This window comes from Cytobacillus mangrovibacter (genome assembly GCF_042865275.1).
Lineage (GTDB): Bacteria > Bacillota > Bacilli > Bacillales > Cytobacillaceae > Cytobacillus > Cytobacillus mangrovibacter.
On sequence record NZ_JBIACJ010000004.1, the window covers coordinates 230,686 to 288,356 of the forward strand.

Here is a 57,671-nt window from a genome sequence, read left to right on the forward strand (position 1 = left end):
TTGTGAAGATGAGCCTATCTTAATAAGAGTACATTCAGAATGTTTAACTGGCGATGTGTTCGGTTCGAATCGCTGTGATTGCGGACCTCAGCTACATGCGGCTCTTGCTCAAATAGAGGAGGAAGGGCGAGGAATCCTTCTATATATGAGACAAGAAGGAAGAGGTATTGGTCTAATCAATAAATTAAAAGCGTACAAGCTCCAAGAGGAAGGCTTCGATACGGTTGAAGCGAATCATAAGCTAGGATTTAAAGCTGATTTGCGTGATTATGGGATTGGTGCTCAAATACTTCGAAATCTAGGTGTGAAAAAGATGCGATTATTAACAAATAACCCAAGGAAAATAACCGGCCTTGCTGGGTATGGTTTAGAGGTAGTCGATCGCGTTCCTCTTCAAATAACACCCAAAAAGGAAAATGAACAGTATTTAAAAACAAAACAAGAAAAGCTAGGACATTTACTAACATTTTAATAGGAGTGGATAATAATGAAAGTACTTGAAGGAAATTTAGTTGGCACAGGGTTGAAAATTGGGATTGTGGTTGCACGTTTTAATGAGTTTATTACGAGTAAACTGCTTGGTGGAGCAGAGGATGGTCTGAAGAGACATGGAGTGAATGAAGCGGATGTGACGGTCATGTGGGTTCCAGGTGCTTTTGAAATTCCGCTTGCAGCAAAGAAGTTAGCCGATCAAGGTGGCTTTGACGCAATCATTACACTAGGAACAGTTATTAGAGGGGCAACGCCTCACTTTGAATATGTAAGCAGTGAGGTGGCAAAGGGTGTAGCGAACACAGGAATGCAGAGCGGAATTCCGATTATTTTTGGTGTACTCACAACAGATACAATTGAACAGGCAATCGAACGTGCAGGTACAAAGGCAGGAAATAAAGGATATGAGGCAGCGGTAGGAGCGATTGAAATGGGGAATCTTTATAAAAACTTTAAATAATTTTTAGTAGATGACGGAAAAAGAGAATTGAATAAAGGGGGATGGTTAATGAAACCAGATTTTGTTTTTGGGTTTCATTCCCTCATGTTAACAAATCCCTGTCCTTCTAGTGGACAGGGATTTGTTGTTGCTTAATTTTCAATTGCTCTACTCTGATCTGCGAGATTCCCTTTCTTTTCGCGTATCTTATAAATCACAATCAGCAGAATAAACCATACAGGTGTGATGAATAATGAAATACGAGTATCTTCTGCTAGTGCAAGTACAACAAAGATGAATGCTAGGAAAACGAGAATTAAGTAATTAGCAAATGGATAAAGCGGTAATTTGAATTTATTTATTTTTGCTAAATCTGGTCTAGTTTTGCGATACTTCAAGTGACAAATAACGGTAATCCCCCAAATGAAGAGGAAACATACGGTAGAAATACTAGTAATTAGTGTAAAGACTCCCTCTGGCATAACATAGTTCAAAACAACGGCAATGAGAATAACTACAGTTGAAAAGAACAATGCATTAGAAGGTACTTTACTTAAAGTAAGTTTAGTAAGTGGTACAGGTGCATTTTTATCTTTAGCAAGTGAGTATAGCATCCGGCTTGTGCTGAAAATAGCACTGTTACATGCTGAAGCTGCGGATGTTAGTACGACAAAATTGACAATACCCGCTGCTGCAGCGATACCAACGGCAACGAATACTTGAACAAAGGGACTTTCCATTGGGTTAATAGCATTCCAAGGATAAATACTCATAATAACGATGAGTGCACCGATGTAGAATATTAAAATCCGAATAGGAATATTATTGATTGCTTTCGGAATAACTCTTTCAGGATCTTCGGTTTCACCTGCAGTCAGTCCTACAAGTTCAATGCCTACAAATGCGAATACAACCATCTGGAATGAGAGGATGAACCCATTTATTCCATTAGGGAACATACCGCCATGGCTCCATAAGTTCGAGAAACTGGATGCACCTGAATCAGTTGAAAAGCCTTTAATAATCATGAATATACCAATAACAATTAATGCTAGAATCGCAATAACTTTAATTAATGCAAACCAGAATTCCATTTCACCGAAAAGCTTTACAGTGGCAAGGTTCATGACTAGCAAAATAACAAGTGCAATTAGGCCAGGCATCCATTGTGGTACATCAGGAAGCCAAAACTGCGTATAGAGTCCAACAGCTGTTAAGTCGGCCATTGCGATTGAAATCCAGCAAAACCAGTAGGTCCAGCCAGTGATAAATGCTGCCATATTTCCTAAATAATCTCTGACAAAGTCAACGAAAGAATGATATTCCAAATTGCTTAAGAGCAGTTCTCCAAGTGCGCGCATGATCAAAAAGCAAATGACGCCTGTAATCATATAGGCAAATAAAATGGACGGTCCTGCTAAATGAATCGATTTTCCTGCCCCAAGAAATAATCCAGTTCCGATTGCCCCGCCGATTGCAATTAGTTGCACATGCCTGTTTTTAAGGCCTCTTGCTAGCTTTTGTTCTTGCATATCATTTCCCACTTTCTGTTTATGACTAGGCTAGGATCTTCCACTAAGTGTAAATATTTAAACAATACACTTAAATCAAATAATTGCGAAATAATATCTTGGTAAAATATTAACACACTATTTGTTCATTCGATAGAAAAAAATTTTGAACAATTAATTATCAATTACTGGAAAAGGACGGGGTTATTTACTAGTCAAGTTTGTTGCTTGCATTTGGATAAATAAAAGCCTGTTTTGAAAAAGTGATTCAAATGATGAATCCTTCTTCAAAACAGGCTATTTGATTCGAATGATTACCCTCTAATTAAATCATAGGTCACGCACATTGGTTTCCCTGTCCGTGGGTCAAATCCAATTTCTGCATCAATATTAAAAACCTTTTGCAGAGTCTCTTTATGCATGACCTCTTCACTTGTTCCTGCCTTTATTAGATTGCCGTCTTTTAGTGCAATGATATTGTGTGAAAAGCGTGCAGCATGGTTTAAATCATGTAGAACCATGATGATTGTGCGGTTCTGAGTCTCGTTTAGGTTCTTTAGCAATTCAAGCACTTCTAACTGATGGGCCATATCAAGATATGTCGTTGGTTCGTCTAGAAAGATAATCTCGGTTTCTTGTGCGAGTGCCATTGCAATCCATACACGCTGTCTTTGTCCGCCTGAAAGGGAATCAACTGTCCGAAATTTATAATCCATGGTGTTGGTTACAGTTAGTGCCCAATCGATCACTTCATAATCTGCAAGTGATAACTTTCCGAATCCTTTTTGATAGGGGAATCGACCATAGGAAACAAGTTCACCAACCATTAGACCTGAGGCACTTTCCTGTGTTTGAGGCAGAATAGCCATTTTCTGTGCTAGCTTTTTGGTGTTCTCTTTCGCGATTGATTGGCCATCTAATAAAATGCTCCCTTTTGAATGGGGGATTATTCGTGTGATCGCCTTTAGTAATGTAGATTTTCCACAGCCATTTGGACCAATAATCGTAGTGATTTCATTATTTTTAAACTGTATATTCATTTGATTAACAATTAAGTTTTCTTGATAACCGACATGTAAATCCTTAGTAAGTAAACGGGTCATGTCAAAGCCTTCTTTCTCATATTCATTCATCATTAGTTTATCACAGATTAGCGGGCGGCAAGATCCCTGCTGTGTGAAGTTTCCCTTTATATAAGTATATCTTATAATAATTGATAATGAGAATCAATAACAAATAGAATTTAAGAGAAAAGGACTATCACAATCAATCATGCGATAGCCCTTTTCCAATTATTTCACGATGCTTTTTAAGATATTGTCAATAATTTGTTCATTTGCAATCGCACCAGTGTATAACCAGCTTTCATCAGGAGAGAACTCATGGACATTCCCAGCTTTAACAGCAGGGATGCTGCTCCATAATTTATCACTTAAAGCAGATGATCCAGTTGCAGTATCACTATTGATCAGGAATAAATGATCAGCGTCCAGTTCAACTAGTTTTTCTAAAGAAATAGCATTCCAGTTGCTTTCGCCGCTAGCAGAAATTTCTTTTACTACAGCAGGTACTTTTAATCCTAAATCTTGATACATAACGGCACCGCTTGATAAGTTTTCACTCACAATGAAGAAGTTTCCGCCTACTAACCAAATAGCAGCTACAGAAGGTTGATCACCAGTAGCTTCAATTTCTGCTTTTGCCTCTTTCGCTTTTGTTTCGTAGTCTTCTAATACCTTTTTAGCTTCGTCTTCTTTTCCAAATACTTCTCCAACACGAAGCAATTCATCGCGCCAGTCATTGTTCACTTCAGTCCCAATTACATAGGTTGGAGCGATCTTATTGTATTGATCGTATTTTCCGCCTTCAACCATACTTGCAGAGTCCATAATGATTAAGTCTGGTGTAAGCTCTTGAACAGCTTCAAATGGCAAATCATGTGGGATGGTTGGGATTCCTTTTAAACTGTCTTGAAGATACCCTTGAATACTAGCTCCATCATTTACACTCCATTGTGCTACAGGCTTAATACCTAGAGCAACAAGATTATCTTCAAGATATGTAGCAATAACTCGTTCTGGGTTAGCAGGGACAACGACTTCATTGCCCATCGCATCTGTTAGTGTTCTTTCAGTTGCAACTTCATCTTTATTTGAATCCGCAGCCTGCTGTTCAGTTTGATCTGTTGTTTTTTCATCAGCATCTCCACAAGCTGCTAAAGAAAACGCAAGCAGACCAACGCCCATTAACTGCATGATTTTCTTTTTACTTAACAAATTATTCATTGGAATCCTCCTAGAAGTATGGTAAAATATACACTATTGATAATGATTATTGATTTCAATTAAAATATAAAATTGATAATTTGTCAATAATGTATTATAAAAAGATGTGAACATTTCTTGAAGAAAGTAGTCGTTTTATTATGAATCAAAGTACTAATAATCATGCTGGATCTGCAAAGAATGTCTTACATAGTAATCATTTATTAGGTTCAATTATTTTGCTTGTTGGTTCGATTGTACTTTTGCTTTCAATCGTAACTTCGATCCATTTTGGGGCAGCAGATCTTAGCTATAACACGGTTTGGAAGGCATTATTCGCATTTGATAGTGAAAATTCCTCGCATGTCATCATTCGAGAATTAAGGCTTCCAAGAGCAATAGCCGCCGTTCTTGTCGGAGCAGCCCTTGCAGCTTCAGGCTCCATTATGCAGGGGATGACTAGAAATCCACTTGCCTCACCCTCCATTATGGGTGTAACAGCGGGCTCCTCTTTTTTAATAGCGATTGCTTTTGCATTCCTTCCTGCCATTACTTACACAGGGATGATTACCTTTTCATTTATTGGAGCTGGACTTGGAGCGATCTTAGTATTCGGTGTCTCTTCTTTATCTAAGGGTGGAGTTACACCAGTCAAACTTGCACTAGCAGGGTCAGCCATTACATCATTGCTTAGTTCGTTATCAACGGCTATTGGAATTAAATACAATGTTTCGAAGGATATTAGCTATTGGTATGCTGGCGGTGTGTCGGGTGTCCAAATGGAGCAATTGATGTATGTCATTCCATTCGTACTAGGTGGACTGATCTTAGCCATCTTCCTATCACGTTCAATATCCATTCTGAGTTTGGGTGAGGAAATAGCAAAAGGGTTAGGACAGAATACAAATATTATTAAAATACTAGGTATACTAGCCGTTTTACTCTTAACAGGTGCAGCTGTGTCAATTGCTGGAATGATTGGATTTGTTGGACTAGTTATTCCACATATCACTCGCTTTATAGTAGGTGTGGATTATCGATGGATCATTCCGTGTTCAGCGATCTTAGGAGGAATCTTATTAATTGTCGCAGATATTGTCGGCAGGATGATAAATGCTCCTTTTGAAACGCCAGTAGGTGCGATAACAGCAATCATTGGTGTTCCGTTCTTTCTCTATCTAGCACGTAAAGAAGGGAGAGGAATGTAATGCGCAAGCTGTTGTCGAAAGACCAAGATAAATTTAAATTCCTAATGATAACAACAAGTATTTTAACCGTTATTGTCTTTTTCTTAAGTATAAATGCAGGATATATTAAAATTCCTTTAGATACAGTATTAGCAACACTGATGGGCAAGGGTACACCGCAAAATGAATTAACGATCTTTGATTTTCGTTTACCAAGGATCGTCCTTGCACTATTAGTTGGAATGGGTATTGCCGTATCAGGGGCTATTCTACAGGGGATCTCACAAAATCCACTTGCAGATCCAGGGATTCTTGGCATTAATTCTGGTGCAGGATTTGCGGTTGTTCTTTATATGTTTTTCTTTCAACATACAGCCTTTTTTACAGGGGGATTATCGGTATTTATCATGCCGCTTACAGCTTTAATTGGTGCCTTTATTGCAGCGATTTTAATATACACTCTCTCTTGGAAAAATGGAAAAGTGACACCTGTTCGCTTGCTGCTAGTTGGAATTGGAATCAATGCTGCATTTGGTGCAGGATTAATTATTTTTCAAATGAAAATGGAACCGATTAATTTTATGAAGGCCATTATTTGGCTGTCAGGGACGATTTGGGGAACCAATTGGACATTTGTACTGGCGTTATTGCCGTGGTTAATACTACTCCTTCCCTTTGCGATCTATAAAGCAAGGTTTCTAGATGTTTTACGTCTTGGAGATGATGTAGCTATAGGTGTCGGTGTTTTCATTGAGAAAGAAAGAAGGGTATTGCTCTTTGTTTCTGTTGCATTAGCGGGAGCTTGTGTTGCAGTCGGTGGAGGGATTACATTCTTAGGGCTTATTGCCCCACATATAGCGAGACGCCTCATAGGAGCAAGACATGCAAAAATTCTGCCGTTAACGGCAATAATTGGAGCCCTATTACTGCTATCTGCTGATACTTTAGGCAGAGTAATTATGGCACCGATGGAATTACCAGTCGGATTAGTTGTCTCAATATTAGGTGCACCATATTTCATCTATCTATTAGTGAAAACAGTTTAAAAAGGATGTTTAGAATGCTGGAATTCAGCCTTCTGAACATCCTTTTTTTGGTTTCTTAATTGTTTCGATAAAGTGAAAATAAAAGATTGTTGAGTGATATAAATTGCTTTTTAAAATTATCAGACACATTTTAGACACAAATCATGCAATAAAGTGTGAGCTAAATCACAATTAATCTGAAATAGTATCTATTATAATTCTAAGTGAAAATGAAAATTATTATCATTTAGGAAAATGTTTACGTTAGGATGATAGGATGATCGAATAATGCTATAGCAACTATACAACAGCAGGTGATTAAGAATGGAAGTGCTATTAGAATTTGATTCTGTTTCAGTAAAATATAATGAACACGAAGTCATTAAAAATTTATCCTTCTCTTTAAAAAAAGGGGAAGTCATTGCATTGTTAGGACCTTCTGGCTGTGGGAAAACAACCATTTTAAATATTACTTCAGGCTTATTAGCTGAGACTGCTGGAAAAGTCAGCGTGCATACAAAAAAGTTCGGCTATGTGTTTCAGGAGCCAAGATTACTTCCATGGCGGACCGTCATTGATAATATTCTGTTTGTTATGAAAGAGAAGGACAGAGAAGTTAAACAAAAACAGACCAATGAAATATTAAAAATGGTTGGATTAGATCATGTAGCAAATGATTACCCGTCAAAATTATCTGGAGGGATGAAACAGCGAGTTTCAATTGCTCGTGCCTTAGCAGCAGATCCACAAATTATCTTAATGGATGAACCCTTTTCAGCACTTGATCCTAAATTGAAAAATGAACTGCAAGAAGATGTGATAAAGCTAATTGATAAGAATCAGATCGGTATTATTTATGTCACACATGATCCGCTAGAGGCTATAAAACTAGCAGATCGAATTTTGGTCCTATCAAGTCAAGGCTGCTCTATTAAATATGAAATGAATATTGAGAGAAGCAGGACAGAAAGAGATTACAGCTACTTAAAACAAATTGAACTAGAGCTCAGGAATTGGGTTGGAGGGATTACATAATGACAAAACAAAACAGATTAAAATATCTTCTTATTTTTACTTTATTAATAGGACTATTTTTAACAGGGTGTTCACAATCAACGAAAAAAGAGTCGGATACAACGGCAAATGAAAAGCCGGCCAAGCAGGAAGAAGCAACAGAAAAACTAAGTGAACTAACGATTCAAGCTCCAATGGGTATCTCAATTGCCGCACCAATCTATAAGGTAGTGGATGACAATAATCTGCAAGAATTTACAAATCAATTAAACTATTTGCCATGGAAGAATCCAGATGAACTCCGTGCGCGCATTAGTGCCAATCAGGCAGATATCTCAGCTGTTCCAACTTATGTAGGCGCCAATTTATATAATCGCGGGATGGATGTTAAGCTAATGAATGTGTTAATCTGGGGTATTCTGTATGTGGTAGGACCAGATGGTGAACAGGTAAGCTGGGAGCAATTAAAAGGGCAGACCATTCATGTTCCTTTCAAAGGGGATATGCCAGATTTAGTTTTCCAATACTTATTGAAGAAAAACGGGATTGATCCAACAAAGGATATTAAGATAGAGTATGTTTCTTCTCCACAAGAAATCGTTCAGCTTATGATTGCAGATAAAGCAAAATATGCTGTTGTTCCTGAGCATGTAGCGACACTATCAGTTGTGAAAGGTAAGCAGGAAGGGAAGAACCTTGCTAAGATTATGAATTTACAAGAAGAGTGGAAAAAGGCAACAGGAAGAGATTCATTCATTCCACAGGCAGGGATTTTGGTATCCAATGCATTAATTGAAAAAAATCCTGAATTGGTTCAGGAAATCCAAAATCAATTCGAACAAAGTATTCAATTCATTAATAAGAATCCAACTGAAGCCGCTGCCATTATTAATAAAATGAATGAAGATGTACCGCAGCCAATTATTGAAAAGGTTATTCCATCGTTAAATTTACAATTTGTTTCAGCAAAAGATGCAAAAGATGATTTAGAGTTTTTTTTTAATGAACTAGCCACACTTTCTCCTGAAATTATTGGAGGGAAACTACCAGATGAAGGCTTCTATTACGAAAAATAAGAAAAGATTCACTCGGATCTTTGTCCTATTCCTTTTGCTTTGTATTTGGCAGGTATGTTCATTTTATTTACCAAGTATCTTATTGCCATCACCTTTAGAAACTTGGAATGAATTGATAAAATTGATCTTAAATGGGGAATTAGCTGGCCAGTTATCCCAGTCTGCTTTACGAATGCTGCTAGGCCTTGTAATTGGTATTCTGATTGCGATAACGTGTGGATTGTTTGCGGGAAGATTTGAATTTGTGTACGAAGCCTTTCGCCCAATTTATTCAATTATTATGGGGCTGCCGCCAATCATTGTCGTTGTACTGGCGATGGTTTGGTTCGGAACAAGTACGGTTGTCCCTACTTTTGTTGTAAGTGTATTGGTCTTTCCGGTTATCTATTTAAATACGGCAGATGGCTGGCGAAATATTGATAAACAATTACTTGAAATGGGCGCAATCTATAAAATCTCTCCTTTTCAGAATTTAAGGCATATTATCCTGCCGGGATTAGCTGTTCCAATTATCTCGGCAATATCTCTAGCAGTAGGATCGGCTGTTCGTATAACGATTATGGCTGAGCTGTTAGGTGCAAATTCAGGAATTGGCTATTCGTTAGCATTGGCCCGGGTTAATATTAATACGGCCAAAGTATTTGCATGGACGATTATTTGTATCTTAATCATTCTGATTCTTGATCATTTTGTGTTAAATCCAATAAAAAGTTTCATATTAAGATGGAATAAATAGCAGTCATACAAAAGCCAATCCATTGTATTGAAAATATACTGATGGATTGGCTTTTTAGATTTGGGGGGAATGCGAGTGTCAGCCAATTTATAGGGCTAATTGAAAATGAAAAAACGAATAAAAAGTGGAGAAAAAGTATTGACGGATAAGTTTATAATATGATATATTTAAAAATTTGATTAAAAAACAATACTGTGATACCATATATATGTAAGTATATATGGAGGTGGATGATTTGTTTCAAGTTGGTGACAAGGTCTTTTATCCAATGCATGGGGCAGGTATCATTAAAGCCATCGAAGAAAGGGAAGTTCTCGGCGAGACACATGAATATTATGTGATTAACATTCCTATAAGTAATATGAATGTGATGATCCCTATTAAAAAGATACAGAAATCTGGTATTCGTCCTATTATCGATCGGCAGACAATGAAAGATATATTGTTTGACTTTCATAATATGGAGCCGAAGGAATCACTTCCATGGAAAGAAAGATTTAATTCGAATATGGAGAAGATGAAGACAGGCAATGTACAGGATTCAGCAGAAGTGATTCGGGACCTTTTGTACTACAGCAAGGAAAAGGTGCTTAATACGAGTGAACGTCATATGTTAAATGAAGCGAAGAGAAATGTAATTAGTGAAATGATCCTCATTAGGGATATCACAGAAAGTCAAGCAGCCGATCTATTGAAGCTTACCAGCTAAGATGAGCCATCCGCCATCAATAAGCAGTTGGTGGTTTTTTATTTTTTTACTATAAAAAAAGCCGATACTCTGCATTTGCAGTGCATATCGGCTTTTATTTTGTCTAACTATTTTGATGTTACTTTTTTATCAGCTTTATCCTTCTCGAACATCACAATTAACCCAGGAAGTAAGATCCCTCTGACTAAGAAAGTATCTAATAAAATTCCAACTGCGACAATGAAACCAAAGACGAATAATAATTGAACAGGTTGTGTCATTAAGACCGCGAAGGTTGCAGCAAGGATAATTCCTGCTGAGGAAATGACCCCACCCGTATTAGCAACAGCAATTTCTACAGCTTCCTTGACTGAATGCGTTCTTCGTTCTTCTTGGAATCTTGAAATTAAAATAATATTATAGTCAATGCCAAGTGCAATTAAGAATACAAAGGCATAGAGTGGAACCCGGTTACTGATGGTATCGATATCAAAGATTAGATTAGTTAAGAACATCCCTAAGCCTAAAGCAGCTAGGAAGGAAACGAGAATCGTCCCCATCATGTAAATCGGCATTTTAAAGGATTTTGTCAATACAATCAGCATAATGAATATTAATATCGTTTCAAGTAAAACAATGAGGATGACATCCTTATTATTAACAGACCGATCATCTACTTTAGTGGCCGTTTCACCTGCGAAGTAAAGCTCTCCAGTAAGATTGCTGTCAGAAACAATCTGATCAGAATGCAGTATCATCTTTTCCAGCGCATCCATTGTTTCAACGGAATAAGGATTTTCTTCAAAGGTCAAGTTAAAATTAAGTGCCTTATTATCTTCTGTTTTGCCATTTAAGCGCACATTGTTAACAAGCGGCTGTTCTAAAAGTGTATTTACTAATGCTTCTTGCTGTTCAGTGCTAACCTCATCATTTGCTTCGAATAATACGGTTGTCGGTGCTAAATCTCCATTTTCAAACTTTGCTTCTAAAATTTCATAGCCAACAAGAGATGGCATATCATCAGGGAAAGACTTCATTGTATCAAATTCATATTCTAGATTAAACATATTGCTTGCAGATAAAAGGAGAAAGGCTCCAATAACTACAACGGATAACCCAGGCTTTTTCACAACAAAACGTCCAACTTTGCTCCAAATAGAGTTTGTCTTGACTTTTGTTTCGCCTACCCTCGGAATCTTAGGCCAGAAGGACTTTCTGCCGAATAGGGTGAATAACGCCGGAACAAGTGTAATGGATGCAAGCATAATAATTGCCATGGTTGTTGCAAATGTCGGTGCAAAATTGCGGTAATCTCCTAGACCTGCAAAGAACAATACGAGCATGGCTGCTAATACGGTTCCACCAGAGAAGAAAACAGGCATACCAGTTTCTCTCATTGCCGCTTTCATTGAAGTAAATTTATCATCATGTTGCTTCAGCTCTTCACGATAACGAGAAAAGACAAAAAGGGAATAATCAATAACTGCAGCAAATAAAAGAATCGATGCAATCGATATCGTTTGATTACTAATATCTAATCCTGCTTTTCCCATTAATCCAAGTGTCTGCATAACAACTTCATAAACAAAGACAGCTGCAAGCAGCGGGATTAGCGCTAATAATGGTGAACGGTAGATGACAATTAACAGAATAAGAATCAATCCAACTGTTGATAAAATAAGGACAACATCTGCTCTAGAAAATAAATCAAGCGAGTCTGTCGCAATTCCAGCAGGTCCGGTCACATATAAGGTTAAATCAGATGATTCTTTGACAATATCCTTAATAGGCTCTAATGAAACCTTCAACTCTTTTGTTTCTAAAGAAGAATCAAAGGTTAAAGGGATTAAAGCTGTTGTCTTATCTTCTGAGAAAAACCCGGCTGCGGCTTGAGGAGGCAAGGCAGCTAAAGGAATTACTTGCTCGACTCCTTCAATATTTTCATTCTCAATTTTAGCTAAGAGTTCAGCCAGCTGAGAGAGTTCGACTTCTCCTTCTTTAGCCTGAAAGACTAAAATAGCTGGAGTCCCATCAGTGTCTTTAAAGTATTTGTCTACTTTGGATTGTGCAATAACGGATTGAGCATCTTCAGGCAGAGAAGCAACTCTTGAAACTTCATAATCCTTTACACTTGGGGCAAAAACTGCTAAAAGTACAGTGGCCACCAACCAAATAGCTAAAGTAGTCCACATTCCTTTTTTCGTTGTGACACGGTCAGTTATGGATTGTAAAAAAGTTTTCATATGATAATTCCTTTCATCATTTTTTATAAAAGGTGACAGTGGTGTTACTTTGAAGAAAATAAAAATGACATGATTGTCACTGTTATTATCTTTTAAAAGTAACACAAGTGTCAATTAATTATTTGTGAACATTCCATGACTGATCATTTCTTTGATGGATGCAACCCATTCGGAATGTGGAATCCCAAAATGATTAGGAATGGCAATCGTTTGAAAAATAAAACCTAGTATTAATCCATCGGGAATATGAGCTTTTAATTTCTTCTCAACTTTACCTAGGTAAAGAAAACTTTGCAAATGTGTATACATATCCAAATGGAGCTTATCTAAATGTTCCTTATTTTTTTTAACCTTATCACTGATATTTACAGGAATTTGAACAGCAATTTTTATTAACTGCTGAACCTCGGGCATGTCAAAAATAAGGTTCATCAGAAAATCAAATTGAGCCTCAAATCCTTTACAGTGTTCAATTTTTTGCAGGTCAGTTAAAAAGTGCTTCAATTCAGCAATCATAAAGTCGGTTATGAGTTCCTCTTTATTTTCATAGTACTTATACAATGTCCCTCTCGAAACATTTAATCGATCAGCCAGTAAACTAAAGGTAAATCCCTCATAGCCATGTATAAGGAGCAGCTCCTTAGTTGATGTAAATAACTCTTCAATCGAAAATTTCCTCTCACGTGCCATATGCTCACCTCTAAACTTATTATAGTGAAAAATAAGGGATACACAATATTTAATAAAAATTTAATCATTTGTTTAGAATGTATTTAGACTTCCACTATATGCTTCGTTCATATAGAAAAATATAATAGAAGAAATAGGTCTATTAAATGAAAGTTGGGAAAAGCAGTGTCTATCCGTAATCGCTTGATCGCATCGAATATTGCCATGATTGTTATTCCAATTCTATCTTTTTTTCTTTTCGAAATCGTCTTAGGAATTTTCCTAATTCGCAGACTAGACGGAGACTCGATTGAAATATTTATTAAGATACGATTTGGTTTTTTATTGCTCATTATTATTATTACAAATGGTTTGCTCACCTTCTTTGTTTCAAAAAGCATTATTAAGCCGGTGGGTAAGCTGATTGAAGCTGCTGAACAGATTAGTAAGGGGAACTTAGACTTCCACATTAAAGCGATAACGAATGATGAACTTGGCCAGTTGGCAGAAACTTTTGATCGAATGAGAGATAAATTAAAAGAATCCGCTGAACTGCAATTAAAATATGAAGAAAATCGAAAAGATTTAATAGCTAATATCTCTCATGACTTAAAAACTCCTATTACTTCAATCAAGGGATATGTGGAAGGAATACGTGATGGTGTTGCTAATACGCCAGAAAAAATGAATCGTTACATACAAACGATTTATTCAAAGGCAATAGATATGGATCATTTAATTGATGAATTATTTTTGTTCTCAAAATTGGATTTAAACCGCATTCCTTTTCACTTTGAGACATTTGATTTCTATACGTATATAGTAGATTTTCTAGATGAACTAAGATTTGAATTGGAAGGAGAGGGGATTGCTGTCACCTTCCAAGCAGATCAAGCAGATTCTTATCAAGTGATGGCAGATCGGGAACAATTAAAGCGTGTAGTGACCAATTTGATTCATAATAGTTTGAAGTATCTTGATAAGGAAGAAAAGCATATCCATGTTCATATGGAGGCATTCGGAGATAAAGTAATCACTCGAATAGAAGATAATGGCGGCGGAATTTCTGACGAAGCACTTCCCAATATTTTTGATCGGTTTTATCGAGCCGATTCTTCGAGAAATACAGCAACTGGAGGCAGTGGATTAGGGCTTGCCATTGTTAAGAGAATTGTTGAGGAGCATGGCGGGGAAATATGGGCGGAAAGCAAGCTAGGAGATGGAACAAGTATCTTCTTTACATTGAAAAAGCAGGTGAGTAAATGAGCAAGGTATTAATTATTGAAGATGAGCTCAGCATTGCGGAACTAGAGCGTGATTACCTTGAAATCAATGGGTTTACAGCAGATATTGTTACGAACGGAGAAATTGGAGTAACAAAAGCCATTTCAGAGGAGTATGATCTTATCTTATTAGATTTAATGCTTCCGGGAATGGATGGTTTCGAGATATGTAAAAGAATTCGAAAGACAAAAGAAATTCCGATTCTGATGGTCTCTGCTAGGAAAGAAGATATTGATAAAATCAGGGGACTAGGGCTTGGGGCAGATGATTATATCATTAAACCATTTAGTCCCAATGAATTAGTGGCAAGAGTGAAAGCTCATCTTGCGAGATATCACAGATTAGTAAGCAAAGAAGAGAATCCGGATGAGCTTCGAGTCTTCGGGCTACATATTGATAAAGGAGCTAGAAGAATATTTGTAAATGGAGAAGAGAAGTTTTTTACGGCAAAGGAATTCGATCTGCTAACATTTTTAGCTGAAAATCCAAACAGAGTCTTTAGTAAAGATCATTTGTTTGAACGGATTTGGGGGCTCGATTCGATGGGAGATTTGACAACCGTTACTGTCCACATTCGAAAAATCCGAGAAAAGATTGAAACTGCTCCATCTAATCCCGAATATATAGAAACTATTTGGGGTGCAGGTTACCGTTTTAAATCTTAAGAAGACAGGAGATGCTCCAGCATCTCCTGTCTTTTTATATGAAATTTGAACTTTATCCATTTTTAATAATTATTTAAGAATTAGCTAAGAGGACTTTTAGAATTGAGCGATATCTTATGTATGTAGAACAAAATAGATTAAAAAAGGGGAACTGAGCATGGAAAATACGAAGATATCAAAACGTATACGATTTGGAAGAGTTAGCTATCTTACTTTAGCCGTAATTTTTGCTGTTTGTACAATTATACAAATATTTATTGCAGGATTGGCCATTTTTGTAAATCCTGTAAACTGGACAAAGCATTTCATATTTGTTCACCTCTTTGGGTTTAACACACCGCTCTTTATGCTAGTGATGGCATTTGTCGGTAGAATGCCACGCTGGGCATACTGGCAAATACTTGGGCTACTTGTTTGTATATTCTCTATGTACTTTACGGCAAATAGTAGAGGAGCTCTCCCATGGGCAGGTGCAGCACATCCAGTCATTGCTACACTGCTATTTATTTTATCACTCACAATTGTTACTAAGACCTGGCATTTACTTTATAAAAAGTCTAGTGAAAGTGGGAAATAACGATGAGAACATTATTGGCAATTATTGTTGGAGCAGTAGGAGGATTCATTCTGGGAATAGCCCTATCAAGCTTTATTGGAATAATCGGCATGATCCTATTCGATCAGCCTATTGGAATAAAGTTTCTACCATATTACTCTTCATTCATTTGTGCCATTATCGTACCGATTTGGAGTAAAAAAATAGAACCTAACAGAGGGAATGAATCAAGTTTGATGGAGTAAATAACTGCGAGCTTATCCAAAAGGGTAAGCTCATTTTTGGTAATAATTTAAATTTTAAAAATATTGACTTAATTGATGAATCATAAGATAATACTCTTGAGTAATATAATCGTTTACAGCTTGGAGAGGTCATTAATGGGTCAAAGAGGAAGAAAAAAGGGATCAAATGGCGAACAAAGCAAAGCCCTTCTATTACGTATTGCTGCAAATGAATTTGCTGAAAATGGCTACCATGGTACGAAGGTTAGTTCTATTGTAAAAAGGGCTGGAATGACCCAGCCTACCTTCTATCTATATTTCGAAAATAAAGAAGCGATTTTTCAGGAATTAGTCGAATCGTTTCGGGGAAATTTATTTAATCTTACGAGAAAGAGCCGTTTGGAGCCAGGAATCGAAATAAACTCCTTATCAGGTCGGATTACATACGGACTTGCAGAAATGTTTACCTTTTTTAAAGAGAATCCCGATTTAACAAAAATTAGCTTCTTTGAATCTTCCACTTCTGAGGAGCTGAAAAGGAAACTAGCACTACAAATTGAAGAAAATCTCGCTTCAGAAGTAGAGAATGGTTATTTCAGTGCGAGTGTAGATATGTGCACCTTCGCGGAAAGCCTTGTTGGCTTGATTGAACGTCTAACTGTCACTCAATTATTCCCGGGTATAAAGGAACCGAATAGACTTGCCGAGGAGATTGTTGATATATTTCTGAATGGGGTCATAAATAAGAGTATCAAAGAAGAATGATCGTAGGGGTTGAGAGTTGTATGAATTCGAGGAAGAAGGTGCAGCAGGAAAAGCTAGATAAGGAATGGATGGCTCTTATTCTTAAAGCAAAGAAGCTGGGGCTTACAACGACGGAGGTACGGGCATTTATTAGAGAAGTTCCAAAAAATGAATTAAAGAAATAGAATAAAGGGGATTACTCTTATTTAATTAATCAGACCGACCATTTATTTCTCATATAAATAAACAGCATGATTTGCCTTTTTATTGTCATTAACATCTATTTTTTGTAAAATATAGATGTTCTATTACTAAGTATAAAGGCGGTAAATGTATGAGATTCAAAAGGGATGAGGGCTTCCGTTTTTCATTTGGAACGCCAATAACTGCTTTCTTTACGATTGATGAAATGAATGGAAATAGAATCGGAATCTCAAATGGGGAAGCAAGATTGATTGATTTAAGCCCAAATGGGATGAAATTAAGTATCCCATTTGATATCCCTATCTCCTATCAAGAGGATATAAAGATTACAGTTAGATTTAAATTATCTCAAGTAGAACATAAGATACAAGGAGAAATCATTTGGAAACAGAAGGCATTTGATAGCTACTTCTATGGCATTCATTTTGATATAAATGAAGTGGAACAAAAAGAGATGATCAATGATTTAAAGTATTTTGCGAAAAAGCAAAGTACAAAATAAATGAAAGTACAAGATTATAGTAAATGAGGGAAAACCTGTGGATAAATCTACAGGTTTTTTTGTTGCTAAGCCATTCTAGTGAAGATACCTGGCGATTCAAATACTAAATGTAATGGATTGTAAGCATACTAAGAGAAAACTTTGGTCACAGAAAGGATTTTTTTATGAAAAAGGTATCAAATGTCTTTTGGATTTCAGTGGCGATTGTTCTTGCTGCGGTTATTTTTGGGACAACGGCACCAGACACTTTTGAAGAAGCTACAGGCAATTTGCAAGCATTTCTGACAACAGCGTTTGGCTGGTATTACTTAATTTTAGTTACAATCATTGTGATATTCTGTCTTTTTCTTATTTTTAGCCCTGTTGGTGCCATTAAGCTAGGAAAGCAGGATGAAAAGCCAGAGTTTTCTAAGGTTTCCTGGTTTGCGATGTTATTTAGTGCGGGGATGGGGATTGGACTTGTATTCTGGGGTGCAGCTGAACCACTGTCCCATTTCATTGATCCACCTTTAGCAGAAGGCGGGACTGCTGCTGCAAATAAAGAGGCGATGAGATACACCTTTTTTCACTGGGGGATTCATGCGTGGGCGATCTATGCACTAGTTGCTCTTTCATTAGCTTATTTTCAATTTCGCAAAGGAGAACCGGGCCTTATCTCTGCTACCCTAAAGCCAGTTTTAGGGAAAAGCATGGATGGGATCCTAGGGACAATTGTTGATGTACTGGCCGTTTTTGCTACAGTTATTGGGGTGGCGACGACTTTAGGCTTTGGAGCTGCACAAATTAATGGAGGATTATCGTATTTATATGGGATACCAAGTAATTTCCTAGTCCAATTTATTATTATTGCGGTAGTGACTGTTCTATTTATGATTTCAGCCTGGTCAGGCTTAGGCAAAGGAATCAAATATTTAAGTAATACAAATATGTTACTAGCAGTGGCTTTATTGTTATTAATGTTTATCACAGGACCTACAATATTAATACTCGATATGTTTACTGATTCTATTGGCGGTTATATTCAAAATATCATTCAAATGAGTTTCCGGATTGCTCCTCTTAATGAAGAGCATCGTACTTGGATAAATGATTGGACCATTTTCTATTGGGCTTGGTGGATTTCATGGTCCCCGTTTGTTGGGATTTTTATTGCGCGTGTATCAAGAGGAAGAACCATTCGTGAATTTATCATTGGTGTGCTATTACTGCCGGCATTAGTAAGTTTTTTCTGGTTTGCGGTATTTGGGACTTCATCTATTGAGGTACAAAATGCAGGAAATGTAGATTTAACGAAATTTGCAACTGAAGAAGTTTTATTTGCTGTCTTTAGCCAATTCCCTTGGTCCATGGTTTTATCAATTGTTGCCATTGTTCTTGTCAGTACATTTTTTATTACGTCTGCTGATTCGGCAACATTTGTACTAGGGATGCAAACAACATATGGTTCACTTACACCGCCGAATCGAGTGAAATTAACATGGGGAATTGCGCAATCAACTGTTGCTTTAATTCTACTTTATAGTGGTGGGCTGCAAGCGCTTCAAAATGCGCTAATTGCAGCCGCGTTTCCATTTTCGTTTATTATGCTCCTAATGATGATTTCACTTTATCGCTCTTTGTCAAAAGAGAAAAAAGAACTTGGCTTATTCCATAAACCAAAACCCCGAAATAATAGCACAACATAATTAGGTTAAATAGTGAATTCAGACGAACTTTCCCAAATGCATGGACAGTTCGTTTTTTTATTGACAAAAAAGCCCTCCATTTAGTAAAGTTAAATTCATTAATAGTTAATGTGTTGAACAATTAAACAATAGAATCATTTACGGAGGTGAAGTGGGAAATTGTTAGATAATTTACAAGAACTAATTGATCGATATATTGATTTGTCATTTTCCGTCCATCGAAAAGGCGAATCGCTTATTAGGGATCAAATAGGCAGTGATCTTACAAATGATCAGCATTATATATTGAGGTATATCAGTCAGACTAAATCATGCACCTCATCGGAATTAGCTGAGGAATTCGATGTAAAGAAAAGTGCCATAACAGCCATTATCAACCGAATGTGGGAAAAGGGATTAATTCAGCGGACACGTGATGAGAAGGACCGTCGTGTTGTATACCTTACATTGACGGATAAAGGAAATCAGCTGTATGCCAATTGTGAGAAACGAATAATTAAGCTTGTAGAATCATTTATCAAAAAGTTTGACCCTATAGAAATTAAACAGTTCATTGAAACTTATGAAAAATTAAACCAAATATTAATAGAGAGTAAAGAACATAAGGTGGAGGAATAGGGATGCATCAAATTATAAAAAATAAGTGGATCGTTATCATTGCCTGGATCGTTATTGCTGTTGGTCTTTTTCTGGTTGCGCCTAATATGGCTGATCTTGTCCGAGAAAAAGGACAGATTACTGTTCCTGATGAATATTCTTCCACGCTTGCTGGGGAAATATTGGCAGATGTGGCGAAGCAGGAGGGCGGAGGAGATGAGACCCAGGTTGCTCTTGTCTTTCATAATGATAAGAAATTAACAGAAGAAGATATAAAGGAAGCGGAAAGAGCGGTTCGTATTCTTGAGAAAGACAAGGAATTAGGGATAACCGAGATTCTTACTCATTTTAATGAAGAGACTTTAAAGGATCAGCTCGTTTCAAAAGATGGAAAGTCGATTCTTACTTCGATCACGCTCGACTGGAAAGATCGTGAGCCAAGTGAATTAAATGATTCATTATATAAAGCCATAAAAGATATTAATGTGGATCATTATTATACAAGTGAATGGCAAATAAATGAAGATTTAATGGCAAGCTCTGAAGAGGGATTAAAGAAAACGGAGGGAATTACTGTTATCTTTATTCTTGCTGTATTATTGCTCGTTTTTAGATCTGTCATTGCACCGATCATCCCTTTAGTGACAGTCGGATTTTCTTATCTTGTTTCACAGTCGATCGTTTCATTTTTAGTTGATCGGTTTGATTTCCCGATTTCCAATTACACGCAAATTTTCTTAGTTGCTGTATTATTTGGAATTGGAACGGATTATTGTATTTTATTACTTAGCCGTTTTAAAGAAGAGTTATCACATAGCGAAAGTGTTGCTGAAGCGATTGTTGCAACCTATCGAAATGCAGGGCGTACGGTATTCTTTAGTGGCGTAGCTGTTATGATTGGATTTGCTGCAATCGGATTTTCACAATTTATTCTTTATCAATCAGCTGCTGCAGTTGCGGTAGGCGTAGCACTTTTACTAATTGCCCTTTTTACAGTTGTTCCGTTTTTCATGGCTGTATTAGGACATAAGCTTTTCTGGCCATCCAAAAGCAAAGCAGAGCATGGGGAGAGCAAGCTTTGGGGCATAGTAGGAAGGTTTTCATTGGCACGTCCCTTCATTGCTTTACTAATAGTAGCTGCCGTTTGTGTACCATTCCTAGTTACCTATGATGGTGAGCTTTCTTATAACTCATTGGAGGAAATTGGCGGAGATGTTAACTCCATTAAAGCATTCAATGCGATTGCAGACAGCTTTGGACCGGGAGAATCTATGCCAACGCAAGTTGTGATTAAAAATGATGAGGAAATGGATTCTGCTGAATACATCGGATTGGCTGAGAAAATTAGTAAAGAGTTAGAAAAGGTTGATTTAGTCGGTACGGTACGTTCTGTAACAAGACCAACAGGAGAACCGATTGATGATTTCTTTGTTGCGAAGCAAGCCGAAACACTTGAAGAGGGCTTAGGAGAAGGAAAAGAGGGCCTTGATAAAATTAGTGAAGGTTTAAATGAGGCTGGCAATGAGTTATCGAAATCAGAGCCGGAATTAAAGAAAGCAACAAATGGCATTAATGATTTAATATCGGGTACGGGTGAACTTCAGTCAGGCTTAAAAGAGATTCAAACCAATCTAGCCAAGATTGAAAATGGAATTCGCCAAGGAACAAAAGGATCGGATGATATTAAAGCAGGCTTAGCTCAGTCTAAAAAAGGAGCGGAGGATTTACTTGCTGGGTATCAGGAGCTTCTTGGGGGATATAAAAACCTGCACGGAAATCTTCAGACAATAACTACAAATTATGAAAAGGTTGGTCAAGGCTTGACTGCATTATCTAATGGACTTGTGCAGGCAAATGCCGGAATGTATGGGTATTTAGAAAGTAAGTATACAGATTTATCAACAGATGACCAATATCAGAAAATGAAGCAAACGATAGCAGGTGAGCAAGGCTTGGTTAAGCAGCTTAGCGGTTTATCTGCAAATGTTAATGAATTAAATGCTGGCCTTGCCAAAGTGACTGAAGGAATGGCTGGAGCTAATGCTGGATTTGAAAAGGCAATGGGGGGCCAAGGAGGCCTAGCTGCAGGATTAGAGCAGTTAATTAAAGGCATTGAAGCACAGCAAGCAGGATTCAATCAGCTGGCTGATGGCCAAGGACAGATTATCTCACATATGCCACAGGTAACTAATGGGTTAAATAGTATTAATGATGGACAGAAACAGCTTCTCGCTGGCTTCGGTGATCTGGGCGGCCAAATCGGCCAGTTAACAGATGGCCTCGGTCAAAGTACGGAGGGATTGAATAAAGTTTCTGAGGGATTAGAATCTGCACAGGATTATCTATCAGGATTGTCTAAATCTGAGAATATGGATGGTTTCTACTTGCCGGCAGAAGTATTAGAAAGTGAAGAATTTGCCCAAGTATATGATGTGTATATGTCTAATGACCGTAAAGTGATGACAATTGATGTTATTTTTGAAGCAAACCCTTATTCAAATGAGGCAATCAGTCAAGTTGATCAGATTAAAGACGCTGTTGATAGAGCAACAAAAGATACGAAACTTGAAAATGCCGTTGTTGCAGTAGGTGGGATTACAAGCACAAATGCGGATTTAAGTGACTTATCTGATCAAGACTATTCTCGTACAGTTGTCCTTATGCTTATTGGAATTTCAATTATCTTGGTTTTCCTATTCCGTTCCATTATCATGCCAGTTTATATTATTGGCTCATTAATTCTTACTTACTTTACATCGATGGCGATCAACGAGGCTATTTATGTCAATATTTTAGGCTACACAGGCATTAGCTGGGCAGTTCCATTCTTTGGATTTGTTATTCTCGTTGCTCTTGGTGTGGATTACAGCATCTTCCTAATGGATCGATTTAACGAGTACAAAGATCTTTCTGTGGCAGATGCGATGCTTCTCGCTATGAAAAAAATGGGTACAGTAATTATCTCAGCAGCAGTCATTTTAGGTGGAACATTTGCCGCGATGATGCCATCTGGTATGCTATCGCTATTGCAAATTGCTTCTATTATTATTGTTGGTTTATTCCTGTATGCATTTATTATGCTTCCGCTGTTTATTCCAGTGATGGTCAAAAACTTCGGAGCAGCCAATTGGTGGCCATTTAAAAGAAGTGCAAATTAATTGGATATTATAAAAGGAAGGAATCCATCAATTTGGATTCCTTCCTTTATATAAAAAATAGAGTTTTTTGCGCAAAATTGCTTTTTTTGCGATTAACTCCTTTTATTTTGCGAAAGAAGAAATATTTTTGCAAATCTCACAAATTCCTATCCAGTTAGAAAATTTTTGCTAAACCACTTGTAATGTTTACATCTACTGAATGTTTACCTGAACCGGAGACTCCTTCAATCTTATCTTCATCCGTGATTTTATTAGTAAGTGGAAGATCGCAATCAATAAAACCACTGCTTGCTTTCCCATTAAAGGTGAAATCTGCACCATCAGGAAGATCGAGCTTTATTTGACCAGAACTCGCTTTTACATTTAGATCATCTACTAATTTATCTATCTGAATATTTAGCTGGCCAGATGATACGCTTGCATCGAGAGCACCTTGATAATTCTTAACTTTAATAATTCCAGAGCTCATGTCAATGGTTCCAGCTTTTGTTACTAGTTTGTTAATATCGATCATACCTGAGGAACCTTTATTCACAAACTTTTCTGTTGTCATGTTTGTTAGATCAATCTTGCCTGAACTTAAATCAATTTTCAGTTCGTCTAGTTCCATAGAAGATCCATCAAATTGTAAGTAGCCAGACCCAACATCAATAGTCATGCTTTGATCATAATCTTCAGGGATATAAATATTTAGTTCAGAAGTATGATTGAGAAATTGAATTCCATCTAATAAATTTTGCTCATATTCAATTCTAATCTTGTTTCCACTTTTATTTATATTCACCTTCCCTTTTCCATCTAGATCCGCTTTAATATCGTCTCTCTTTTCCGGAATAATAGTTGCATTTACAGATGAAAGATCAATTTCGATCATCTTAATATTTGCAGCTACTGCTGATTCCGTATTGCCTTTTCCAAATGACAGCCAACTCCCCACATTTGTTACGATTAAATAAAGGCCGATTAAAATAATAAATAGGAAAAAAATCCTTTTCAATGATATCCCAACTTTCTATCGTATTCGTTCTGTTATACATATTTTATAAAATCATAAGCAAAAAAACATTGAGCCGAAGTACGAATTGCCTCTACGACTAGAGACTTACTTATTCATTGTAATCGATAAAATACAATATTTGTATATAAAAAACCGGCTTTCATGTGAAAGCTGTGAGACATGAACCCCGTCCAATTTATACAGAAATAGTGGGACAAGGTTCCTGTCCTCTTGTCACTTCCAAAAATTTATAAAACCTTTTGCTTAGAGAGAAGTCTAATACATAGATCGAACAGAGGGAGGTCATGAGGTGAGCTCGGAAGAAGTTGTACAGATGGCCGTTCATGGAGATGATCAATCATTTTTGGCAGCCATCCAAATGGTGAAAATAGATTTGTATAAAACAGCTTTAGCCTATTTGCGGAATGAAGAGGATGCGTTGGAAGCGGTACAAGAAGTGACCTTCCGTGCATTTAAGGGGCTGCGGGGGTTGAAAGAGCCAGGCTATTTTAAAACATGGATTATTCGCATTATGATTAATTATTGCAATGATATATTAAAAAAACAAAGAAGAATTATTTTGAATGAGGAATTGCTGCTTGCAGAAGGAAAGGCAGAAAATCATTCACTTATAGAGATTGAAGATGCGGTGCAGCGGTTGGATGAACGGTCCCGCGAAATAATCACTTTAAAATATTTCCATGATCTAAAAATAAAAGATATTGCACTAATGCTAGGCTGCCCTGAAGGAACGGTAAAAACATGGTTATTTAAGGCCTTGAGATCCTTACGTGAAAAACTGGATGAAAAGGGAGGAATCTCTAATGTTTGAAAAGGAAGAAAAAGATCTTTACCAATTGAAAAAAGTATATGACGATCAGCCTTTTCCTGTTGATAAAATTGATGAAGCGATCTTATCAGGCTTTAACAAAGCGAAAGAGGAACCTGAGGTTAAGAATAAACCTCGCCAAAAAACATGGCTCCTTTCTGGATTAGCAGCTGCTGTGTTTATCATTGGATTTCTCACAAGTATTCGAATTTCTCCTGTTTTTGCAAGTTATGTTTCAAGTATTCCTGGTATGGAAAAATTGGTCGAGCTAATTAGTGATAATAAAGGATTAATGTTGGCGGTTGAAAATGAATATGTACAAGAAATTAATGCAACACAAGAAATGAATGGATTGAAGGTAACGCTTGATTCGGTAATCGCCGATGAAAAAGGAATGGTGATATTCCAGACGATTGAAGCAAAAGAAAAACAAGAAAAATTTTACGTAAATGACCTAAAGCTTGAATCAGCCGATGGGACAGAGCTCTATTTAGGCAGTTATAGCTATGGTGCTCATCAGCCATATGGTGAATTGAGGAAAAAGGAAATGGCTACGATGGATTTCTTTTTTGAGGAGCCTTTGAAAACAAAAGAGTTTGTTGTCACTTTTACAATTGAAACAAATGATTATGAAGAAAAATTCCATTTCCTATTTACATTGGAAAAGCCTTTAAAAGAGACGAAGACAATTGAACTGAACAAAACAGTTTCCATTGAAGGACAAAAAGTAACAATCAAAAATATTAAGATCTATCCATTACGGGTAGCAGTGCATGTTGTCGTGGATCCAGAAAACAGCAAGAAAATTTTTGCGTTTGAGGATATCCGCTTGGTAGATGAAAACGGAGAAGCCTGGACTAAAGTCGTGAATGGGTTTACGGCACATTCCTTGAGTGATAATGAGCAGATTCTTTATTTACAAAGCAACTATTTTAAAGAGCCTAAAGAGTTATATCTTGTGATGAACAAGCTTCAGGCTGTTGATAAAGAAGATGCTTTTGTAAGGGTTGATATGGAAAATGAGAAAATTATAAACCAACTAAAAGGGCTAACCATTTTGGATGTTAAAAATGGAAGCATTATTTTTACGTTGGATACAGAAGAGGAATTTAATTATTCTTCTTTTATATCATTGAGAGATGCGGATGGAAAAGAAATTGAACTCAACTCCAATTATTGGACGGGAGATAAGAATGGAAAAAGAGAAATTGGAGTAGAGTTTCCACCCGGTTCATATAAAAATCCACTGGAGCTTAAGTTATCAGCTTTTCCTGCTTGGATTGAAGGCGACATAAAAATAAAGGTGAAATAAACAGGGTCCGGCTTTCATGTGAAAGCCGGATCTTTTAATCATTATTTGTTTTGGCATGCTGGTCTTTATTTCTTTTGTTTCCCTTGCTATTATCTCCACTTATGGCTGATTGATTTCCTCTTGGAGAACTTTGATTGTTGCTTCCATTATTATGTTTCTTAGTCATCATTAAGCTCCTTTCACTTTTCCTATTTATCTTCTACTGTTTATTGCATTTTATGTACAAATTAAGTAGTAATAAGATGCTGATTGGAAAAGATAAGAGGAAAGGAAATATCCTTTGACAAAATGGATGGTCTTGTACTAGTATTGTTAATACCGACAAAACTTATGTGAATTGAGGGGTTAGAAGTGAGAAAGTTTCCATTATTAGCATTATTAATAGGTCTTATTCTTATGATTTCAGCTTGCGGAACAAATAAAGCAAATCCTGAAACAGAAGTTAGCAAAGGCGATAAACAAGAAGCAGAAAGTACAGATCTTCTTGCAAAAGTAAAGGATGAAGGAAAGTTATTGGTTGGAACTGAAGGGACATACCCTCCATTTACGTTCCATGATGATAAAGGTGAATTAACTGGGTTTGATGTAGAAATTGCAAAAGAAGTAGCTAAACGCTTAGGTATCGAGGCGCAATTCATGGAGACACAGTGGGATGCGATTTTTGCTGGTTTAGATTCAAAACGTTTCGATATGATTGCTAACCAGGTGGGTATTCGTGCAGACCGTCAGGAGAAATATGATTTTTCGGATCCGTATATTACATCTGCAGGTGTATTGATTAAACATGTGGATAATGAAGCTGTTACAAGCTTTGAAGATATTGAAGGATTGAAAGCTGCCCAATCGATGACAAGCAATTACGCTGATATCGCAAAATCCCATGGCGCAGAAATAGTTGGTGTTGAGGGCTTTAACCAAGCAATTGAATTAATTAACTCAAAGCGTGCAGATGTAACAATTAATGATAATCTTTCTTTTCTGGATTTTAAGAAGCATAAGCCAGATGCACCGGTTGAAATTGCAGCAACTTTAGATGATGCTTCTCAAAGCGGATTAATGTTTAGAAAGGGAAGCGAAACACTTATTGATGAAGTGAATAAAACATTGAAAGAAATGATCGAAGACGGAACGTATTTAGAAATTTCCGAGAAATGGTTTGGTGAAGATGTTCTTAAATAGTATTATGGCCGATCCTGAGAGGGTTTCACGGCTTATAGAGATTGCTAAAAATTCCCTTCAGCCTTTGCTGGAGGGAGCGATTTTGTATACAATCCCATTAACATTGATAACATTTGTCTGCGGCCTTATTTTAGCTGTTTTAACAGCACTTGCACGTATTTCTTCTGTCAAGCCGCTGCAGATCATCGCGAGGATATATGTATCAGCAGTAAGAGGAACCCCATTACTTGTGCAATTATTTATAATTTTTTATGGGCTGCCAACGATCGGTATTGTGATCGATCCATTTCCTTCTGCTGTTATCGGCTTTTCTTTAAATGTAGGGGCGTATGCGTCAGAAATTATTCGTGCAGCTATTTTATCCATTCCTAAAGGACAGTGGGAAGCGGGATATTCAATTGGGATGTCCTATCCTCAAACATTGAAGCGGATTATCCTTCCGCAGGCTTCACGCGTTTCACTGCCGCCGTTATCAAATACTTTTATTAGTCTAGTGAAAGACACTTCCTTAGCAGCAATGATACTTGTTACTGAAATGTTCAGAAGGGCACAGGAGATTGCCGCTACTAATTATGAGTTTTTATTATTATATTTAGAAGTTGCACTTATCTATTGGGTGATTTGCTTCCTTCTATCTATTGTTCAAGGAAGATTGGAAAAGAAACTCGACCGATTTGTTTTGTAAAACGCTATAGAGAGCGAAGTTACGGGTAAACCGGTAATAGTGACGGGTAAACCGGTAAAAGTGACGAGTAAACCGGCAAAGTGGCGGGTAAACCAACAAAAGTGGCGGGTAAACCAGCAAAGTGACGGGAAAACCAGCAAAAGTGACGGGTAAACCGAAAATGGTAATCGAAAAATTGGAAAGAGAACCGATAGATTGAGGAAAGTAACTAATTTCGTTAATCAATTAGGTGTTTGCTTTCTTTTTTCGGTGAAGGAGTATTCAAATGATTAGCATAAAAGGCTTACACAAGCAGTTTGACCAGCTTGAAGTTTTAAAAGGGATTGATTTAGTTGTTGAAAAGGGGAAAGTAGTTGTCGTGATTGGGCCGTCCGGATCAGGAAAGACGACGCTGCTGAGATGTCTTAATATATTGGAGACACCTACTTCGGGTATAATTGGGATCGAAGACCAGACATTAGATTTCTCTCGTTCCGTATCGAAAAGGGACATTCCTCCTTTCAGGCGCCTAACAGGGATGGTATTCCAAAGCTACAACCTGTTTCCTCATATGACAGCCCTTGAAAATGTAATGGAAGGTCCAGTTACTGTTAAGAAAGATTCAAAAGAAGCTGTAAGAGAAAAAGCGAAACAGCTTCTATCTAAAGTTGGATTGGGCGATAAACTTGATTATTATCCATTCCAGTTATCAGGTGGGCAGCAGCAGCGGGTTGGAATTGCCCGTGCGCTCGCAATGGAGCCTAAAGTTATGCTTTTCGATGAACCAACCTCTGCTTTAGACCCTGAGCTAGTGGGGGAAGTGCTGAAAGTGATGAAGGATCTCGCGAATGAAGGGATGACAATGGTTGTTGTAACCCATGAAATGCGATTTGCGAGAGATGCGGCGGATGAAGTTATCTTTATGGATGGTGGAGTGATTATTGAACGCGGAAAACCTGAGGATATCTTTTCGTCTCCAAAAGAAGCACGAACCAAGCAGTTTTTACAATTGATCCAATAAGAACAGAGGCCCGTTGTATATTCAACGGGTTTCTTTTTGTATAGTTCTTTACTAAAAGATTATAACTTTTGAATAAGTTTCCTGAAGGAAAAAAGATTAGTTGATTGGAGCGGAAGGTGCGAGACTCCACAGGCGCTTTAGCGCCGAGGAGGCTCAGCGCCCACCCCGCGGAAAGCGAGCATCCTGGAGCAGAAATCAACCTCTACTAACTACATATTAATTAACAACAATCTTTGCAAAAAAAAATGCCTCCAAATGGAAGCGATTATAAAGGGGGGAATACACTTACTAGCTACAGTATAGTCAAATCCCCACTTTTTAATCACCAGAGGAGAAATTTTGATCATTCCATTCAACTATTTCGTGTTGCTGTCTCTCGTAATACCTATACTCATCCTTTATAAAGTGAATGACAGTCAAAACGATGCCTAAAATGAAGCATATGACAGTTAGCGTTGATAATCCAACTAGGATATACATAATAAATGTTGAAACAATTGTCCATAAGAAGCCGCCAATTGGTGCCTTAAGAACATTTCCCATTCTTACTCTTTGCCCCCCATCTAATTGAAAGTGAATCATTCCATTCTTATTCTTTTGTACTATTTTTCATAGCAATAAAAGGAGATCCTTTCAATATAATATTTTGAGTAATAAGAAATATTACTCAAAATAAAAACAGCACATCATAATGGGTGCTGTTCATTCCTCAATATGTAAGCTCATTTCATTTATGAATGGAGCAGAGCGATTAATAGGATTGTTTACAACATCCTTAGTCAAGCCGATTTGTTCGATCTCTCCGTTCATTAAGATCGCAAGTCTGTCAGTCATAAATTGAATCTCTGTTAAATCATGACTGACAAAGATGGTTGTTGTATCAGTATCCTTAATAATGGATTTGAAATCTTTAAGAAGCTTAACTTTTGTTGGGAAATCAAGAGCTGAGAACGGCTCATCTAAATACAATACCTCTGGTTCTAAAATTAAAGCCCTTGCCAGGTTGACTCGCTGTGCCTCGCCACCAGATAGATGGTGGGCATTTTTCTTTGCTAAATGTGAGATGCCAAACTGATCAAGCCAGAATTCAACCTTCTCCTTAATCTGCGCTCTAGGAACTTTGCGGATTTTTAAACCTGCTGCAACATTTTGAAAAACAGTCGTATCGAAAATGAGTGTCTGCTGCAGTACGACCGCCCATCTTCGCCTTAGCTCTATCGAGATTCTACTTGATGGCAATTCAACACTTTTATAATAAATTCTGCCTTTCGTAGGAGCTTGTAAGCAGGAAAGGATTCTAACCAATGTGCTTTTTCCAGCACCGTTTGGACCCATAATTCCGAGGATTTCCCCTTGAGTAATGGATAGATTGGGAACAGATAGAATCATACTGTCCTTCTTATTAAATTGGATATCTTCTAGACGGATAATTGGATTCATCGAACTCTATTCCTTTGCTGTAAGTTAGTAAGAAGGAAGGTAATGAAAAAGGCTAAGCTCATTAATAAGAAGGATAGGGCTAAGGCTACATCAAAATTCCCCTTCGATACTTCCATTACAATGGATGTGGTCAAAATACGCGTTTCCCCACGGATATTCCCGCCAACCATCATTGCTGCCCCTACCTCAGCAATTACGCGTCCAAAGCCTGCAATGATAGCAGCAAGAATTGCTATCTTTGCTTCTCTTATTAACAATATGACAGTTTGAAATCGTGTGGCACCAAGGGCTTTAATTTGCAAAAGCATTTTTTCGTCAATTTGTTGAAAGGCACTGCATGTTAACCCAATGATGATAGGAAGGGAGACTAGAATTTGTGCCATGACAATGGCAAATGGACTATATAATAGAGAGAAGTCCCCTAGAGGGCCTGAGCGCCATAAGAGCATCGTAATCCATAATCCCGCCACAACAGGAGGAAGCCCCATACCGATATTGATCAATATAAGCAAGAGCCGTCTGCCTGGAAATGTCGTCAGCCCTAATATAACTCCAGCTGGTATACCAATGAAGGTGCTGATTAAGACTGCTGTTAGCGATACTCTTAAAGTGAGCCAAGTTATCTCGAATATTTCAGGATCACCTGAAAGCAGCATCTCTATTGCTTTTTTCATTCCCTCTAGTAATAGATCCATGCAAATTCCAGCTTTCTAAATAATTATGTATATTCAACGCGGACAAATTCATTGAACTTGTCCGCGTGAAGTGTTTTGTATCGTATTTGTTATCTATTCAGTGTATGGGAAGAATAATGGTTCGCCGTATTCTTCTTGACCGAACTCTTCAATTACTTTTAGTGTTTCTTCGTTAATCATGAATTCAACGAATTTTTCTGCATCTTCATTATTTACTTTATCATGTTTCTCAGGATTAACTTGCATTACATGGTAGATATTTAATAAGTCTTCGTCACCTTCAACAAGGATTTCTAGGTCTAGATTTGCCTTTTGTGCTAAGTATGTTGCACGGTCTGTGATTACATAACCTTGTTTTTCTGCAGCTACTTGAAGCGTATTTCCCATTCCCTGTCCTGTTTCTGCATAAGCAGCATTATCTCCAGGAGTAATCTCAAGTGATTTCCAAATATCTAATTCCTTTTTATGTGTGCCTGAATCATCTCCTCTGGAAATGAAAACAGCTCCGTTATCAAATAGCTTTTTGAACGCTTCTCCAACTTCCATTCCCTTCACACCTGCTGGATCATTAGCTGGACCAACTAGAATGAAGTCATTGTACATCACTCGTTTGCGGTTGATAGCGTCACCGCTATCTACAAGCACTTGTTCAGAAGCAGGAGCATGAACAAGAAGGACATCAGCTTCTCCTTTTGTGCCCATTTCTAAAGCTTGTCCTGTTCCTACTGCAATTGTCTTAACGTTCGTGTTGCTTTCTTCTTCAAACATCGGAATTAATACATCGAGCAGACCGCTATCCTGTGTGCTCGTTGTTGTTGCCAAAATTAAATCCTTTGCTACAGCAGCTGTTTCTGGTTGATCTTCTTTTTTGTTTGTCTCATCTGTTGAATTTGAGCATGCTGTCATCATAAAGATCAGCAGTGCAATCAAACTAAACGTGAATATGCGATTCCATTTCATTTTGTCTTCCTCCAATTTTTAGTCTCGTACAAGAGTTGTCCTAGTTCTGTTCCGTCATAGCCTTCTGCCCGACTAATACTTTCTTTGAAATTGGTTAACTGTAAAATATCGATTAAAAACTCGATTGCTTTCTCGTTTTTGCTCGTCCACCTGAAAACAAGATCAAACTTTTCCTTCGCGATAGGAATGAAATGTAAATCAAGCTTGTTAGCAGCTGAACGAATGCCGAATGTTGCATCTGCTATGCCTCCGCTAATATAAGAAGCAGTTGCGAGGTGATTCCATTCCTCAACCTCATACCCAGTGATATCAGCAGGATCAATATTCTCATCAGCTAAGAGGGAATCTAATAGAAAGCGGGTGCCAGCTCCTTTTTGCCGATTTACAAAACGAATATCCTTATTTGTAAGATCTTTCACATGAAATATTTGTTTAGGATTTCCTTTAGCGGTAATCAAGCCCTGCTCCCTTTCTGCCAATCTCATGACTGTTATCCGTTCATGAATGAAAAGCTGTTTAATGAAGGGGAGATTATATTCTTTCGAAGTAGGATCAAGCAAATGCATCGCTGCAACATCACAGTTGCCTTTATAAAGCATCATTAAGCCTTCCAAACTGCCTACAAAAGTTGGCTGTATTGTTATGGCACCTGATTGGCCAGTTACATACTTGATTAATTGTTCGATTAAGAAGTCATGGCTGCCTGCAATATGTAGCGAGTGATCTGTTTGAGTAAGATTGCCGGTATGGGATGAAGAGGATCGTTTTCCGCCTTCTTTGAAGCGTACGAGCTCTCTTTCTTCAATCCTCATTTTATTCCCTATCTTAAAGGCGTTCAGCTCTCCGCGTTTGATAAGTTCATAAACCGTATTTTTGGATATTTTAAATATTTTTGCAATTTCATCTGGTGTATAGGTTTTTTCGAGTATGGTTGTCACCTTCTTTCTAACCCTATATCAAAATACAAAAATCCCATGTTCTTTACTGTGACTTTTGTTATGTTATGTTGAGTTTTGTTTATTTTTGTATCATAATGTCACAAAATGTTCAAAATGAAAGTGGGACTTTTGGGGATCATTTCATTCTTTTATCACAAAATCTATGTATAGTTACTGTATTAATCCTATTAACTCTATTTAGAAAGAGGGAGCTCATTTGAATAAATTAATCGTGGGAATATGCACTACTTTACTATTATTAGCAGGTTGCGGAAACACGAGTGATACAAATAATAGCAGTAAAGAAGAGGTTCCAGAAGTGTTAAATGCAGTATTAGATATCCCTGAAAATGGGGAACTAAATGAAGAGATCGCCTTAGTGGTCACTGTTACACAAGGAGATGCTCCAGTTGAGGATGCGGATGAAGTAGAATTTGAAATATGGAAAGCTGGACAAGAGGATGCAAGTGAGATGGTAGAAGCTGTGCATTCTGAGAATGGAAAATATAGCATTAACCATTCATTCAAGGAAAACGGTCTTTACACAGTTCAATCACATGTGACAGCAAGAGATATGCATACAATGCCAAAAAAGACGATTCAAATTGGCAAGGAAGAAGATCATCATGAACATAGTGAAGATGCAACCCAAGAAAGTCACCATCATCATGGAGATGTTTCGATTAACCTAGAAAAACCAGGTACGATTCATGTAAACGAGAAAACACCTCTAGCGGTGGTATTGAAAAAAGGTGAAGAGTCCCTAAGTGATGCACAGGTTAGATTGGAGATCTTCCAGCAAGAATCAAATCCTACATGGGTGGATATGACTGAAGCTGCCGATGGAGAATACAAAGGTGAACATCAATTCCCGAATAAAGGAATATTCACCATAAGAATTCATGTAAAAAATGATGAAGGCCTACACGAACATACAGAAATTGAAGTGACAGTTGAATAAATGAGAAAAGCGCATCCTATGGTGCGCTTTTTAATTGATTTAATATAAAGTTTCTTTTCTAAAAGATAGTTGTTTTGAATAGTTGTGTAAATGAATGCTATGTACAAAAAAAGTTGTTGATTGGAGCGGAAGGTGCGAGACTCCTGCGGGAAGTGTGGGACAGGTGAGACCCCGCAGAAGCGTTAGCGACGAGGAGGCTCAGCGCCAACCCCGCGGAAAGGGAGTACCTGGAGCGGAAATCAACTTGCACTCATTCATGTTAAATGCAACAATGCACGCGAATACAGTCAATTTAAATGCTTTCTTCTCGCCAATTCATATATGGTTTATTAAAATAGAGGCAGACAGATAGAAAAGCAGGTGTAAAGGAAATGACAAAAACGCATCTCTTATTTAATACCGGGATAGGCCAGCAGAAACCAAATAGTATCCGTAATAAAGAACTAAGCTGCCCTTTTTGCGACAGGGATCAGCTGAACGATATATTAGCAGTTGACGGTTCCATTATATTGTTGAAAAATAAATACCCTGTTTTAGAAAATACTTATCAAACAGTTCTGATTGAAACAGACCAATGTGATGGAGAACTATCCACTTATCCGGACGAGCATTTATTTAAGCTGATCCGCTTCGGTTTGACCCATTGGCTTGAGATGACGCAAACGGGTGAATTTCAATCGGTTATTTTCTTCAAAAATCATGGGCCGTTATCTGGTGGGACAATTGCCCATCCGCATATGCAAATAATAGGACTACAAGAAATCAATTATAAAGAGAAGGTTGAAGCACGTGACTTTGATGGGATCGTGATTGATGAGAAAAATGGCACAGTTTTTTCCATTTCAACCGCGCCGAGAGTAGGCTTTTATGAGTTTAATGTCAAATTGGCAGATATCATGGATATCACTGCATTTGCTAAATATATTCAGATTGCTGCTCATTATCTCTTACATGCCTTCCCGTTTAAATGCAGCAGTTATAATTTGTTCTTTTATGAGCTTGATGGTCACATATATGCAAAGATTATTCCTCGATTTATTACGACACCTTTATTCATCGGGTATTTTATCCCGCAAGTTCCAAATAATATGGAATGGATGAAAAGTGATATACAGGAGAAATACTTTAGAAAATGAATCTTGAGGAGTGGGAAAAGCAGCCAATTGCTTTTGAAAGTTGTGATTTTCGCTTGTAAAAAATATAATGGGAAATGAGTTGTTATTGCTTTGATTTAAGGGAGAATGATATGACATCAAATAAAACAACAACACCCCCAAGAGTGGATTTTAGTTTAGTATTAATCTTATTTTTATTATTCTTGGTAAGCTGTATTTCAATTTATAGTGCGCAGACGACTGGGCAATATAAGGAAAATTTCCTATTAAAGCAAATGGTCTGGTATATGGTTGGTACAGGTATTATTGCTGCAGTGATTACATTAGATTCTGACCAGCTAAAAAAAATAACTTGGTATGCTTATGGCTTTGGCCTATTTCTTCTTGGTTTTTTAATTGTTGCTCCAAGCAGTATCGCACCTGTTATCAATGGTGCAAAAGCATGGTATAGGGTGCCTGGTATGGGGTCCCTTCAGCCATCTGAGCTTGTGAAGGTTTTTATCATACTTGTGCTTGCGAAGGTAATCGATGATCATCATCAAAAAAATCGGATAAAAACCATACAGACTGATTTATGGCTGCTTCTGAAAATTGGGCTTTTTACGATGCTGCCGCTCTTACTTGTCATGCAGCAGCCTGATCTTGGGACAGGGCTGGTATTCATTGCAATCATGCTTGGAATGATTTTTATTTCCGGCATTACATGGAAGCTGCTTGCCCCTATTTTTGGGACAGGTATTACATTGATTTCTGTTATCTTCTATTTCGTCCTTTGGCAGCCTGAGATTCTAGAGAAATATTTAGGAGTGAAGGAGTATCAATTTGCCCGGATTTACTCTTGGATTGACCCATATAATTATCAGAGCTCAACAGGCTTTCAATTAACAAGATCGCTGCTTGCTATTGGTTCAGGAGAAACGAGTGGAAAAGGCTATGGAACAAGAGAAGTGTATCTGCCGGAGAGCCACACAGACTTTATCTTCAGTATCGTAGGTGAAGAGTTTGGTTTTATCGGTGCGAGTATACTAGTAAGCCTATTCTTCTTGCTCATTTATCATATTACTAAGGTTGGAATGGCAACGAAAAATAATTTCTATACGTATATTTGTGTAGGTGTAATTAGTATGATTACATTCCATGTTTTCCAGAATATCGGGATGACTATCGGCTTGCTGCCGATTACTGGTATCCCATTGCCGTTTATTAGTTATGGCGGCAGCTCTTTGATGGGAAATATGCTTGCGATGAGCTTAATCTTCTCGATTCACTATCACTATAAGAAATACATGTTTTCGAATAATGATTAAAGAGCGGTGCCCATTTTTGGGTCCGCTCTTATTCAATAACGCCCGTTTCATCAATTTTAACATTTACGTTTATTTTAAATGAAAGGTTTTTGTAGTGTTGATCCTTCCAGTTTTTAAGATGTGCATTGCCTCTGTAAGTTTGCTTATAAATGGAACCGAAACCGACAGGGTCTACTCCTTGTTCCTGAAATTGTTTAACTAACTCTAAACACTCTTTTTCTACCTTCTTTTCTAGCTCTTCTTTGATATCTTTTATAGTTTTTTCTGTCACCTTCTTGCCTGTATATTCTTGTACGACTCCTTTTATATCGATATGAATATCAACCTGTAGCGGATCTTTCTTTATATATTTTATTTTGTGCTTAGATCTGATACTCCTTACATATGCATGTGTACCATTATCCAATTTCACCAGAAAGAAGCCGTTGCTATATTTATCTGTTAGTAATTTAAAAAAGAACATCTTCTTTTTCGGGAGAATATCTATTTCTTTATCTTCATTAAAAATACTTATTCCACTTATTTCGACTCGATCTTTACTTAGTCTTTTTATTTCTGGCAGATAAGGATCTCTTCCTTCTGCATAATAGTCACGCAAAAAAATATGAAGATTTGTATCTGGTACGTCTCTTTCTTCAATGTTTTGTTCTATTAGATCACGAAGAAATGTTGCATTACCCCGTACTCCATATTCTCCTTCTAGAATTTCTAACGCGCTCCCAGAAGAGGTAACGAGATAATTTCTCGTACCGATGCTTGGATCTCGCTGTAATGCATCAATATACTCACTAATGCCTTTATCTGCGAGCTTGTCTCCAAAAATGGTGACCATTAGTCCTCCAACAACAATGGGTTCGGGGGATTGTTTCTGGATATCTGTTAGAAGACTTCTTCTTAAAATTCCAGTTGATGTAAATCGAATATTCTCAACTGCTTGGTCGGGCAAATAATTCTGGACTAAAACGGTAGCGATCAGCTTATTTTCCTCATATTCATCAATGGCTGCTGCCGATTGAATGTACACATCGTCGATAATCGACTTTGGAACACAGCCAGATAATAAAAATAATGCGATTAGGGATAAAGTAAAACGATAAATCATCTCTTTTTCACCTTCTTTACAATCAAGACCATTACAAGCAGTAAGGGAATATAGACAAAACTAAAGATAAACCCCATTTTTCCAGTAATATCATTTAATAAACCTACTTCTTCACGTGAATTAATAAAGTTAATGATGATTAAAGTGGCAATTGCAATAATAATTACCCCTTTTTTCTGATTGAGGTTAAAAGTCCTCTTTAACACTCGTGAAGAAATCCAAATCGCAATACAGATATTTGGCAGGATAACTAAACTCCAAGTAGCAATACCGATGTATTCAAACCGCTCAACAAAGGGCATCTCAACAATCTTCCATATTGTTAATGAGGCCCAGATGGATTTAGCTAGTTGATTGTCTGAAAAAAAGGAAATCGTCATAATCATAATGGAAGTATAGATAATGGTAGTGGCCAATATAGCAAAATGGGCCCACTTTTTAGATTTCTGCGGATTTTTAATAAAAGGATAAAAAAATAAAACAGTTTCAAATCCGATAAAGGTCAAAGACATATGATAAGAACCTAATAATATGTCTTTTAGTGTATGGTTCCAAATAGGTAATAGATGTCGAAAATCGGCGAATTGGAAACTGTATCCGAAAATAGGGAACAAATAGGAAGGGAGGACGATTCCAAAAAAGGCAATACCAACAACCGTCCGAAATCCTCCATAAACAATGTAAATGCAAAGGAGCATATAAGCTAAAGAAAACCAAAAAGTACTCATCGTTGGGAACATCCAAACTTGAATGACCTCAAGATAGGATCGTAATACAGTTAAAGATAGGACGAAATAGTAGGGAATAAATACAGAGCTTAAGATTTTGCCTACGATATTACCAGCTATATATTTATGTGCGGTTACAAGATCCCCGTCTACTGTTTCGCAAATTTTATAAATGATCCAAATGATAATATGCAAAGATCCCCCTGCAATTAGTACAGAAATCCAAGAGTCATTTCCTGCATCTTCAGCAATCAGACGTTGGTAGCCAAGAACGCCAATGCCGACTTGCATCGACATAATCATAAAAAATACTAAAAAGGGGGATATTTTTAGTCCTTCAGGGATTGGTTGTTCCTGCATTAATTTTGGTCACCTCCGATCTTCTTCATCGATATCCTTTTTGATTTTCGCCTTCTTCTTATCAAAACGAACTTGCTTTTCCGTTCTTAAAAGACTTGGACGCAATGACTGCATCCGAAAAGGAAGTCTAATAAATGAATCTTTCAAATCTGCTATCCTCGGTGGATAAATAGGCTCAAGAAAAGGCCTTCCAAGCGAGGTAAGACGTATTAGATGTGTAAACATGATACAGAAGCCAATGACAATCCCTAGTAATCCCCAAAGCTCAGCACAGAATATAAAAGGGAAGCGCAATAAGCGGATAGTATTGCCCATTTTATAGACAGGTGTTGTAAATGAAGCAAGTGCAGACAAGGCGACAATGATCAAAAGAATATTACTTGTCAGTCCTGCTTCAACAGATGCTGTTCCGATAACGATCCCGCCTACGATACCAATTGTCTGTCCGACCTTTGTCGGCAGTCTGGCTCCAGCCTCCCTTAAGAGTTCGATCGTGAGCTCAAGAAATAAGGCTTCAAGAATAGGAGGGAGCGGAATTTGTCTCCTTGATGCAACCAATGTTCCTAATAAATCTCTAGGAATCAATTCATAATGATAGGAAAGTACAGCAACATAAACGGGTGTAACAAGAATAGAGAACAATACCGCGCCGACTCGAATCAACCTGAAAAAGGAAGATAGTATGTAATTTAAAAAGTAATCCTCAAATGAACTAAAGAATTCGATTAGAGTCGTTGGTGTAATGAGAACATGCGGTGAACCATCGACGACAATGGCGATTTTCCCCTCAGCCAATATCCCAGCAACGCGATCAGGTCTTTCTGTATCTAATAATTGCGGAAAAGGCGAGTTGGAGTTATCACAAATAAGCTGCACAATATAGGAACTATCTGTAATGGCATCAAATTCTACTTCCTTTAAACGCTGCTTTACTGTGTTAACGTTCTCCTGGTTTGTTATTCCATCCATATACAGTACAGCGATTCTTGTCTTGGACAGACTGCCAAGGATAAATTCCTCGATAACAAGCTCTTTAACGGGTAATCGTTTTCTAATTAAATTTAAATTTTGCCCGATAGCCTCAACAAATGCTTCCTTCGGCCCAATGACAGAGAATTCAATCTCAGGAGGGGAGACAGATCGTCCCATTTGCTTTTGTGTAGCGATGAACACAAACTGATTCTGATTAGGCTCAATGCTTAGCATGATATAGCCGTGAAGTAATTTTTGCTCGATTATGGTTTGATCACTAGAAATTTCTACATCGGCTGATGGAATAATCTTTTTTACATCTTGAATGGTCTGTAATTCACCTTCTAATAAATAGGGAAGGACACCCTCTTGAATGATCTGTTCATCAACCAAGGTAGTCATGAAAGTCAAGTGAAAATGAATATTACTTTTTTGATTAACATAAGAAGCGTTTGTAAAATCCATTGACTTTTCAAATGTCTTTTTCCAGTCACCTGTAAATATTTCTTCTTCATTTTTCTTTTTTATCCATTTTCTCATTAAGTAATCACCGGCAGTTTTGACATTACGCTTATTGTTACCGTAATTGGAATTCTTATGAATCAAAGCCAAAAAAGTGGAGCCCTTTTCACAGAACCTATTGAAAAACAGCAATTTATTAGAAAAGGAGCCTAATTAAATCAAATGATGATTAAGAGGGAGAACCAGAAGAACCCCCGCATGTTCTGCGGGGGTTCTTGGGGTAATTTCTTATTTTAGAAAGAATTTTTCAATGTCATCGAGCATTAGGTTAGCAGCCTTTACACCACCGGCAGTATTCCAGATGATGTCATCTACTTTTTGGATGTTGCCTTCTTTAACAACATTTAAATTTTTGAATAATGGGTCCTCAATCCATTCCTTCTCAAGATTGCTTGCTTCACCATCACCCGTTTCGTAAGTAAAGTAGAAAAGTACGTCTCCCTCCATAGCCGGGATTCGTTCCTTCGTTGCATTTTTTTCTGCAAAGTCATCAACATTTTGACTTTCAGGACGGGCAAAGCCGATTTGGTCTAGTATCACGCCAGAAAAGGTATCTTTATGGTAGATTCGGACATCTCCAGCCATAAAACGGACCATAGATATTTTTTGATTCACTTTATCTCCTAGTTTCTCTTTTAAATCTGCAATCCGCTGACTATAGTCATCAATGACCTTTTGTCCATCTTCTGCCTTATTTAATGCTTTTGCATACAGCTCGAAATTTTCTTGCCAATTTCCACGTAATGTTTCTGCGAACACAGTTGGAGCAATTTTGCTTAGCTGTTCATAAATTTTTTCCTGACGCATTTTATTGCCAATAATTAAATCCGGCTGAAGACCTGCTATTGCCTCTACATTCACTTCACTCTCTGTACCAACAACCTGAACATCTGTTAATTCATCAGCAATATGCGGGTACCATGGGTCACCTGTCCATGATTGAACAGCTCCGACTGGTTTTATACCAAGAGCTAGAAGTGCCTCTGTTCCCTCATTTGTTAAAATAACCACTTTCTTTGGCGTATCTTTAATTATAGTTGAACCCATTGCATGTTCAACTGTGTAGCCTGAATCTCCAGCTGTATTTTTATCGGTGCTCTTTTCTGCTTTCTCTTCATTATTATTGCCACATGCTGCTAATAAGAATATGCCCATAATGGAAATAATAGCGACTAAAAATTTAATATTCTTCAATGTTTTGACCTCCAATAGATTATACCAATGATAATGATTTTCAATTACTAATTTATCATAATTTCACTTTGCAAATATGTCAATCTTTAATTGAAAATGATTTTCAGACTCATTGACATGTAGTTTTCCTTTTAATAGACTTGAGAAAGGGAAAATATTTATATTTTAGATTGGAACGGTTCCGCTATGATATTAAAATCAAATTTGCAAAAATGGAGCGGCTTATTGTTTGCTGTGATCCTCTTATTATTTTTAATGTGTGTAAGTATTGTGTATGGGTATACAGATACAACCTGGAAGATGGCGATTGATGCATTTACAGCCTTTGATGGGTCAAATGAACATCTCATCATCCAATCGGTTAGGCTGCCTCGATCGCTTATTGCTGCTGCAGTTGGAGCAAGCCTTGCAATTGCAGGTGTCTTATTACAAACAATAACGAAAAATCCACTGGCAGCACCTGAGATTTTTGGAATAAATGCAGGTGCAGGATTTGCGGTTGTCGTGACGGTTACCCTTTTTTCTTTGAGCAATCTTCAGATTTTCACATGGATTTCTTTCCTTGGGGCAGCTGTTTCTTTCGTTCTCGTTTATATTATTGGTTCCATTGGCAGAGATGGACTAACCCCGATGAAACTTACATTAGCTGGAGCAGCTATGAGTGCTATGTTTGCATCAATGACACAGGGATTTCTTGTCATTAATGAAACGGCTCTTGAACAGGTTCTCTTCTGGCTCGCCGGTTCTGTATCTGGACGAAAGCTGGAAACGCTTCTTTCTGTCCTTCCATACTTAATAGCCGGATGGGGCTTAGCTCTGCTTATTTCTAATAAGCTAAATGTCCTATCAATGGGTGAGGATGTAGCAAAGGGGCTGGGATTAAAGACTGGCATGCTGAAGATATGGTCTGGTGTGATTATTGTCCTTTTATCTGGAGGAGCAGTAGCCGTAGCAGGTCCAATTGCTTTTATAGGAATTGTCATCCCGCATCTAACGCGTGCTGTTGTAGGAATTGACCATCGCTGGGTGATTCCATTTTCAGCTCTCTTTGGCGGAATGCTGCTTCTTATAGCTGACACCGCTTCTCGGTTTATTATTATGCCGCAGGAAGTGCCGGTTGGTGTAATGACGGCTGTTATCGGAACTCCCTTTTTTGTATATATCGCAAGAAAGGGGTTCAATAAATAATGAGGAAGTATCAAAATTTTCGTATTTTCAAAGAGAAAGTTTCATTTTTAGTTGATCGAAAAGCATTAGTTGCTGTTATCTTATTATTACTCGTTATGGCTGGAGTATTCATCCTTAGTACAGGAACTGGCGAGATGAAAATTAGCCCGTTAAATGTAGTGAAAGTCTTCTTTGGAGGCGGGACTGATATGGAACAGCTTGTTGTCCAAACTTTCCGTTTACCAAGAATTATCGTTTCTTTAATGGTAGGAATCGGGCTAGCAGTTGCAGGCGGAATTCTTCAAGGAATTATCCGGAATCCGCTCGCTTCTCCAGATATTTTAGGGATAACAGGCGGGGCATCTGTTGCAGTTGTTGCCTTTTTAGCCATTTTTAGTGATGAAAGCAACGCGTTAACAGTGAGTATTCAATGGCTTCCAGTTGCGGCTTTTGCTGGAGCGACTGTTGTTGCTTTTCTTGTTTACTTCCTTTCTTGGAAGGATGGCGTTTCACCGATTCGTTTAGTTTTGATAGGAATTGGCATTTACAGCTTAATGAAAGCATTGACGACACTTATGATGCTTCTAGGTCCAATCTATCAAGCAAGTCAAGCGAATATTTGGATTACAGGAACGGTATACGGATCAAACTGGAGTAATGTAGTTATATTAGTTCCGTGGATATTAGTATTATGTGTTGTGGCATTCATATTAGCTAGAAATATAAATATCCAGGAACTTGGTGACGATATAGCTACTGGAGTAGGAAGTAATGTTCAACGATATAGATTCCTCCTTCTAATGGTTAGCACCGCTTTAATCGGTGGTTCAGTCGCATTTGCTGGAGGAATTGGCTTTGTTGGCTTAATGGCACCCCATATGGCAAGAAGGCTTGTTGGCTCCTCTTTTGGTGCATTGCTTCCTGCCTCAGCATTAATCGGCGGGATCCTTGTTATGATTGCTGATTTGATCGGGCGCACCCTATTTTCGCCGCTTGAAATTCCGGCTGGAGTATTTACAGCCAGCATAGGTGCACCATACTTTATTTACTTGCTTTTTAAAACAAGAAATGGGTAGCAATAATTTTGGTTGAACGATGAACTACTAGATAAAATAGAAACTAAAATAGGAAACTGCAAAAAGGAGAGGGCAGACGATGACGGCAAACCAAGCGATTTCAACAAAACAATTGACACTGTCATATGGGGATACCACAATCATAAATGAGCTTGATTTGGAAATTCCTAAAGGGGAAATCACTGTTTTTATCGGTGGAAATGGCTGCGGAAAATCAACTTTACTCCGCTCAATTGCTCGCCTCCTTAAGCCAAAATCAGGTGCAGTGTTATTGGATGGGGAAGCAATTGCAAAGCTATCGACTAAAGATGTAGCAAGAAAAATGGCGATCCTTCCACAATCACCTTCTGCACCAGAAGGATTAACAGTTCTTCAGCTTGTAAAACAGGGAAGATATCCTTATCAAACATGCCTGAAACAATGGACATCTGAAGATGAAGAAAAGGTGAACGATGCATTAGAAGCAACAGGGCTTATGAACTTAAAAGATAGGGCTGTAGATTCTCTTTCAGGCGGACAGCGGCAGCGAGCTTGGATCGCGATGACGCTTGCTCAAGATACAGATACAATTCTTCTTGATGAACCGACAACCTATTTGGATATGACTCATCAAATTGAAATTCTTGATTTATTGTTTGAGCTAAATGAAAAAGAGCAAAGAACGATTGTGATGGTGCTGCATGATTTAAATCTAGCCTGCCGCTACGCACATAATATTGTTGCGATTAAAGATCAAAAAATTTATGCTCAAGGAAAGCCAGAGGTTGTGATTAATTGTAGTTTAGTAAAAAATGTGTTTGAAATGGAATGTGAGGTCACGATTGATCCTCTATTTGGTACACCACTATGTATCCCTTATGGGAAGGGGCGCTGTATTTTAAAACAGGAAGGGCTTTCTAGGAATGGATAATATACTTTCCGACTATCAGATAGGTGAACTAAAGCCGTTTCGTGTAACGTCTAATAAAATAAATTCAACACTTTCTGTACAAATAGAACAATTACTTGACGAACATTCAATGAGAGAATATATGAAAATGCTCGGCAAACATCTTGGTGCTGCAAATGATAAAGTGACTGCATCTATATTTATAAAACGATACGCCTTCCTAGCAGTTGCCTATTTATATACAATGACATTAAAAAATGGCAAGCTTTCAATTGCCTTTGAAAATGTGTCGCTTGAAACAGATGAACAAGACGAATTATGGCTGCCGAATTTTTACTTTAATAACTTTCATATTGAAACATCAAAAGATAATCGAGAAAAATGGCGAGAAGCATGTGTGAATAACTTATTCAACAACCATCTATATCCACTTTTAGATTGCCTTTCAAGAGTAACGAAAGTATCCAAATTAATACTATGGGAAAATATTGCCGTTTACGTTTTTTGGCTATATGAAACCATTTTACAAAAAGAAGGTTTAACTGCGGATGTTATTTGTCGTTCGAAGGAAGACTTTCAATATCTTCTTTTTCAGGCTCCAGGTTCGTTATTTGGCGGTTATAACGAAAATCCGTTAAAGAGGTATTATAATGAGCGTATTTATATAGAAGCATATGAAAAAGAGGTAAGACCAAGAAATACTTGCTGTTATTCTTACTTAACAAGCTCGAAGAAACGCTGTATATCATGCCCGCAGGTTTGTGCAGCATTTCCGCTTGTTAATGAAATGCAAAGCAGGGAGGCTCAATCGGATGAATGAAGAATTGAAGGCACAAATGGATGGATTGTTAGAGAAGTATTCAGAGTTGCTGTTTGGTGAAACGAGTCAGGAACTGAAGGAACAAGTTCAAGCATGGGTTCTTTATTCTCATATCGCTAAATCCATGCCTCCGCTCGTTCAGCATTGGAACAGTACATATCCCGATGCAAAAGAAGAAGTCAAAAAGCTGATCGCAGAAATTAAAACGCGAAATGAAGAATACAGAAAGAAAAAATAATTTAGTTGCCATAATAAAAGCCGTTTCCAATCAAGGGAACGGCTTTTATTATAGGTACTTCATTGCTTCTTATACTGATTATTTTGGCTATTTACTTTTCCGCCGCCATCGGCTTCAACTGTTGGGCCTGCATCCCCTTTCACACTAGCCGCACTGACGCCGCCTTTGGAAGGATTCTTTTTTCTTCTTGCCATCGATTCTTCACCTCCATTTATAGGGTATCCAAATATAGAAAAACAACTGTAAGATAATTATTTTTTAAAAATTTCCTAATTTCAGTTAGGAAGTTATTGCGTAAATTTTTTAAATATTTTATAGTTATAGATAACGAGACTTATTTATGTAATTTTTTTTGACATAAAAATGAATGAGTATTCATTCAAAAGGGATTAAAAGGGGGAAAAGAAGTTGATCCAACAAATTAAGAAAGCAGCTGTTCTTGGATCTGGAGTCATGGGATCAGGCATTGCCGCTCATCTAGCAAACATTGGAATTCCAACCTTATTACTGGATATCGTACCGCGTGAATTAACAGATGCGGAAAAAGAAAAGGGATTAACCCTTGAAGATAAAGTCGTTCGCAATCGCATAAGTGAATCGGGTAAACAGAAGCTCTTGAAGCAAAAGCCAGCTCCGCTGACTTCTAAAAAGAATATTGCATTAATTGAAGCTGGAAATTTTGATGATGATATGGAACGCCTGAAAGATGTGGATTGGGTCATTGAGGTTGTTGTTGAAAATCTTGCTGTTAAGAAACAGGTATTTGAAAAGGTAGATCAATATCGTAAACAAGGCAGTATTATTAGCTCCAATACATCAGGTATTTCAGTTGAAGCAATGGCAGAAGGCCGTTCAGAAGATTTCCAGAAACATTTTCTAGGAACACACTTCTTCAACCCGCCGCGTTATTTAAAACTGTTAGAGGTTATTCCGACAAAGAATACGGACCCCGTTATTCTAAGCTTCATGAAACAATTTGGAGAAGATGTGTTAGGCAAAGGCGTTGTTGAAGCGAAGGATACACCTAACTTTATAGCGAACCGTATCGGTACGTATGGACTGCTAATCACCGTTCAAGAAATGCTTAAGGGCGGGTATAGTGTCGGAGAAGTAGATTCGGTAACAGGTCCGATGATCGGCAGACCGAAAAGTGCTACCTTCAGAACGCTTGATGTCGTAGGTCTTGATACGTTTGCACATGTGGCGAAAAATGTATATGAGCAGGTTGAAGGAAAAGAAAAGACCGTCTTTGAAGTACCAGAGTTCATGAAGGCAATGCTTGATAAAGGCTGGTTAGGAAGCAAATCCGGCCAAGGTTTCTTTTTGAAAAAAGGGAAAGAAATATTGGAACTAGATCCTGTGAATTTGGAATATGGGCCACGGAAAAAGTTGAAAACAGCAGCTACAGAGCTAAGCAAGCAAGAAAAAGGTACGGCAAACAAAATGAAAGCGCTTGTTTATGCAGATGATCGTGCAGGCCATTTATTATGGAATATATTAAGTCCTGCACTCATTTATTCCGCACAATTGCTAGGCATGATTGCCGATGACATTGTCGCTGTTGACCGTGCAATGAGATGGGGATTCGGATGGGAGCTTGGACCATTTGAGACTTGGGATGCGATCGGTCTGGAGAAATCATTGAAGAAAATGGAGGAAGCTGGCGAAGAAGTACCTGTTTGGGTGAAAGAAATGCTCGAAAAAGGCTTCACTTCTTTCTACAAAGAAGAGGAAGGCAATCTCTATTACTATCACAATGGAGAATATAAATTAATCGAAGAGAACCCGAAGGCAATCAATCTAAAGCGTTTGAAAAAACAAAAGGGTGTTATTAAAAAGAACAGTGGCGCAAGCTTGGTTGATCTTGGCGATGGCGTAGCACTTCTTGAATTCCATTCGAAGAGCAACGCGATTGGTCTTGATATCCTTCAAATGATCAATTTTGCCATTGATGAAGTGGAGAAGAACTTTAAAGGGCTTGTTATCGGCAATCAGGGGAAGAACTTCAGTGTTGGTGCTAATCTTGCAATGATTCTTATGGAAGCTCAGGATGATAATATTTATGAACTCGATATGGTCGTTCGCCACTTCCAGCAAGCGATGACAAAAATCAAATATAGTTCAAAGCCAGTCGTTGCTGCTCCATTTGGGATGACACTTGGCGGCGGTTCAGAGGTTTGTCTGCCGACTGCGCATATACAAGCATCCAGTGAAACCTATATGGGCCTTGTTGAAGTAGGTGTTGGTCTCATTCCTGGCGGTGGAGGAAATAAGGAGCTTTATATTAAGCATCTTAACTCGATGCCAAATGGTGTAGAATTTGACCTTCAAAAAGTAGCAAACAAAGTATTTGAATCTGTGGCGATGGCGAAGGTTTCCACATCTGGAGAAGAAGCGCGCGATAATAACTTCTTAAACTTTGCTGATGGAATAAGTATAAATGGAGATCATCAGCTTTATGATGCGAAGCAGGCAGTTCTCTCGTTATATGAAAAAGGATATACGCCTCCAGTTCGTAAGAAGGTACCAGTTGTTGGTGAAACAGGTTATGCCACTTTGCTTCTAGGTGCACAAGCAATGATGTACTCAGGTTTTATTTCTGAACATGACCTAAAAATCGCGAAGAAACTTGCATATGTGATTGCAGGTGGAAAAGTACCATATGGAACAGAAGTGGATGAGCAATACTTGCTAGATTTGGAGAGAGAAGCATTCTTAAGCCTTGTTGCTGATCCGAAATCACAGCAGCGCATGCAGCATATGCTATTAAAAGGAAAGCCATTGCGTAATTAATAGATTGCTAGAATTCATAGAGTAAAAGCCTGTGGGACACGCGTGCAAGATGGATCAAAAATTTGCCCGTATACCCCATAGGCAATTTCTACAACTTTTATCAACAATAGATAATAAATGATTTCATATAGAATTTAGATCGTTTAAGGGAAAGAGAGGGAACAAAATGAGAGAAGCGGTAATCGTTGCAGGTGCCCGTACTCCGGTCGGCAAAGCAAAAAAAGGCACATTAGCGAATGTAAGACCGGATGATTTAGGTGCCCTTGTTGTTCAAGAAACATTAAAACGTGCAGGGAATTATGAAGGCAATATCGATGATTTAATTATCGGCTGTGCCATGCCAGAAGCTGAGCAAGGGTTAAATATGGCTCGGAATATTGGTGCATTAGCTGGCCTGCCTTATACGGTTCCAGCAATTACAATTAATCGATATTGTTCTTCAGGACTAAATGCCATTGCATATGCTGCTGAAAAAATTATGATCGGCCATGCAGATACAATCATTGCAGGCGGTGCAGAGTCAATGAGCCTTGTGCCAATGATGGGGCATGTAACGCGTCCTAATGCAAAATTAGCTGAGACTGCACCTGAATATTATATGGGTATGGGACACACAGCTGAGGAAGTTGCAAAGAAGTATGGAATTTCTCGTGAGGATCAAGATACTTTTGCTGTAAAAAGCCATCAAAAAGCGGCTAAGGCGATTGCTGAAGGAAAGTTTGCCGATGAAATTGTGCCTGTGGATGTAATTTTAAGATCAGTCGGCAAAGATAATAAATTAGTAGAAAAGGCTATTCAATTTAGCCAGGATGAAGGAGTTCGAGCTAATTCGACAGTAGCAGCACTTGCGAAGCTTCGCCCTGCATTCTCAGTTACTGGAACGGTAACAGCAGGAAATTCCTCGCAAACAAGCGATGGAGCTGCTGCTGTCATGGTTATGGATCGCGAAAAGGCAGAATCAACAGGCTTAAAGCCAATGGCAAAGTTCAGATCCTTTGCAGTAGGCGGCGTACCTCCTGAAATAATGGGAATCGGCCCGATCGTTGCCATTCCTAAAGCATTAAAGCTCGCAGGACTAGAACTATCTGATATTGGCTTATTCGAGCTAAATGAAGCTTTTGCCTCCCAATCGATTCAAATCATTCGTGAACTTGGATTAGATGAAGAAAAGGTAAATGTGAACGGAGGAGCAATCGCTCTAGGTCACCCACTAGGATGCACAGGAGCAAAGCTAACTTTATCACTTATTCATGAAATGAAACGCCAAAACCAACAATTCGGTGTAGTCACAATGTGTATCGGCGGCGGCATGGGCGCTGCTGGCGTATTTGAATTGTTATAAAAGGTTTGTAATTAAGGCTCATTTTTATAGGCTCTTTTCTAAAAGCTTATTATTTTTGAGTAGGTTCTACAAAATATTGTTGATTGGAGCGGAAGGTTGCGAGACTCCTGCGGGAGTAGTGGGACAGCTGAGACCCCACAGACGCTTTAGCGTCGAGGAGGCTCAGCGCCCACCCCGCGGAAAGCGAGCGGCCTGGAGCGGAAATCAACCTCAACCAACTTAGTCTTATTTAGAAATAGCCCAAATAAATAACAGGACCGTTCACGGTTCCTTTCATATCAGAATGGAGGAAGAAAAAATGACTAACCAAACAGATAAAATGATTAAAGGCGGAAGTTTTTTAATTGAAGATGTAACATACGATCAAGTATTCACTCCAGAAGATTACACAGATGAACATAAAATGATCGCAAAAACAACAGAAGATTATGTTGTAAACGAAGTATTACCAGAAGTTCCTTATTTAGAAAAACATGAATTTGACCGCTCAGTTAAATTGTTAAAACAAGCTGGTGATCTTGGACTATTAGGTGTAGATGTTCCTGAAGAATACGGCGGTCTTGGATTAGACAAAGTCAGCTCAGCATTAATCGCAGAAAAAATGTCAATCGCTGGCGGCTTCTCTATTACACATGGTGCCCATGTTGGAATTGGTTCCCTTCCAATCGTTCTTTTCGGTAATGAGGAACAAAAGGAGAAATATCTTCCTGCATTAGCTACAGGTGAAAAAATTGCTGCCTATGCATTAACAGAGCCAAGTTCAGGATCAGATGCATTAGGAGCGAAGACCATTGCTAAATTAAATGAAGCTGGAACGCATTATGTACTGAATGGGGAAAAACAATGGATTACAAACGCTGGTTTTGCCGACGTATTCGTTGTGTATGCGAAAATTGATGGAGACAAATTCTCTGCATTCATCGTTGAAAAAGAATTCCCTGGCGTTTCTACTGGTGCGGAAGAGGAAAAGATGGGAATCAAGAGCTCATCCACTCGTACATTAATTCTTCAAGATGCGGAAGTTCCGGTAGAGAACTTACTTGGTGAAATTGGCCGTGGTCACATCATTGCCTTTAACATCTTAAATATTGGCCGCTATAAATTAGGGGTTGGTGCACTTGGTGCTTCGAAACGCGCATTGGAAATTACGATTCCTTACACAAACCAACGTCAGCAATTTAAAACACCGATCTCTTCTTTCAACTTAACGAAAGAGAAGCTAGCTACAATGGCTTCTAAAGTATACGTGGCTGAAAGCTCCATTTATCGGACTGTAGGATTGTTTGAGGATCGTATGAGCAAACTTTCTGAAGAAGAGGCAAAAACAGGTAAAGCTGTAGCTCAATCGATTGCAGAGTATGCTATTGAGTGTTCTCTTGGAAAGTTCTTCAACACTGAGGTTCTTGATTATGTGGTTGATGAAGGCGTTCAATTACATGGCGGCTACGGCTTCATGGAAGAATATGAAATTGCACGTGCTTACCGTGATTCCCGTATTAACCGTATTTTCGAAGGAACAAATGAAATTAACCGTCTATTAGTACCTGGTACATTCATGCGTAAAGCATTCAAAGGTGAGCTGCCTTTATTCGAAAAAGCTATGGCTCTACAAGAAGAACTTATGATGATGATGCCTGAAGAGCCAGGCGATGCACCATTAGCACAGGAAAAATATTTAACGAAAAATGCAAAGAAAATAGGCTTGCTTGCTGCCGGATTAGCTGCTCAGAAATATGGCAAAGCATTAGACCAAGAACAAGAGGTATTAGTGAATATTGCTGATATCGTTTCTAATGCTTATGCTATGGAATCTGCTGTTCTCCGTACGGAAAAAGCAATTGAAAAAGACGGCTTAGAGAAGAGCAAGCAAAAGCTTCTTTATACACAAATTTTCTGCCAAGAAGCTTTCAACAAAATCGAACAAGATGCAAAGGAAACACTTGTAGCTGTTGAAAAAGGTGATACACTTCGCATGATGCTTTCTTCTTTACGTAAGTTTACTCGTCATACACCAATTAATGTAATTGCGAAAAAACGTGAAGCATCTGAAAAATTAATAGACGCAGAGAAATTTGTTCTTTAATCTCAATTAAAGCTAGCTCCCTTCGTTTATGGAGGGAGTTTTCCATTTGGTATTAATAGAATTGCTCTTTTTTAAAAATGTTGTATTTACATAAGTAATTTGAATGGAGATGGTAACCAAAATAGGTCGGTTGATTGGAGCGGAAGGTGCGAGACTCCAGCGGGAGTAGTGGGACAGCTGAGACCCCACAGGCGCAATAGCGCCGAGGAGGCTCAGCGCCCACCCCGCGGAAAGCGAGCATCCTGGAGCGGAAATCAACCTCTACCAACTATGTTTGTGAAAAAGTTATGCATATAAATAGGAAATAGAATCAGAGAGTTATGTTGAAATTTGTCGAATTTTCAATACGAGCCATTCGTTATGAAATGTAATATAATTATGGTAGTATTTATTTAGCGACAGTTACTATCTTTTTAAAATTGGACATGATAATCTAGGTGGTGGAAAAGTGACATTAACTTTTTATTGGTACCCAAAATGTGGTACATGCCGAAAAGCGAAGAAATGGCTTGATGATCATGAAGTAGCTTATGAGGCAATACATATTGCAGAAAATCCGCCTTCTCGCAGTGACCTTGCAGATCTGTATGAAAAAAGCGGTCTAGATTTGAAGAAATTCTTCAATACAAGCGGCCAAAAGTACAGGGAACTAGGCTTAAAGGATAAAGTAAAATCATCAACCAATGATGAATTGCTTGATCTGCTGGCAACCGATGGGATGCTTATTAAACGTCCAATTTTAACAGATGGACAAAAAGTGACGGTTGGCTATAAAGAAGAGGATTATGAAAAAACATGGCTTGCATAAACAAAATTGCTTTTTTATTGTCATGTTGAACAATGAGATCGATACAACGATCATAGATTGCAATTAAAAAATGGAGGGATTAGTTATGAACACACCAAAGGAATTACGTTATTCAGAAGAGCATGAGTGGGTAAAAACTGAAGGCGAGCAAGTTCGTATTGGGATTACAGATTTTGCACAATCTGAGTTAGGCGACATCGTTTTTGTTGAGCTTCCAGAAGTAGGCGATAGCATTACTGCGGACGAGCCTTTCGGAAGTGTAGAGTCAGTTAAGACTGTATCTGAGCTTTATGCTCCAATCAGCGGTAAAGTTGTGGCTATCAATGAGGATTTAAGCGACAGCCCTGAGTTTGTTAATGAATCTCCATATGAAAAAGCATGGATGATCGTTGTTGAGCCGTCAGACGCAGGTGAAATTGACAAACTTATGTCTGCTGAGCAATACGAAGAAATGGTTAAAGAAGACTAAGACACCGTTGTGGACATTTCGGGTTCGATTTGTTCGGCTAAAATGGACAGTGTTGAAAGAGAGTTACCTTAATCGAGGTAGCTCTTTTTTGTATTTGTGTATAACGAAAGGGATAAGGGAGTCATATTAGGCAAAGTTATAAAATATAGGTTTATTAAAAAGGGCAGGAGTTCTACACCATTACCTCGAATATTGAATATGGTAAGATAAAGTTAAACATATTTGATTGAATTTTCCTTTTTGAAATCATTGAGTTATAATCCAAAACTTCAATTCAGGTTCAGGTGATTATTATGAATGAGGCAATGCCAGAGAAGGTAATTATCGTAGAGGGTACTTCAGACAAGCGAAAAGTGAAAGCAATCATCAGTGAGCCTGTCGAAATTATTTGTACAAATGGAACAATTAGCCTGACGAAGCTCGATGAGTTAATAGAAAATTTATTCGATAAGGATGTATTTATTTTAGTTGATGCGGATGATGCGGGTGAAAAGCTTCGGAAACAATTTAAAAGAGAGTTTCCAGAGGCGGAGCACCTTTATATCGATCGAATGTATCGTGAGGTCGCAACGGCGCCTGAACATCATTTAGCAACTGTATTATTGGGAGCAAATATAGATGTATATATGGAGTTTTTAGATAGAGGATGATAAGAATTGCAGGAATGGTCTAGGGAAAAGATTAAAGAGGTGCTAGCAGGAGATGAAGCAAAATTACTCTATTTATACACGCCACTATGTGGAACATGTCAAGTGGCAGGGAAAATGCTGACTGTAATTACTGAGCTCATGCCGAATATACAAATTGGGAAAAGTGATTTGAACTATATGCCAGAGCTTGCTGAACAGTTTGGGATTGAAAGCGTCCCGTGCCTCTTAATCTTTAAAGAAGGGGAATTGGAAGAAAAAGTGTATGCTTTTCATTCTGTTCCCTACTTATTCGAAAAAATAAATGGCATATTTGAAAAGTCCAAGTGAAAAAGCTTGGACTTTTTATATTTTTCAAAATGGTCTAACTTTAATATTTACAAAGCCTTCCTTTAGTGTATAGTATATTTTGGGGCACGAAGTATTTGAGGAGCAGGTGTGAAAATGGCGATATATAAAGAATGGGCTAGCCAAATAAAAGGGTATAATCGCAATATTAGACTGGCGATTATGGCAAATATATTTACTCAAATTGGATTTGGGATTTTCATGGTTATTTATAATTTTTATATTCGTGAGCTGGGATATAATGAGCAGGTTAACGGGCAGGTCATATCTATGACTGCACTTGCCACAGCGCTTATACTTGTTCCTGCTGGTATCTTCAGTGATCGCATTGGACGAAGAAAAACGATGTTATTTGGTGCAATTGCTACTGGGATTGTCTTACTATCTAGAAGTGTAATCGAAATGCAGTCCTTGCTGATTATTACCGCTTTCGCTACAGGATTAGCTTCTGCCTTTCTGCAAGTATCTGGAATTCCTTGGCTAGCCGAAAATTCAAATCCGGAACAAAGGGTACACTTATTCAGCATTCACTTTGCCGTTATGACAGGGGCAAATGTAATCGGCAACTTAGGTGGAGGGATATTAACAGACCTCTTTTCTCTATTTACTTCGGAATTGAATAGTATTCGTTTTACGCTTCTAATTGGAAGTCTTATCTTTCTCATTGGGATTGTTCCGATTATTCGCTTTCAGGAAAAATTAGTCTCAAGAGAAATGAGTCAAGTAAAGAAACGTATTTCTTTAAAAGAACTTTTACATAAAAACGAAAGTCTCAAAATCATTCTCCTGTTTGCATTTGCACAGCTGCTTATTGGTGTAGGCGCAGGCTTGGTTATTCCTTATCTGAATTTGTATTTTGCTGATCGTTTCTATGCATCAAATTCAGCGATTGGATTTATTATCTCTATGGGGCAGGCAGCTACCGCTTTTGCTATGATTATAGGCCCTATGGTTGTTCGAAAAGTGGGAGAGGTAAAGGCTGTCGTTATCCTTCAGCTAGCCTCATTGCCATTTCTGCTCCTGACTGCTTATACAGAAAATCTTTGGCTGGCAGCGATTGGCTTTCTATTCCGACAAGCACTGATGAATGCAGGGAATCCGATTCAAATGTCACTTATGATGTCAAAGGTTGGAGACTCTATGAGGGGATTGGCCAACTCAGTCAATCAGATGGTCTTTAATCTTGGATGGGCTTTTATGGGACCAGTATCTACGGGAATTGTCATTAAGTATGGGGCATATTGGGGTTATGCGCTTGTGTTTACGATTACTGCTTCTCTCTATATGATCGGTTCTGTGTACTTCTATATTGTGTTCCGAAACTATAATAAGACAAAACCTGCTATTTCTACGGCAAAAGTAGGCTAGAGTTGCAGGGAAACGACATATTTCTCAGGAAATGTTCTCCAGTCAATGTCGAACGAATCATGCAGGATTGTTCAATCATTTGCGGAAATAGTATGGTAAGACATCAGAATCTTATCAGTTAGAGAATGGTGCGAATCACTTTGAACGTATTCCTGGGGTGAGGACATGGAAGAAATGGCTGCTGCATTTATTGAAGAGGTTAAGAGAAAAGGGCATATATCCTGTCTATTAAAAGATGTTTCTTTTTCTTTATGTATGGAGACAGGGAAGGATAAAGTGCCAATCATGTTTCGGGATGGGGCTATATTGATTTCTTCACCCTATCATGATGAAAGTTATGATGTGACTATATCTGGCACAGAAGAAAGTATTCATTCGGTATTGATTGGGGAAGAGCGATTAAGAAGTGCTATGAAGGCAAGAAAACTTACTGTTAAGTCTACATTTAGAAGAATTCTATTTCTAGAATCTCTATTTATTCTCTCAAAAAGGCATTCCGATTAAATATTTTTAAAATTTAAAAAACCATCTTGACCTTTCTTTTTATAGTGTGTTAATATCAAAATTAATAATTTAAGTGAAAAAATTGAATATTCTTATCAAGAGAGGCGGAGGGACTGGCCCGACGAAGCCCGGCAACCGGTAATTTACACGGTGCTAATTCCAGCAGAGCATAACTGCTCTGGAAGATAAGAAGAGATGATTAAAACCCTCTTCTTGTGAAGAGGGTTTTTTCAGCTCTTCTTTTTGAATAAGGTGTTTTTTGACTAATACACATAAAAAAGGAGAGAAAAGAAATGAGTGAAAAGCAAAAGAACTATCGATTTGAAACACTTGGCGTACATGGAGGGCTACAGGCTGATCCTTTAACAGGTGCGAGAGCTGTACCTATTTACCAAAATAATGCATACCAATTCAAGAATACTGAACATGCCGCTAATCTTTTTGGTTTAAAGGAAGCAGGCTATATTTATACTAGAATCCACAATCCAACAGTGACTGTTTTTGAGGACAGAGTAGCTTTATTAGAAGGCGGGGTTGGTGCATTAGCAGTTGCCAGCGGAATGGCTGCGATTACTTTAGCCATTCTAAATCTTGCACAATCAGGCGATGAAATTGTTGCTGCTTCTAATCTGTATGGAGGAACCTATAATCTGTTTGCAGTAACACTCCCTAAATATGGGATTCATGTAACGTTTGTAGATCCAGAGAATCCGGAAAATTTCCGTGCGGCCATTACAGAGAAAACAAAAGCTGTGTTTGCGGAAACGATTGGGAATCCGAGCTTAAAGGTGCTAGATATTGAAAAAGTTGCAGACATCGCCCATGAAAATGGAATTCCGCTGCTAATCGATAATACATTTGCTACACCTTATCTTTGCAGACCGATTGAACATGGTGCAGATATTGTCATCCACTCGGCAACGAAATGGCTGTTAGGCAATGGGACGACAATGGGGGGAATCATTGTAGACGGTGGGAAATTCGATTGGAATTCTCCTAAATTCCCTGGATTTACAGAGCCAGATTCAAGTTACCATGATCTCGTATATAGCGAGGCTCTAGGCCCTGTCGCCTATATTACGAAAGCTAGAGTCCAGCTTTTAAGAGATTTAGGACCTGCTTTAAGTCCTCAAAATGCATTCCAATTTACACTTGGATTAGAAACACTACATGTAAGAATGAAAGAGCATGTAGCCAATACAAAAAAAATTATCAAGTATCTGGAAGCCCATCCTGCCATTCATTGGATTCTCTATCCAGGGAATGAGAATCATCCGGATAAACCATTGGTTGATAAGTATTTATCTAAAGGGGCTGGTTCTGTCGTCGTCTTTGGGATTGCTGGAGGAAGAGTGGCTGGGGCGAAGCTAATTAATAATCTTGAGCTTTGGGCACATGTTGCAAATGTAGGAGATGCCAAGAGTTTGATTATTCATCCTGCTAGTACAACACATCAGCAGTTAGATGCAGAAGGATTAAAGTCTGCTGGTGTACCTGAAGACTTGATTCGGATTTCGGTTGGAATTGAGAATGCAGAGGATCTAATTGATGACTTAGAACAAGCCATTGAAGCAGCGACTGGAATTACTTCTCTTACAGCCAATGCTTAAATCAAGCTGTTTGATTGAAGTAAATATACTATTCTTAAAAATACTAAAATATTAACTTTTTTCCGTTGACACCCTTATTATTTCCGTGATACGATATCTAGCGTAGACAAATTACTTAATTAATTTAAAGTGTTAATTGAATATAGATGTTAAGCTCTTATCAAGAGAGGTGGAGGGAAGTGCCCTTTGAAGCCCGGCAACCGTCATGAAAATGAAATGGTGCCAATTCACACAAAGCGATGTTTGCTTT

The 57,671-nt window shown here is 38.0% G+C and carries 58 protein-coding genes and 2 riboswitches (2 of these 60 only partly in view); of the genes, 41 read left to right on the forward strand and 17 right to left on the reverse strand.

Going from position 1 to position 57,671, the window contains the following annotated elements:
- Both ACFYKT_RS09650 and ribH read left to right on the forward strand, forming a co-directional pair.
- On the forward strand, positions 1 to 472 hold the 3' portion of the coding sequence (locus tag ACFYKT_RS09650; RefSeq protein ID WP_389218856.1) for a bifunctional 3,4-dihydroxy-2-butanone-4-phosphate synthase/GTP cyclohydrolase II. The gene continues 722 nt to the left of window position 1, outside the view; 472 of the gene's 1,194 nt are visible here — the last part of the coding sequence; its start codon lies off the left edge, out of view; its stop codon occupies positions 470 to 472.
- A 12-nt stretch (positions 473 to 484) separates the two neighbouring features.
- On the forward strand, positions 485 to 952 hold the full coding sequence (gene ribH / locus ACFYKT_RS09655; RefSeq protein ID WP_389219188.1) for a 6,7-dimethyl-8-ribityllumazine synthase: 468 nt from the start codon (positions 485 to 487) through the stop codon (positions 950 to 952).
- A 131-nt stretch (positions 953 to 1,083) separates the two neighbouring features.
- Here ribH and ACFYKT_RS09660 read toward each other — a convergent pair whose 3' ends face one another.
- From ACFYKT_RS09660 to ACFYKT_RS09670, 3 genes are all read right to left on the reverse strand, one after another.
- Positions 1,084 to 2,463 carry an amino acid permease gene (locus ACFYKT_RS09660; RefSeq protein WP_389218859.1) on the reverse strand — a complete coding sequence of 460 codons (1,380 nt, stop codon included), beginning with the start codon at positions 2,461 to 2,463 and terminating at the stop codon, positions 1,084 to 1,086.
- Positions 2,464 to 2,756: 293 nt separating this feature from the next.
- Complete coding sequence (locus ACFYKT_RS09665) at positions 2,757 to 3,545, reverse strand: ABC transporter ATP-binding protein (RefSeq protein WP_389218862.1); 789 nt, start codon at positions 3,543 to 3,545, stop codon at positions 2,757 to 2,759.
- A gap of 189 nt (positions 3,546 to 3,734) precedes the next feature.
- Positions 3,735 to 4,727, reverse strand: a complete 993-nt coding sequence (locus ACFYKT_RS09670; RefSeq protein ID WP_389218865.1) for an ABC transporter substrate-binding protein — start codon at positions 4,725 to 4,727, stop codon at positions 3,735 to 3,737.
- A gap of 140 nt (positions 4,728 to 4,867) precedes the next feature.
- On the opposite strand from ACFYKT_RS09670, the gene ACFYKT_RS09675 reads away from it, so the two are divergent.
- The 6 genes from ACFYKT_RS09675 to ACFYKT_RS09700 all read left to right on the forward strand — a co-directional run bounded on the left by ACFYKT_RS09675 (position 4,868) and on the right by ACFYKT_RS09700 (position 10,453).
- Positions 4,868 to 5,914 (forward strand): FecCD family ABC transporter permease, encoded by a 1,047-nt coding sequence (locus ACFYKT_RS09675; RefSeq protein ID WP_389218868.1) that lies wholly within the window; start codon positions 4,868 to 4,870, stop codon positions 5,912 to 5,914.
- A complete protein-coding gene (locus ACFYKT_RS09680) occupies positions 5,914 to 6,939 on the forward strand; it encodes a FecCD family ABC transporter permease (RefSeq protein ID WP_389218871.1) in 1,026 nt (341 codons plus the stop codon). Before ACFYKT_RS09675 ends, ACFYKT_RS09680 begins: the two co-directional genes overlap by 1 nt.
- A 303-nt stretch (positions 6,940 to 7,242) precedes the next feature.
- On the forward strand, positions 7,243 to 7,953 hold the full coding sequence (locus ACFYKT_RS09685) for an ABC transporter ATP-binding protein (RefSeq protein WP_389218874.1): 711 nt from the start codon (positions 7,243 to 7,245) through the stop codon (positions 7,951 to 7,953).
- Positions 7,953 to 9,008 (forward strand): ABC transporter substrate-binding protein, encoded by a 1,056-nt coding sequence (locus ACFYKT_RS09690; protein WP_389218877.1) that lies wholly within the window; start codon positions 7,953 to 7,955, stop codon positions 9,006 to 9,008. Before ACFYKT_RS09685 ends, ACFYKT_RS09690 begins: the two co-directional genes overlap by 1 nt.
- Entirely contained in the window at positions 8,983 to 9,744 is a 762-nt protein-coding gene (locus ACFYKT_RS09695) for an ABC transporter permease (protein ID WP_389218880.1), read from the forward strand. The genes ACFYKT_RS09690 and ACFYKT_RS09695 overlap by 26 nt, the downstream gene beginning before the upstream one ends.
- Positions 9,745 to 9,964: 220 nt before the next feature.
- Positions 9,965 to 10,453 carry a CarD family transcriptional regulator gene (locus ACFYKT_RS09700; RefSeq protein WP_389218883.1) on the forward strand — a complete coding sequence of 163 codons (489 nt, stop codon included), beginning with the start codon at positions 9,965 to 9,967 and terminating at the stop codon, positions 10,451 to 10,453.
- A gap of 107 nt (positions 10,454 to 10,560) precedes the next feature.
- Here ACFYKT_RS09700 and ACFYKT_RS09705 read toward each other — a convergent pair whose 3' ends face one another.
- Both ACFYKT_RS09705 and ACFYKT_RS09710 read right to left on the reverse strand, forming a co-directional pair.
- Positions 10,561 to 12,675, reverse strand: coding sequence for an MMPL family transporter (locus tag ACFYKT_RS09705; protein ID WP_389218885.1), 2,115 nt, complete (start codon positions 12,673 to 12,675; stop codon positions 10,561 to 10,563).
- Positions 12,676 to 12,789: 114 nt separating this feature from the next.
- The gene (locus tag ACFYKT_RS09710) at positions 12,790 to 13,365 is read right to left on the reverse strand and encodes a TetR/AcrR family transcriptional regulator (RefSeq protein ID WP_389218888.1); all 576 of its coding nucleotides are present in this window, start codon (positions 13,363 to 13,365) and stop codon (positions 12,790 to 12,792) included.
- 204 nt (positions 13,366 to 13,569) lie between these two features.
- Here ACFYKT_RS09710 and ACFYKT_RS09715 point away from each other — a divergent pair, with 204 nt between their 5' ends.
- From ACFYKT_RS09715 to ACFYKT_RS09760, 10 genes are all read left to right on the forward strand, one after another.
- Positions 13,570 to 14,610: a sensor histidine kinase gene (locus tag ACFYKT_RS09715; RefSeq protein ID WP_449257595.1), complete on the forward strand. Its 1,041-nt coding sequence runs from the start codon at positions 13,570 to 13,572 to the stop codon at positions 14,608 to 14,610.
- Positions 14,607 to 15,293, forward strand: coding sequence for a response regulator transcription factor (locus ACFYKT_RS09720; RefSeq protein WP_389218893.1), 687 nt, complete (start codon positions 14,607 to 14,609; stop codon positions 15,291 to 15,293). Before ACFYKT_RS09715 ends, ACFYKT_RS09720 begins: the two co-directional genes overlap by 4 nt.
- A gap of 157 nt (positions 15,294 to 15,450) precedes the next feature.
- On the forward strand, positions 15,451 to 15,870 hold the full coding sequence (locus ACFYKT_RS09725; RefSeq protein WP_389218897.1) for a DUF6220 domain-containing protein: 420 nt from the start codon (positions 15,451 to 15,453) through the stop codon (positions 15,868 to 15,870).
- Between the two features lie 2 nt (positions 15,871 to 15,872).
- Complete coding sequence (locus ACFYKT_RS09730) at positions 15,873 to 16,094, forward strand: DUF5957 family protein (RefSeq protein WP_389218900.1); 222 nt, start codon at positions 15,873 to 15,875, stop codon at positions 16,092 to 16,094.
- A gap of 135 nt (positions 16,095 to 16,229) precedes the next feature.
- Positions 16,230 to 16,838: a TetR/AcrR family transcriptional regulator gene (locus tag ACFYKT_RS09735; RefSeq protein ID WP_389218903.1), complete on the forward strand. Its 609-nt coding sequence runs from the start codon at positions 16,230 to 16,232 to the stop codon at positions 16,836 to 16,838.
- Between the two features lie 20 nt (positions 16,839 to 16,858).
- Positions 16,859 to 17,002, forward strand: coding sequence for an anti-repressor SinI family protein (locus ACFYKT_RS09740; RefSeq protein ID WP_389218906.1), 144 nt, complete (start codon positions 16,859 to 16,861; stop codon positions 17,000 to 17,002).
- Positions 17,003 to 17,151: 149 nt separating this feature from the next.
- Complete coding sequence (locus ACFYKT_RS09745; RefSeq protein WP_389218909.1) at positions 17,152 to 17,523, forward strand: PilZ domain-containing protein; 372 nt, start codon at positions 17,152 to 17,154, stop codon at positions 17,521 to 17,523.
- A gap of 164 nt (positions 17,524 to 17,687) precedes the next feature.
- A complete protein-coding gene (locus ACFYKT_RS09750; RefSeq protein ID WP_389218911.1) occupies positions 17,688 to 19,208 on the forward strand; it encodes a glycine betaine uptake BCCT transporter in 1,521 nt (506 codons plus the stop codon).
- A gap of 159 nt (positions 19,209 to 19,367) precedes the next feature.
- A complete protein-coding gene (locus ACFYKT_RS09755) occupies positions 19,368 to 19,826 on the forward strand; it encodes a MarR family winged helix-turn-helix transcriptional regulator (RefSeq protein ID WP_389218914.1) in 459 nt (152 codons plus the stop codon).
- A gap of 2 nt (positions 19,827 to 19,828) precedes the next feature.
- On the forward strand, positions 19,829 to 22,963 hold the full coding sequence (locus tag ACFYKT_RS09760; protein WP_389218917.1) for an MMPL family transporter: 3,135 nt from the start codon (positions 19,829 to 19,831) through the stop codon (positions 22,961 to 22,963).
- 154 nt (positions 22,964 to 23,117) lie between these two features.
- Here ACFYKT_RS09760 and liaG read toward each other — a convergent pair whose 3' ends face one another.
- Positions 23,118 to 23,960, reverse strand: a complete 843-nt coding sequence (liaG, locus tag ACFYKT_RS09765) for a LiaG family protein (protein ID WP_389218920.1) — start codon at positions 23,958 to 23,960, stop codon at positions 23,118 to 23,120.
- A gap of 310 nt (positions 23,961 to 24,270) precedes the next feature.
- Between liaG and ACFYKT_RS09770 the strand changes: the two genes are divergently transcribed.
- Positions 24,271 to 24,792 (forward strand): sigma-70 family RNA polymerase sigma factor, encoded by a 522-nt coding sequence (locus ACFYKT_RS09770; protein WP_389218923.1) that lies wholly within the window; start codon positions 24,271 to 24,273, stop codon positions 24,790 to 24,792.
- On the forward strand, positions 24,785 to 26,101 hold the full coding sequence (locus tag ACFYKT_RS09775) for a DUF4179 domain-containing protein (protein WP_389218926.1): 1,317 nt from the start codon (positions 24,785 to 24,787) through the stop codon (positions 26,099 to 26,101). Before ACFYKT_RS09770 ends, ACFYKT_RS09775 begins: the two co-directional genes overlap by 8 nt.
- A gap of 34 nt (positions 26,102 to 26,135) precedes the next feature.
- Here ACFYKT_RS09775 and ACFYKT_RS09780 read toward each other — a convergent pair whose 3' ends face one another.
- The gene (locus tag ACFYKT_RS09780; protein ID WP_389218929.1) at positions 26,136 to 26,267 is read right to left on the reverse strand and encodes a hypothetical protein; all 132 of its coding nucleotides are present in this window, start codon (positions 26,265 to 26,267) and stop codon (positions 26,136 to 26,138) included.
- Between the two features lie 185 nt (positions 26,268 to 26,452).
- Between ACFYKT_RS09780 and ACFYKT_RS09785 the strand changes: the two genes are divergently transcribed.
- From ACFYKT_RS09785 to ACFYKT_RS09795, 3 genes are all read left to right on the forward strand, one after another.
- Positions 26,453 to 27,280 (forward strand): amino acid ABC transporter substrate-binding protein, encoded by an 828-nt coding sequence (locus ACFYKT_RS09785; RefSeq protein ID WP_389218932.1) that lies wholly within the window; start codon positions 26,453 to 26,455, stop codon positions 27,278 to 27,280.
- Positions 27,267 to 27,965 carry an amino acid ABC transporter permease gene (locus tag ACFYKT_RS09790; protein ID WP_389218935.1) on the forward strand — a complete coding sequence of 233 codons (699 nt, stop codon included), beginning with the start codon at positions 27,267 to 27,269 and terminating at the stop codon, positions 27,963 to 27,965. The genes ACFYKT_RS09785 and ACFYKT_RS09790 overlap by 14 nt, the downstream gene beginning before the upstream one ends.
- A 265-nt stretch (positions 27,966 to 28,230) precedes the next feature.
- Positions 28,231 to 28,965, forward strand: a complete 735-nt coding sequence (locus ACFYKT_RS09795; RefSeq protein ID WP_389218938.1) for an amino acid ABC transporter ATP-binding protein — start codon at positions 28,231 to 28,233, stop codon at positions 28,963 to 28,965.
- A 318-nt stretch (positions 28,966 to 29,283) separates the two neighbouring features.
- Here ACFYKT_RS09795 and ACFYKT_RS09800 read toward each other — a convergent pair whose 3' ends face one another.
- The 5 genes from ACFYKT_RS09800 to ACFYKT_RS09820 form a co-directional block, all read right to left on the reverse strand.
- Positions 29,284 to 29,508, reverse strand: a complete 225-nt coding sequence (locus ACFYKT_RS09800; protein ID WP_389218940.1) for a hypothetical protein — start codon at positions 29,506 to 29,508, stop codon at positions 29,284 to 29,286.
- 159 nt (positions 29,509 to 29,667) lie between these two features.
- Positions 29,668 to 30,405 carry an ABC transporter ATP-binding protein gene (locus tag ACFYKT_RS09805; RefSeq protein WP_389218943.1) on the reverse strand — a complete coding sequence of 246 codons (738 nt, stop codon included), beginning with the start codon at positions 30,403 to 30,405 and terminating at the stop codon, positions 29,668 to 29,670.
- On the reverse strand, positions 30,402 to 31,100 hold the full coding sequence (locus ACFYKT_RS09810) for an ABC transporter permease (protein ID WP_389218946.1): 699 nt from the start codon (positions 31,098 to 31,100) through the stop codon (positions 30,402 to 30,404). Before ACFYKT_RS09810 ends, ACFYKT_RS09805 begins: the two co-directional genes overlap by 4 nt.
- Before the next feature lie 93 nt (positions 31,101 to 31,193).
- Positions 31,194 to 32,060: a substrate-binding domain-containing protein gene (locus ACFYKT_RS09815; protein ID WP_389218949.1), complete on the reverse strand. Its 867-nt coding sequence runs from the start codon at positions 32,058 to 32,060 to the stop codon at positions 31,194 to 31,196.
- Positions 32,057 to 32,998, reverse strand: coding sequence for a substrate-binding domain-containing protein (locus ACFYKT_RS09820; RefSeq protein ID WP_389218952.1), 942 nt, complete (start codon positions 32,996 to 32,998; stop codon positions 32,057 to 32,059). Before ACFYKT_RS09820 ends, ACFYKT_RS09815 begins: the two co-directional genes overlap by 4 nt.
- Before the next feature lie 217 nt (positions 32,999 to 33,215).
- On the opposite strand from ACFYKT_RS09820, the gene ACFYKT_RS09825 reads away from it, so the two are divergent.
- The 3 genes from ACFYKT_RS09825 (at position 33,216) to ACFYKT_RS09835 (ending at position 36,381) form a co-directional block, all read left to right on the forward strand.
- The gene (locus ACFYKT_RS09825; protein ID WP_389218955.1) at positions 33,216 to 33,959 is read left to right on the forward strand and encodes a FixH family protein; all 744 of its coding nucleotides are present in this window, start codon (positions 33,216 to 33,218) and stop codon (positions 33,957 to 33,959) included.
- Between the two features lie 371 nt (positions 33,960 to 34,330).
- Positions 34,331 to 35,095, forward strand: a complete 765-nt coding sequence (locus ACFYKT_RS09830) for a DUF4931 domain-containing protein (RefSeq protein ID WP_389218958.1) — start codon at positions 34,331 to 34,333, stop codon at positions 35,093 to 35,095.
- A gap of 110 nt (positions 35,096 to 35,205) precedes the next feature.
- Positions 35,206 to 36,381 carry an FtsW/RodA/SpoVE family cell cycle protein gene (locus ACFYKT_RS09835; RefSeq protein ID WP_389218960.1) on the forward strand — a complete coding sequence of 392 codons (1,176 nt, stop codon included), beginning with the start codon at positions 35,206 to 35,208 and terminating at the stop codon, positions 36,379 to 36,381.
- A gap of 28 nt (positions 36,382 to 36,409) precedes the next feature.
- On the opposite strand, the gene ACFYKT_RS09840 is transcribed toward ACFYKT_RS09835, so the two are convergent.
- The 4 genes from ACFYKT_RS09840 to ACFYKT_RS09855 all read right to left on the reverse strand — a co-directional run bounded on the left by ACFYKT_RS09840 (position 36,410) and on the right by ACFYKT_RS09855 (position 41,220).
- On the reverse strand, positions 36,410 to 37,483 hold the full coding sequence (locus tag ACFYKT_RS09840; protein ID WP_389218964.1) for a Ger(x)C family spore germination protein: 1,074 nt from the start codon (positions 37,481 to 37,483) through the stop codon (positions 36,410 to 36,412).
- The gene (locus tag ACFYKT_RS09845; protein WP_389218967.1) at positions 37,480 to 38,571 is read right to left on the reverse strand and encodes a GerAB/ArcD/ProY family transporter; all 1,092 of its coding nucleotides are present in this window, start codon (positions 38,569 to 38,571) and stop codon (positions 37,480 to 37,482) included. Before ACFYKT_RS09845 ends, ACFYKT_RS09840 begins: the two co-directional genes overlap by 4 nt.
- A 9-nt stretch (positions 38,572 to 38,580) precedes the next feature.
- Positions 38,581 to 40,083, reverse strand: coding sequence for a spore germination protein (locus ACFYKT_RS09850; protein ID WP_389218969.1), 1,503 nt, complete (start codon positions 40,081 to 40,083; stop codon positions 38,581 to 38,583).
- Positions 40,084 to 40,293: 210 nt separating this feature from the next.
- Positions 40,294 to 41,220 carry an ABC transporter substrate-binding protein gene (locus ACFYKT_RS09855; RefSeq protein ID WP_389219190.1) on the reverse strand — a complete coding sequence of 309 codons (927 nt, stop codon included), beginning with the start codon at positions 41,218 to 41,220 and terminating at the stop codon, positions 40,294 to 40,296.
- A 225-nt stretch (positions 41,221 to 41,445) separates the two neighbouring features.
- Between ACFYKT_RS09855 and ACFYKT_RS09860 the strand changes: the two genes are divergently transcribed.
- From ACFYKT_RS09860 to ACFYKT_RS09880, 5 genes are all read left to right on the forward strand, one after another.
- Positions 41,446 to 42,447 (forward strand): FecCD family ABC transporter permease, encoded by a 1,002-nt coding sequence (locus tag ACFYKT_RS09860; protein ID WP_389218972.1) that lies wholly within the window; start codon positions 41,446 to 41,448, stop codon positions 42,445 to 42,447.
- A complete protein-coding gene (locus ACFYKT_RS09865; RefSeq protein WP_389218975.1) occupies positions 42,447 to 43,502 on the forward strand; it encodes a FecCD family ABC transporter permease in 1,056 nt (351 codons plus the stop codon). Before ACFYKT_RS09860 ends, ACFYKT_RS09865 begins: the two co-directional genes overlap by 1 nt.
- Before the next feature lie 79 nt (positions 43,503 to 43,581).
- Positions 43,582 to 44,412 carry an ABC transporter ATP-binding protein gene (locus ACFYKT_RS09870; RefSeq protein WP_389218979.1) on the forward strand — a complete coding sequence of 277 codons (831 nt, stop codon included), beginning with the start codon at positions 43,582 to 43,584 and terminating at the stop codon, positions 44,410 to 44,412.
- Complete coding sequence (locus ACFYKT_RS09875; protein WP_389218982.1) at positions 44,405 to 45,211, forward strand: IucA/IucC family C-terminal-domain containing protein; 807 nt, start codon at positions 44,405 to 44,407, stop codon at positions 45,209 to 45,211. Before ACFYKT_RS09870 ends, ACFYKT_RS09875 begins: the two co-directional genes overlap by 8 nt.
- Positions 45,204 to 45,449 carry a DUF2573 family protein gene (locus tag ACFYKT_RS09880; protein ID WP_389218985.1) on the forward strand — a complete coding sequence of 82 codons (246 nt, stop codon included), beginning with the start codon at positions 45,204 to 45,206 and terminating at the stop codon, positions 45,447 to 45,449. The genes ACFYKT_RS09875 and ACFYKT_RS09880 overlap by 8 nt, the downstream gene beginning before the upstream one ends.
- Before the next feature lie 59 nt (positions 45,450 to 45,508).
- Here ACFYKT_RS09880 and ACFYKT_RS09885 read toward each other — a convergent pair whose 3' ends face one another.
- Positions 45,509 to 45,643: a YuzL family protein gene (locus tag ACFYKT_RS09885; RefSeq protein WP_389218988.1), complete on the reverse strand. Its 135-nt coding sequence runs from the start codon at positions 45,641 to 45,643 to the stop codon at positions 45,509 to 45,511.
- A 217-nt stretch (positions 45,644 to 45,860) separates the two neighbouring features.
- On the opposite strand from ACFYKT_RS09885, the gene ACFYKT_RS09890 reads away from it, so the two are divergent.
- From ACFYKT_RS09890 to ACFYKT_RS09935, 10 genes are all read left to right on the forward strand, one after another.
- Positions 45,861 to 48,242 carry a 3-hydroxyacyl-CoA dehydrogenase/enoyl-CoA hydratase family protein gene (locus ACFYKT_RS09890; RefSeq protein WP_389219192.1) on the forward strand — a complete coding sequence of 794 codons (2,382 nt, stop codon included), beginning with the start codon at positions 45,861 to 45,863 and terminating at the stop codon, positions 48,240 to 48,242.
- Between the two features lie 166 nt (positions 48,243 to 48,408).
- Positions 48,409 to 49,584: an acetyl-CoA C-acetyltransferase gene (locus tag ACFYKT_RS09895; protein WP_389218991.1), complete on the forward strand. Its 1,176-nt coding sequence runs from the start codon at positions 48,409 to 48,411 to the stop codon at positions 49,582 to 49,584.
- Positions 49,585 to 49,882: 298 nt separating this feature from the next.
- Entirely contained in the window at positions 49,883 to 51,667 is a 1,785-nt protein-coding gene (locus tag ACFYKT_RS09900; protein WP_389218994.1) for an acyl-CoA dehydrogenase family protein, read from the forward strand.
- A gap of 448 nt (positions 51,668 to 52,115) precedes the next feature.
- Positions 52,116 to 52,475, forward strand: a complete 360-nt coding sequence (locus ACFYKT_RS09905; protein WP_389218997.1) for an arsenate reductase family protein — start codon at positions 52,116 to 52,118, stop codon at positions 52,473 to 52,475.
- Between the two features lie 85 nt (positions 52,476 to 52,560).
- Positions 52,561 to 52,944, forward strand: coding sequence for a glycine cleavage system protein GcvH (gcvH, locus tag ACFYKT_RS09910; protein WP_389219000.1), 384 nt, complete (start codon positions 52,561 to 52,563; stop codon positions 52,942 to 52,944).
- Positions 52,945 to 53,237: 293 nt separating this feature from the next.
- Positions 53,238 to 53,594 (forward strand): toprim domain-containing protein, encoded by a 357-nt coding sequence (locus ACFYKT_RS09915; RefSeq protein ID WP_389219003.1) that lies wholly within the window; start codon positions 53,238 to 53,240, stop codon positions 53,592 to 53,594.
- 6 nt (positions 53,595 to 53,600) lie between these two features.
- Positions 53,601 to 53,921, forward strand: a complete 321-nt coding sequence (locus ACFYKT_RS09920) for a thioredoxin family protein (protein WP_389219006.1) — start codon at positions 53,601 to 53,603, stop codon at positions 53,919 to 53,921.
- Between the two features lie 114 nt (positions 53,922 to 54,035).
- Complete coding sequence (locus ACFYKT_RS09925) at positions 54,036 to 55,307, forward strand: MFS transporter (protein ID WP_389219009.1); 1,272 nt, start codon at positions 54,036 to 54,038, stop codon at positions 55,305 to 55,307.
- Between the two features lie 165 nt (positions 55,308 to 55,472).
- Positions 55,473 to 55,811, forward strand: a complete 339-nt coding sequence (locus tag ACFYKT_RS09930) for an SCP2 sterol-binding domain-containing protein (protein WP_389219011.1) — start codon at positions 55,473 to 55,475, stop codon at positions 55,809 to 55,811.
- Positions 55,812 to 55,900: 89 nt separating this feature from the next.
- A riboswitch (SAM riboswitch) is annotated at positions 55,901 to 56,003 on the forward strand.
- Positions 56,004 to 56,104: 101 nt separating this feature from the next.
- On the forward strand, positions 56,105 to 57,421 hold the full coding sequence (locus tag ACFYKT_RS09935) for an O-acetylhomoserine aminocarboxypropyltransferase/cysteine synthase family protein (RefSeq protein WP_389219014.1): 1,317 nt from the start codon (positions 56,105 to 56,107) through the stop codon (positions 57,419 to 57,421).
- Between the two features lie 154 nt (positions 57,422 to 57,575).
- A riboswitch (SAM riboswitch) is annotated at positions 57,576 to 57,671 on the forward strand (it continues 12 nt past the right edge of the window).

Bases quoted from the DNA above. Each gene is read 5' to 3' on its own strand.
- ACFYKT_RS09745 (WP_389218909.1), top strand. From the start codon at position 17,152: ATGAGATTCAAAAGGGATGAGGGCTTCCGTTTTTCATTTGGAACGCCA.
- ACFYKT_RS09735 (WP_389218903.1), top strand. From the start codon at position 16,230: ATGGGTCAAAGAGGAAGAAAAAAGGGATCAAATGGCGAACAAAGCAAA.
- ACFYKT_RS09665 (WP_389218862.1), bottom strand. From the start codon at position 3,545: ATGACCCGTTTACTTACTAAGGATTTACATGTCGGTTATCAAGAAAAC.
- ACFYKT_RS09930 (WP_389219011.1), top strand. From the start codon at position 55,473: ATGGAAGAAATGGCTGCTGCATTTATTGAAGAGGTTAAGAGAAAAGGG.
- ACFYKT_RS09895 (WP_389218991.1), top strand. From the start codon at position 48,409: ATGAGAGAAGCGGTAATCGTTGCAGGTGCCCGTACTCCGGTCGGCAAA.
- ACFYKT_RS09720 (WP_389218893.1), top strand. From the start codon at position 14,607: ATGAGCAAGGTATTAATTATTGAAGATGAGCTCAGCATTGCGGAACTA.
- ACFYKT_RS09835 (WP_389218960.1), top strand. From the start codon at position 35,206: ATGACATCAAATAAAACAACAACACCCCCAAGAGTGGATTTTAGTTTA.
- ACFYKT_RS09840 (WP_389218964.1), bottom strand. From the start codon at position 37,483: ATGATTTATCGTTTTACTTTATCCCTAATCGCATTATTTTTATTATCT.
- ACFYKT_RS09870 (WP_389218979.1), top strand. From the start codon at position 43,582: ATGACGGCAAACCAAGCGATTTCAACAAAACAATTGACACTGTCATAT.
- ACFYKT_RS09740 (WP_389218906.1), top strand. From the start codon at position 16,859: ATGAATTCGAGGAAGAAGGTGCAGCAGGAAAAGCTAGATAAGGAATGG.
- ACFYKT_RS09800 (WP_389218940.1), bottom strand. From the start codon at position 29,508: ATGGGAAATGTTCTTAAGGCACCAATTGGCGGCTTCTTATGGACAATT.
- ACFYKT_RS09810 (WP_389218946.1), bottom strand. From the start codon at position 31,100: ATGGATCTATTACTAGAGGGAATGAAAAAAGCAATAGAGATGCTGCTT.
- ACFYKT_RS09915 (WP_389219003.1), top strand. From the start codon at position 53,238: ATGAATGAGGCAATGCCAGAGAAGGTAATTATCGTAGAGGGTACTTCA.
- ACFYKT_RS09795 (WP_389218938.1), top strand. From the start codon at position 28,231: ATGATTAGCATAAAAGGCTTACACAAGCAGTTTGACCAGCTTGAAGTT.
- ACFYKT_RS09815 (WP_389218949.1), bottom strand. From the start codon at position 32,060: ATGAAATGGAATCGCATATTCACGTTTAGTTTGATTGCACTGCTGATC.
- ACFYKT_RS09750 (WP_389218911.1), top strand. From the start codon at position 17,688: ATGAAAAAGGTATCAAATGTCTTTTGGATTTCAGTGGCGATTGTTCTT.
- ACFYKT_RS09880 (WP_389218985.1), top strand. From the start codon at position 45,204: ATGAATGAAGAATTGAAGGCACAAATGGATGGATTGTTAGAGAAGTAT.
- ACFYKT_RS09780 (WP_389218929.1), bottom strand. From the start codon at position 26,267: ATGACTAAGAAACATAATAATGGAAGCAACAATCAAAGTTCTCCAAGA.
- ACFYKT_RS09790 (WP_389218935.1), top strand. From the start codon at position 27,267: ATGTTCTTAAATAGTATTATGGCCGATCCTGAGAGGGTTTCACGGCTT.
- ACFYKT_RS09775 (WP_389218926.1), top strand. From the start codon at position 24,785: ATGTTTGAAAAGGAAGAAAAAGATCTTTACCAATTGAAAAAAGTATAT.
- ACFYKT_RS09660 (WP_389218859.1), bottom strand. From the start codon at position 2,463: ATGCAAGAACAAAAGCTAGCAAGAGGCCTTAAAAACAGGCATGTGCAA.
- gcvH (WP_389219000.1), top strand. From the start codon at position 52,561: ATGAACACACCAAAGGAATTACGTTATTCAGAAGAGCATGAGTGGGTA.
- ACFYKT_RS09845 (WP_389218967.1), bottom strand. From the start codon at position 38,571: ATGCAGGAACAACCAATCCCTGAAGGACTAAAAATATCCCCCTTTTTA.
- ACFYKT_RS09685 (WP_389218874.1), top strand. From the start codon at position 7,243: ATGGAAGTGCTATTAGAATTTGATTCTGTTTCAGTAAAATATAATGAA.
- ACFYKT_RS09715 (WP_449257595.1), top strand. From the start codon at position 13,570: ATGATTGTTATTCCAATTCTATCTTTTTTTCTTTTCGAAATCGTCTTA.
- ACFYKT_RS09935 (WP_389219014.1), top strand. From the start codon at position 56,105: ATGAGTGAAAAGCAAAAGAACTATCGATTTGAAACACTTGGCGTACAT.
- ACFYKT_RS09700 (WP_389218883.1), top strand. From the start codon at position 9,965: ATGGAGGTGGATGATTTGTTTCAAGTTGGTGACAAGGTCTTTTATCCA.
- ACFYKT_RS09830 (WP_389218958.1), top strand. From the start codon at position 34,331: ATGACAAAAACGCATCTCTTATTTAATACCGGGATAGGCCAGCAGAAA.
- ACFYKT_RS09875 (WP_389218982.1), top strand. From the start codon at position 44,405: ATGGATAATATACTTTCCGACTATCAGATAGGTGAACTAAAGCCGTTT.
- ACFYKT_RS09725 (WP_389218897.1), top strand. From the start codon at position 15,451: ATGGAAAATACGAAGATATCAAAACGTATACGATTTGGAAGAGTTAGC.
- ACFYKT_RS09710 (WP_389218888.1), bottom strand. From the start codon at position 13,365: ATGGCACGTGAGAGGAAATTTTCGATTGAAGAGTTATTTACATCAACT.
- ACFYKT_RS09680 (WP_389218871.1), top strand. From the start codon at position 5,914: ATGCGCAAGCTGTTGTCGAAAGACCAAGATAAATTTAAATTCCTAATG.
- ACFYKT_RS09675 (WP_389218868.1), top strand. From the start codon at position 4,868: ATGAATCAAAGTACTAATAATCATGCTGGATCTGCAAAGAATGTCTTA.
- ACFYKT_RS09760 (WP_389218917.1), top strand. From the start codon at position 19,829: ATGCATCAAATTATAAAAAATAAGTGGATCGTTATCATTGCCTGGATC.
- ACFYKT_RS09855 (WP_389219190.1), bottom strand. From the start codon at position 41,220: ATGGGCATATTCTTATTAGCAGCATGTGGCAATAATAATGAAGAGAAA.
- ACFYKT_RS09670 (WP_389218865.1), bottom strand. From the start codon at position 4,727: ATGAATAATTTGTTAAGTAAAAAGAAAATCATGCAGTTAATGGGCGTT.
- ACFYKT_RS09705 (WP_389218885.1), bottom strand. From the start codon at position 12,675: ATGAAAACTTTTTTACAATCCATAACTGACCGTGTCACAACGAAAAAA.
- ACFYKT_RS09865 (WP_389218975.1), top strand. From the start codon at position 42,447: ATGAGGAAGTATCAAAATTTTCGTATTTTCAAAGAGAAAGTTTCATTT.
- ACFYKT_RS09695 (WP_389218880.1), top strand. From the start codon at position 8,983: ATGAAGGCTTCTATTACGAAAAATAAGAAAAGATTCACTCGGATCTTT.
- ACFYKT_RS09925 (WP_389219009.1), top strand. From the start codon at position 54,036: ATGGCGATATATAAAGAATGGGCTAGCCAAATAAAAGGGTATAATCGC.
- ACFYKT_RS09850 (WP_389218969.1), bottom strand. From the start codon at position 40,083: ATGAGAAAATGGATAAAAAAGAAAAATGAAGAAGAAATATTTACAGGT.
- ACFYKT_RS09805 (WP_389218943.1), bottom strand. From the start codon at position 30,405: ATGAATCCAATTATCCGTCTAGAAGATATCCAATTTAATAAGAAGGAC.
- ACFYKT_RS09860 (WP_389218972.1), top strand. From the start codon at position 41,446: ATGATATTAAAATCAAATTTGCAAAAATGGAGCGGCTTATTGTTTGCT.
- ACFYKT_RS09690 (WP_389218877.1), top strand. From the start codon at position 7,953: ATGACAAAACAAAACAGATTAAAATATCTTCTTATTTTTACTTTATTA.
- ACFYKT_RS09730 (WP_389218900.1), top strand. From the start codon at position 15,873: ATGAGAACATTATTGGCAATTATTGTTGGAGCAGTAGGAGGATTCATT.
- ACFYKT_RS09885 (WP_389218988.1), bottom strand. From the start codon at position 45,643: ATGGCAAGAAGAAAAAAGAATCCTTCCAAAGGCGGCGTCAGTGCGGCT.
- ACFYKT_RS09900 (WP_389218994.1), top strand. From the start codon at position 49,883: ATGACTAACCAAACAGATAAAATGATTAAAGGCGGAAGTTTTTTAATT.